Here is a 42897-nt window from a genome sequence, read left to right on the forward strand (position 1 = left end):
CCCGCTACAGCACCGGCTTTGCGGCGGCGCCGGATCTGGTGTTCGGCAGCAACAGCCAGACGGTGGGCGAGCAGGTGCTGAGCTGGAACCTGGGTGTGACCAGCCGGGCCAGCGAGCGGCTGTCGGTGATGGTCGACTATGTGGGCGAGCGCCGCGACGGCCAGCTGCAGAATGGTGTGCAGCTGGGGCTGGGTTACCGGTTCTGATGCAGGGAGGACGTCCTCGCCCGCCGGGCGGGGGCGTCCACCGGCGGCTCATCCGCCTCTACCGCCCGCACAGGTTGGCGCAGGAGTGTCTTGAGTCGCGAAGGAGCGGTCTTCCGTGGGTCGCTCAGATAGATCTCATGGTGCGGGCCGGCAAACGTGTAGCCCAGCGATGGCATCACCTCCTGGTGCAGCCTCGCGAGTGTCGGGCCTTCATCCTCATAGGGGCCCACGTGCAGCGTTTGCAGGCAGAGACCCTCCTCCAGCCGCTGCAGGCGCAGGCTGGAGGGTGGCGCACCGAGCTTCGCCCTCACCTTCTCCGTTGCCGCAGCGAACCGCGGCGTGTCGACGGCATCCGGGGTGCGGATCATCAGGGTCCAGGTCCATTCGTCCTTGCGGCGGGCGACGAAGCTGCCCGGATCCTCAGCGCTCCACAGCCCCTCCAGCGGCGCAACCACATGGTCCTGTCCCACCGCCTTGAGGGCGAACTTCAACGCATAGCTGACGGAGTAAAGCCAGCGTACGGCCTCGGCGTAGGCGATTGCCGTGTTGGGGTCGCCGCGGCCGTCAATCATCACGAACGGCAGGGAGGGCACTTGGAGCAGGACGAAGTCGCCGGTCGGCGCCCGGTACAGGGTGCGGTCAAGCGTCTTGAAATCGACTTTGCCCATTGGAGCTCTCCAGTAGACGGACAGCATCGCACGCGCGTCAGCATGCCACAGTTCCTGAATGCGTTCATTCGACTTTGCCGAACGAGGGATCCCGGCGTGGCGACACCTGCGGCTGCGATGCTCCGCGCCCCATTGCGCGCACGGTGCGACAACGTGTCGCAGCCAGAATGGGGCCTTTCCTGCGGAGGATCATTGTCAATGCCTTTCTTAAATGGTGGGTGACGGCCTAAAATTGCAAGGCTGACTCGACCCCACCTCCCTGCCTGTCTCCGGACGGGTGGGACCGGCTTTGGCCGGAGCGGGCAGGACGGGGAACGGCATTCCCTCGCAATTGGATCGACCGATGATTCCGTTGAAAACCCTTGGGCGCTGGTTGCGCCCGGGCCTGCTGCTCGCAGTGCTGGTGATGCTCACCGGCTGCGATGCCGTGGCCATCCTCAGTCCGAAGGGCCAGATCGGCCAGGATGAGAAGACCCTGCTGATCACGGCCACCGTGCTCATGCTGCTGGTCGTCATCCCGGTCATCATCATGACCCTGACCTTCGCGTGGAAGTACCGCGCTTCCAACACCAAGGCCCGTTACGAGCCGAAGTGGTCGCACTCGACGGCGATCGAGGTGGTGGTGTGGTCGATCCCCTGCATGATCGTGCTGGTGCTGGCCGTGCTGACCTGGCGCTCCTCGCACGCGCTGGATCCGTACAAGCCGCTGGAATCGGACGTCAAGCCGGTCACCATCGAGGCGATCTCGCTGGACTGGAAGTGGCTGTTCATCTATCCGGAAGAGAAGATCGCGGTCGTCAACGAGATCAAGTTCCCGGTCAACACTCCGCTGAACTTCAAGATCACCTCCGACACGGTGATGAATGCCTTCTTCATCCCGCACCTGGGCAGCATGATCTATTCGATGGCGGCGATGGAGACCAAGCTCCACCTGATCGCCAACGAAACCGGTGAATTCCCGGGCATGTCCTCACACTACAGCGGTGCGGGCTTCGCCAAGATGCACTTCACTGCCTATTCGGTCACCGATGCCGAGTACCGCCAGTGGCTGGACCAGGTCCGCGCCGGTGAGCAGACGCTGGACAAGGCCTCGTTCAAGGCCCTGGGTGAAGCGCGCAATGCCGAGTGGTATCCGGTGACCTACTACGGCCGGTCCGAGGAGGGCCTGTTCGACTGGGTCATCGCCAAGCACATGGGCGACAACAAGCACTACGGCATGAAGCACGCCCATGCGGGCGCCGCTGCCGCCGATGCTGCCAGCCATGAAGGGCATGAAGGCCACGCCCCGAGCGAAGAGCACAAGTCCAAGGAGTCCGGGGAAAACCTGGATGCCACTGAACACGAGCACGCCGGCCACGCCGGTCATGCGGGCTCGGGAGAATGAACATGCTGGGAAAACTCTCTCTTGAGTCGATCCCCCACGATCCGATCGTGCTGACCACACTGGTCGGTGCGGTGCTGGGTGGCCTGGGCGTCGTCGCCCTGATCACCAAGTTCAAGCTGTGGGGCTATCTGTGGAAGGAGTGGTTCACCTCGGTGGATCACAAGAAGATCGGCGTGATGTACCTCATCGTCGCCTTCGTCATGCTGCTGCGCGGTTTCTCCGACGCGATCATGATGCGCACCCAGCAGGCCATCGCCGTCGGTGGCTCCGAGGGTTACCTGCCGCCGCACCACTACGACCAGATCTTCACCGCCCACGGCGTGATCATGATCTTCTTCGTGGCGATGCCGTTGATCACCGGCCTGATGAATCTGGCCGTGCCGCTGCAGATCGGTGCGCGCGACGTCGCGTTCCCGTTCGTCAACTCGCTCAGCTTCTGGCTGTTCGTCGCCGGTGCGGTGCTGATCATGCTGTCGCTGTGGATCGGTGAGTTCGCCGCCACCGGCTGGCTGGCATTCCCGCCCTTGTCGGGGATCGAATACAGTCCAAGCGTAGGCATGGACTACTACATCTGGGGTCTACAGGTGGCGGGTCTGGGTACCACGCTGAGTGGTATCAACTTCTTCATCACCATCCTCAAGATGCGCACGCCGAGCATGAAGCTGATGCAGATGCCGGTGTTCACCTGGACTGCCCTGGTGACCAACGTGCTGATCGTCGCTGCCTTCCCGGTGCTGACCATCACCCTGGTGCTGCTGACCCTGGACCGTTACCTGGGTACGCACTTCTTCACCAATGACGGTGGCGGCAACGCCATGCTGTACATCAACCTGATCTGGATCTGGGGCCACCCGGAGGTGTACATCCTGGTCCTGCCGGCGTTCGGCGTGTTCTCGGAAGTGATCGCCACGTATTCGCGCAAGGCCCTGTTCGGTTACAAGGGCATGGTCTACGCCACCGCCTGCATCGGCGTGCTGTCGTTCATCGTGTGGCTGCACCACTTCTTCACCATGGGTTCGGGTGCCAACGTCAATGCCTTCTTCGGCATCACGACGATGATCATCTCCATTCCCACGGGCGTGAAGATCTTCAACTGGCTGTTCACCATGTTCCGCGGCCGCGTGCAGTTCACCACGCCGGTGCTGTGGACGATCGGCTTCATGGTCACCTTCACCATCGGCGGCATGACCGGCGTGATGCTGGCCATCCCGGCCATCGATTTCGTGCTGCACAACAGCCTGTTCCTGATCGCGCACTTCCATAACGTGATCATCGGCGGCGTGGTGTTCGGCATGTTCGCGGGCATCACCTACTGGTGGCCGAAGATGTTCGGCTTCCGCCTCAACGAGTTCTGGGGCAAGTGCGCGTTCTGGTGCTGGTTCATCGGCTTCTACGTGACCTTCATGCCGATGTACGTGCTGGGCTTCATGGGCATGACCCGTCGCCTGCAGAGCACGGTCAATCCTGCCTATGAGCCGCTGCTGCTGGTTGCTGCTGCAGGTGCCTTCATCGTCGGTGCCGGCATCCTGTGCCAGATCATCCAGGTGGCCGTGTCGATCCGCGACCGCAAGAAGACCGTCGACCTGACCGGCGATCCGTGGGATGCCCGTACGCTGGAGTGGGAAACCTCTTCGCCGCCGGCGTTCTACAACTTCGCCACGCTGCCGGACGTCACCGAGCTGGACGATTTCTGGGAGCGCAAGCAGCGCGGTGAGGCCTGGCCGAAGCCGGCGAAGTACACCGACATCCACATGCCGCGCAATACCGGCACGGGTGTTGTCATCGGTGCCTTCAGCCTGGTGTTCGGCTTCGCGATGATCTGGCACATCTGGTGGCTGGCCATCGTCGGCTTCGTCGGCATGATCGCCACGTTCATCTACCGCACCTTCGACCAGGACGTGGACTACTGGGTCCCGGCCGCCGAGGTGGAACGCATCGAGAACGAACACCGCAAGCACCTGGAAGCCCAGGGCCTGGTGAAGTCGGAGCTGAAGGCATGAGCACCAATACCTCGACCCTGAGCCACGGGCACGCCGCGCATGCGGCGGCCCATGGCCATGACGACCACGAGCATCACGACACCGGCGGCAACACCGTCTTCGGTTTCTGGGTGTACCTGATGAGCGACTGCCTCATCTTCGCGTCGCTGTTCGCCACCTATGTGGTGCTGGCCGGCGGCACCGATGGTGGCCCCGGTCCGAAGGACCTGTTCGAACTGTCGTTCGTGGCCTGGGAAACCGCGCTGCTGCTGACCTCCTCGCTGACCTTCGGTCTGGGCATGATCGCCCTGCACCGCAAGCAGGTGGGTCAGATGTACCTGTGGCTGGCAATCACCTGGCTGCTGGGCTTCGGCTTCATGTGCATGGAAGTGTGGGAATTCCAGCACCTGATCCACCAGGGCTATGGTCCGGACCGCAGTGCCTTCCTGTCGGCGTTCTTCGCCCTGGTCGGTACCCACGGCCTGCACGTCAGCGCCGGCCTGCTGTGGCTGCTGGTGATGTTCGTGCAGCTGAAGAAGTACGGCCTGACCCCGACCAACAAGACCCGCATGGCGTGCCTGAGCCTGTTCTGGCACTTCCTGGACCTGATCTGGATCGGCGTGTTCTCCGTCGTCTACCTCAATGGAGCGCTGTAATGGCACATGACAACCACGCACACGATCATGGCACCGGTGGCGAAAGCCACGGCAGCGTGAAGTCGTACCTGATCGGCTTCGTGCTGGCAGTGGTGCTGACCGTCATCCCGTTCTGGATGGTGATGTCGGGCGACTTCTCCCGCACCGTCAACGGTGTGGTGATCGCGATCACCGCCGTGCTGCAGATGCTGGTCCACCTGGTGTTCTTCCTGCACCTGGACCGCTCCTCGGAGAGCCGCTGGAACGTCAACGCTGCTGCCTTCACCATCGTGGTGATCGGCATCATCGTGGTCGGCACCCTGTGGGTCATGCACAACATGAACGTGCATATGATGCACTGACGTCCCCGCGACGTTGCCACGCAGAAAGGCCGCCCCCGGGCGGCCTTTCTGTTGTCGGGTGGATGGGGTCGGATCCCATGTTGCAGGCGAGGGCTCCGACCTCGCACGACGGGCCTCACCCCACCTTGCGCAGGAACTCCTCGGCATCCATCGGCCGACCCAGGTGGTAGCCCTGCAGCTGGTCGCAGCCCAGTTCGCTCAGATACTCGCGCTGGGCCTGGGTCTCCACGCCCTCGGCCACCACCTGCAACTGCAGCGTACGGCCCAGGGCGATGATCGAGGAGACGATCGCGGCGTCTTCGGCATTGCGTTCCAGGTCGTGCACGAAGGCCCGGTCGATCTTCAGCTCGGTGGCCGGCATGCGCTTGAGGTAGAGCAGGCTGGAATAGCCGGTGCCGAAATCGTCGATGGCGATGTGCACGCCCATCGCGGTGAGATCGTTGAGAATCGCCAGGCTCGCGTCGACATTCTTCATCGCAGTCGTTTCGGTGATCTCAAGCGTCAGCAGAGGCGGATCGATGGCGTGTCGTTCCAGCGCCGCACGCACGCTGGCCAGCAGCGTCGGCGAGGCGAACTGCAGGGGAGACAGGTTGACCGCCATCGTCCAGCCGCGATGGCCGGCATCATGCCACGCACGCAGCTGGGCGCAGGCGCGATCCAGCACCCAGTCACCGATCGGCAGGATCAGCCCGCTGCGCTCGGCGATCGGGATAAACACGTCCGGTGCCAGCAGGCCCAGTTCCGGGTGCTGCCAGCGCAGCAGCGCTTCGGCGCCGCTGGCGGGGGCATCGGCGGCGGGAAATTTCGGCTGGTAGTGCAGCACCAGTTCGTCCCGGGCGATGGCCTTGCGCAGATCCTGCAGCAGCCGCAGCTGGCGGTTTGCACTGAGCTGCATCGAGGGAGTGAAGAACGTGTAGCCGTTCCGGCCGGTGTCCTTGGTGTGGTACATGGCTGCATCGGCGTGGGCCATCAGCTCGCGTTCGTTGCCGGCGTCGTCCGGGTACAGGGCGATGCCGAGGCTGGCGCTGACCTGCAGCTCGGCTGCGTCGAGAATGAAAGGCTCGCTGGCCGCGGCGATGATGCGCTCTGCGACGACCACGGCGTCATCCGGGATGTCGATCGCCAGCACGATCACGAATTCGTCCCCGCCCAGGCGCGCGAAGGTGTCCTGCGGTCGCAGCAGGCCGCCGATGCGTTGCGCGACGGCGACCAGCAGGCGATCACCCAGTTGATGACCGTAGGCGTCGTTGACCGCCTTGAATCCGTCAAGATCGCAGAACATCACGGCCACCGCGTGCTGGTGCCGGCAGGCCTTCTCGATGGCCTGTTCGATGCGGTCCTGCAGCAGCATGCGGTTGGGCAGCTGGGTCAGCGGGTCGTGCAGCGCGGCCTGGATCAGCCGGTTGTTGGCGTGCGCGAGCGAATCGGCCAGCAGCCCGGTGCGGACCCGCATCTGGCGATCGAACAGGGAGGCCACCAGCGCGATGCCAAGCGTCGCCACGGTGGTGACGATGACCAGTACCGCCAGCCAGCGGGCATCGATGCCGCCGTTGACCACGGCACCGCAGATGCTGCCGTCCGCGAAGCGTGCGGCGGCCATGCCGGTGTAATGCATGCCGACGATGGCCAGCCCCATCACCAGCGAGGCGAGCAGGCGCAGGCGCAGCGTGTTGCGCTGCTCGGTGCGCAGGCGGAAGGCGATCCACAGCGCAGCGCCGGCTGCGCCGATGGCCACCAAGATCGATGTCGCGAACCATCCTGGGTGGTAGTCGATGCCGGGCTGCATGCGCATGGCGGCCATGCCCAGGTAATGCATGGCCGCGATGCCGGTGCCCATCAGCACCGCACCGGCCAGCAGCCGCCGTCGCGGCAGGCTGGGGCGGGAGACCAGCCACAGCGCATAGGCCGATGCACCGATCGACACGGCCAGGGAGTAGAGGGTGATGGCCAGGTCGTAACCGATCGGGATTGGCAGGTCGAACGCCAGCATGCCGATGAAGTGCATCGACCAGATGCCCAGGCCCATCGCGGCGGCGCCACCAGCCAGCCACCAGCGGGCGACGCGTCCCTGCGCGCTGGCGACACGCCCGGCCATGTCCAGGGCCGTGTACGAAGCAAGAATGGCCACCAGCAGAGAGATGGCGACCAGGCTCTGACTGTAACTTCCAGTCATGTTGAATCCAGTGGGAAAGGGAGGGGCGCCCGCAAGGCGCACGCCCGCGACCCCTATCGGCGCAGGTGGGCGGTACTTGAGCGGTCGCAGCACCTGCGACCGGGCTCGGCTATCCTGCCACGCCCGTCCCCGCCGCAGGAAATTCCCAGATGGCAAAAGCCCGCACCGCCTACGTCTGCAATGAATGCGGCGCCGAGTACAGCAAATGGCAGGGCCAGTGCACCGAGTGCAATGCCTGGAATTCGCTGTCGGAAATCGTCCTGGAAAGCGCGGCGGCGGCCAAGGCGCCGGCATCGCGGCGGGCCGGCTGGGCGGGCAAGGTCGATCCGCCGAAGATCACCGCCCTGAAGGACGTGGAGCAGACCGAGCATCGCCGGGTCAGCACCGGCATCGGCGAGTTCGACCGCGTGCTCGGCGGCGGCCTGGTGGAGGGGGCGGTGGTGCTGGTCGGCGGCGATCCCGGCATCGGCAAGTCGACCCTGCTGCTGCAGGCGGTCGCCAGGATGGCGGCCGAGCTGCCGGTGCTCTACGTCACCGGCGAGGAGTCTTTGGCCCAGGTGGCCGGTCGCGCGCATCGGCTGGAACTGCCCCTGGATGGCGTCAACGCGCTCGCTGAAACCGGCGTCGAGTCGATCCTCCAGCACGCGGCCAAGGCCGGCCCGCGCCTGATCGTGGCCGACTCGGTGCAGACGCTGTGGACGGAAAGCCTGACAGCCGCACCGGGGTCGGTCAGCCAGGTGCGCGAGAGTGCCGCACGGCTGGTGCGTTTCGCCAAGGAAACCGGCACCGCCGTGTTCCTGGTCGGCCACGTCACCAAGGAAGGTGGCATCGCCGGCCCGCGTGTGCTGGAACACATGGTCGATGCGGTGCTGTACTTCGAAGGCGAAAGCGGCAGCCGCTTCCGGCTGCTGCGTGCGTTCAAGAACCGTTTCGGCGCGGTCAACGAGCTGGGCGTGTTCGCCATGGGCGACAAGGGCCTGAAGGAGGTCTCCAATCCGTCGGCCATCTTCCTGTCCGGTGGCAGTACGCATCAGCCCGGCAGCTGCGTGATGGTGACCCGTGAAGGAACCCGTCCGCTGCTGGTGGAGGTACAGGCGCTGGTCGACGCGTCGCCGCTGTCGAACCCGCGCCGTGTCGCCGTAGGCCTGGAGCAGAACCGTCTGGCCATGCTGCTGGCGGTGCTGCACCGGCACGGCGGTGTGCTGGTGGGCGACCAGGATGTGTTCGTCAATGTCGTCGGCGGCATCCGCGTGCAGGAGACGGCCGCCGACCTCCCGGTGCTGCTGGCGGTGCTGTCGTCGCTGCAGGACCGGCCGTTGGCCGAGAAGACCATCGCCTTCGGCGAAGTGGGCCTGTCCGGCGAGATCCGGCCGGTGCCCAATGGTGAGGACCGGCTGCGCGAGGCGGCCACCCATGGTTTCAGGCGTGCGATCGTGCCGAAGGCCAATGCGCCCAAGGGGGGCTCGGTCAAGGGCATGGAGGTGATCGCCGTGGAGCGCCTGTCCGAGGCGATCGACGCGGCGTGATTCCATCGGAGGCGCGCCGGCGGCCGCGATCCTGTTGAGCCGGGCAACGCGCGTCTGCTTCCCCGGCGAAGGACCGCCGGGCATGGGCCAGACGCTGCAGACGTCAGATGCGGCTACGGTCAGCCTCCCTGTGCTAGTTTTTCCCGCTCGACGAAGGCGCCCTGTGGCGCCTTTCCGCGCCCAGGAGTAAACGATTACATGCAGGACCCCGCGCTTACCGCCCCCGCCGCCGAAATCCGCCGTGCGGGCGTCGACCTCAATGGACTGATGACGGTGCTGGGCAAGCACCTGTATTCCACGCCGATGGTGGCCCTGCGCGAGCTGGTGCAGAACGCGCATGACTCGATCATCCGCCGTCGCATCGAGCAGCGGGGCATGGACGTGCCTTCCCGAATCTCCGTCCAGGTCGACGCCACCGCCGGCGTGCTGCGCATCAGCGATACCGGGGCGGGCCTGACCCGCCAGGAGATCCACGATTACCTGGCGACCGTCGGTGTCGGCTACACCCGTGGCCTGCGCCAGGGCGGCGCCGACGAGGATGGCCTGATCGGCATGTTCGGTCTCGGCTTCCTGTCCGCCTTCGTGCTGGCGCGTCGGGTCAGCGTTCGCACCACCTCCTACCAGACGCCGGAACTCGGCCATCTGTACGTGTCCAGCAATGCCGAGCAGTACACGGTCAGCGAAGTGCCCGCGCGCGAGATCGGAACCGAAGTGGAGCTGGAACTGCACCCTGACTTCCTGCCGCTGGCCAACGAAGCACGCCTGCACGAGGTGCTGGGGCGGTACTGCGCGCTGCTGTCCGAACCAATCTTCATCGGTGCCGCCACCTCGGCGATCAATCCGGAGCCGCCGCCGTGGCGGGTGCAGGGCGAGGTCGCGCTGCACCCGGTGCAGGCGCGCCGGCAGTCCCTGCAGTTCGCCGCGCGTTTCGAGCATGACTTCGAGCCCATCGTCACCCTGCCGCTGCGCGCCGATGGCGTCAGCGACGCCACGGGCCTGTTGTGGGTGCAGGATGGCGCCACCTATGGCACCAGTGACAACCGCAATCTGTCGGTGTTCGTGCGCGGCATGCTGCTGGACGACGATGCACGTGACCTGCTGCCGCCCTGGGCGGGCTTCATCGGTGGCGTGATCGAGTCCTCACGGCTGACGCCCACCGCCAGTCGTGAGGATCTGCAGCGCGATGATCATTACCGCGCCGTGCAGCATGCCCTGCTGGAAGCGTTGATCGATGGCCTGGCCGAGGTCGCACGGCAGCAGCCTGAAGCCTGGCGCCGGGTGCTGGCCCGCCACAACGAAGCGCTGCTGGGCGCGGCGCTGTGTGATGACCGCCTGTTCGAACTGCTGGTGGAGCACGTGCGCGTGCCGACCTCGCAGGGCGATCTGCCGGCCAGCGCGCTGCCGGCACGCGGCGCCGTGCATGTGATCCTCGACAACGGTGGCGGTTTCGAAGAGATGCTGTTCCGCGCGATGGGGGTGCCGGTCGCGCATGGCCATCGTTATGCGGTGGTTCCGTTCCTGCGTCGCTGGGCCCAGGCCAAGGGCCTGCGCCTGGTGGAACTGGGCACCGAGCAGGGCAACCGCGCGCTGTTCCGTACCGATGACAGCCTCGATGAGGCGCAGCTGGCCTGGCTGCGTGAGCAGTTGGGCGATGGTGAGCAGCTGCTGCCGGCGCGCTTCAGTCCGGAGGCACTGCCGGTGGTGGTGGTGCCCGACCGCGAGGCCGAACTGAAGCAGCGGCTGGAGGACGACGAGAACGACAAGCGGGTATCGATGGCCGCGCTGCGGCTGGCCCGCCAGTTCACTGCACGCATCGAATCGCGTGCACCGTCGCGGCTGTATCTCAACCTCGACAACACCGCAGTGCAGGCGCTGCTGCGCGCACAGCGCGAAGGCCACCCGCAGGCCGAAGCGGCCGCACGCCTGCTGCGCTCCCTGAAGATCATCGTCGCCGCGCAGGGCAGGCCCCTGGCGCGGACGACGGCAACCGCAGGCCCCGACCTCAATGGAGCCTTCACCGACATCGCGGGCGCGCTGCAGCAGATGCTGCGCTGACGCCCGCTCTCATCCAGCCTTCGCTAGACAGGAGCACGTAATCCCCTCATGGACATCTGGAACTGGGTAGAAAAACTGCAGGGCGACCTGCGCCAGGCCGGGCAGGCGCAGAACGCGCACCTGCTGAACCGCCTTGCAGACGACGTCAGCGAGCTGCAGGTCGACCGCGTCGATGCGCTGTTGCCCGAGGCGCGTGCGCTGGGCAAGGCGCTGGACAATCCCTGGGTCGATGTCTACGTCGGCCACTGGGCGCTGCGCAACCGCGTGGGCAACCGCGTCGAAGGTGAAAGTGCACTGGGCGAGGCGGTCGCGCTGTTCGAGCGTGCGCATCGCGAGGACACCCTGGAGTGCCCGCAGTCGATCTGCGTGACCCAGGATCTGGCCGCCTGCTACGGCAACATCGACGGCCCCGGCTGGGTGCCCGAACGGGTCGAGGTCTGCGACGAGACCCTGGCACGCATCGATCCGAGCTGGGCCTGCTTCCAGTGCCTGAGCTGCGAGAAGGCGGACGCGCTGCTGGACGACGATCGGGGCCAGGAGGCGCTGGATTACCTGCAGGCACAGGCCGACGCGATCGAGGCCTGCGGCAAGGAGGTGTTCGACAGCTTCCCGGAGATGCAGATCAAGATCCTTCTGGGCCTGGGCCGCGCTGAGGAAGCGCTGGCGCTGATCGAAAAGCGGGAGGCCGAGGTGGTCGCGTCGGGCGAGTATGAGCCGGCCAACTGCACCGTGCCGCGCCGCCTGTCCAAGGCCTGGGCGCTGGCACAGCTGGGCCGCGACGAAGAAGCGCTGCAGCAGATGGTGCCGTGGAGCGAGCTGACGCCGAACTACTGGAGACTGTGGGCGAACACCGCCGCCGCGTTGTGCCGGCGCGATCCGGCGCGCAACACCTGGGACCTGGGTACGCGCTTCAACACCATCATCGAACATTTCGCCCGCGTCGGTTCGCACCGGCTGTTGATCGAGGTGGCTGCACTCAGCCTGGAGCTGGCGCTGCAGCGGGGCGCGCGCTGGGTGGCGCAGCGGCAGCTGGGCCTGGCCCGTGCCCACCTTCCGCAGCTGCGCCAGGACCGCGGCGCGTCCGCGCTGGTGGCCGCCCTGGCTGCACGCGTGGAAAGCCTGCCGGAGGTCGCGCCGTTGCCGGTGCCGGCCACGGAGCTGCTGGCGTGGCTGGAAGCGCGCGGGGAGCAGAACCACTCGCGCGATCCCGAGCAGGAGGCGCAATGGTTGCTGCAGGCCCACGCACAGTGTCCCGATGATGAGCCGTTGGCCGACACGGCGGCTTCGGCGCTCAATGCCTGCGGCGCGCAGGCCGAAGCACGCGCACTGCTGTGGGACTTCGTGGCGGCGCATCCGCAGCACGATGGTGCCGCGGCCTACACGCTGATGCGGTGGCTGGCCGAACAGGGCGATGACGCCGGCCTGCGCCGGTTGGCGGATGTCTTCCGCGACAGCGTGCCGGTGTTCGCCCACTGGTGCGAGGTGCAGCGCGCGCGCCGGGTGTCCGACTGGCCGGCGTTGGAGCTGGCCGCAAAGGCGCTGCTGGAGCTGTCGCCGGGATCGCATGGCGCGCGTGGCACGCTGGCCCGCATGTACATGGAGACCGGACGCTTCAGCGATGCCCAGGCCTGCTACGCGCAGCTGATCGAACTGCTGGAGGAGCCCAATGCCGCGCATTGGGACCACATGAGTGCCGCCAGCGCCGCGCATGACTGGGACGCCGTGCGGCGGTCGGCGGCGGCGATCGGCATGGAACTGTCCAGCACCGAGGGTGTGGTCGAAGAGCCGTGGGGCTGGGTGATCATCCGCAGCGAGGAAGAGGGCGAGCCGATGGAGTACTACGCCCGGCGCAGTGGCCCGGTGACCGCCCGCATCGTCGAGAACGCGCCGGCCAACCGCGCCCAGCAGGTGGGTGACTGGGTGGTGTTCGACGCGGCGCTGGTGCATCCGGCACCGGAAGACGAGGAGGCACGCGAGCACTTCATCCCGACCTACGCACAGGTGCATGTGCTGGAGCGTGGCGGCTTCGCCCGCAGCTGGCTGATCGACGGCGCCCATCCGGGTGAGGACGCCTGGAATGCCTTGGTCGAGGCGGTGGAGGCGCAGGGCTGGAAAGTCTGGGCCCACAGCCGTCCCGACTACACCGTGACCGACCCGGAGGCCGAGGATGGCACGCTGCCGGGGCTGCTGTTCACCATCGCCCAGCCTCAGGATCACGCACCGCTCGCGCTGCACCGGTTCCTGCAGCAGGCCACCGCCGGCTGGGCACATTCGCTGTGCTGGCTGCGCCTGGCCGAAGCCTGCGACCAGGATCGCCAGCCGCATCTGGACCTGATCGAGCGGTACGGCCTGTAGGCACGCCTCGCTCGCCGGGCATGGCCCGGCGCTACTGCTCTGCGCCGCCGGGCGATGCCCGGCGGACCTGTCATCCGATCAACGGGAGTGTCCGAACACCAGCTCGATCGCGAACTGGCTGCCGAAGAAGGCCAGCAGCAGCAACAGCATGGCCGTCAATGTCCAGTGCACCGCCTTCACCCCGCGCCAGCCGTAGCGGCGGCGGCCGATCAGCAGCACGCCGAAAACGATCCACGACAGCACGCTCAGTACGGTCTTGTGCACCAGCTTCTGTGCAAGCAGGTCATCGACGAACAGGACGCCGGTGACCAGGGTCAGCGTGAGCAGGGCGAAGCCCACCGCGATGACCCGGAACAGCAGCGCTTCCAGATCGGCCAGCGGGGGCAGGGCGCGCAGCCAGGGCCGGAATTCGCGGCGGCGCAGCGCGCGTTCCTGCAGCCACAGCATGATCGCCAGCAATGCCGCGATGCTCAGCGTGGCGTAGGCCAGCAGGGCCAGCCAGGCATGGCTGGCCAACCGCCAGCCCAGCACCTTGCTCGGCTCGTGGCCATAGCCGTGATAGGCCAGCAGCAACAGTGCCGCGAGCGGAAACACCACCACGCCCAGCGCGGACATGCGGCCGCGTGCACCCACCAGCGACGTCAGCCAGGCCATGCCCAGGCCGACCAGCGACAGCGCCGCGAAGAAATGCATGTCCGGCCCGCCGTTCGTGCGCATCGCCACCATCACGTGATAGCCGCCATGCAGCACGATGGCTGGCAGCGCCGGCCACAGCCAGGCGGGCGAACCTACGGCACCATCGCGGCCGAGCGCGCGCACCAGCAGGACGCTGGCGGCCAGGTAGAGCAGGACGGCGATGAGAACGATTGTCATCGTGGCAGTTTCGCATACCCCCGGGGTGCTGGCGACGGCCGCCGTGTCGCAGCCCGGGAGCAGGGGCGGACCGGCTATACTGTGTGCCTTATTGTCCCCCGTTTTCAGACAGGTCGCACCGCATGTTCGAGTCCCTGACCCAGCGCCTTTCCGGCACCATCGAGCGCCTGCGCGGCCGTGGCCGCCTGACCGAGGAGAACATCCGCGAGGCCACCCGCGAGGTCCGCATCGCGCTGCTCGAGGCCGATGTCGCGCTGCCGGTGGTACAGGCGCTGATCGAGCGCATCAAGGTGCGCGCCGTTGGCCAGGAAGTGTTGAAGTCGCTGACCCCCGGCCAGGCGCTGATCAAGGTCGTCCGCGACGAGCTGACCGCGGTGATGGGCGCTGAAGCCAGCGACCTGAACCTCAACGTGCCGGCGCCGGCCATCATCCTGATGGCGGGCCTGCAGGGCGCCGGCAAGACCACGACCGTGGGCAAGCTGGCCAAGCACCTGAAGGAAAAGCGCAAGAAGAAGGTGATGGTGGTCTCGGCCGACGTCTACCGTCCTGCGGCGATCGAGCAGCTGAAGACCCTGGCCGAACAGGTCGGCGTGCTGTTCTTCCCGTCCAGCGCCGACCAGAAGCCGGAAGCCATCGTCCGCGCCGCCATCGACGATGCGCGCAAGTCGTTCGTCGACGTGCTGCTGGTCGATACCGCCGGCCGCCTGGCCATCGATGAAGCGATGATGGCCGAGATCAAGGCCCTGCACGCAGCGGTCAACCCGGCCGAGACTCTGTTCGTGGTCGATGCCATGACCGGCCAGGACGCGGCCAACACCGCCAAGGCCTTCGGGGATGCGCTGCCGCTGACCGGCGTGGTGCTGACCAAGACCGACGGTGACGCCCGTGGCGGTGCCGCCCTGAGTGTGCGCTACATCACCGGCAAGCCGATCAAGTTCGTCGGTGTCAGCGAAAAGCCGGACGGCCTGGATGTGTTCCATCCGGACCGCATCGCCAGCCGCATCCTGGACATGGGCGATGTGCTGTCGCTGGTCGAGCAGGTCGAGCAGCAGGTTGACAAGGACAAGGCGGCCAAGCTGGCCGAGAAGGTCGCCAAGGGCAAGAAGTTCGACCTGAACGACATGCGCGACCAGCTGGAGCAGATGCAGAACATGGGCGGCATCGGCGGCCTGATGGACAAGCTGCCGGGCCTGGGCAACATCCCGGACCACCTCAAGCAGCAGGTCAGCCAGGGCAAGGAAGTGCCCCGCATGATCGCCATCATCAGTTCGATGACCAAGAAGGAACGGCGCAACCCGAACCTGCTCAACGGCTCGCGCCGCGCGCGCATCGCCAAGGGCTCGGGCGTGACTCCGGCCGACGTCAACAAGCTCATGAAGCAGTACATGCAGATGGAAAAGATGATGAGCAAAATGGCCGGCGGCGGCATGAAGGGCATGATGCGCAGCATGAAGGGCATGATGGGCGCCATGGGTGGCCGCGGCATGCCGTTCCGTTGATCAACATCGGGGGCGGAACCTGTTCGGATCCGACCCCGCCTGCAACGACTGGCGTATGCTGGGCGGCGACCTCTCCCGCAGGTATGTCGCGTGAACGCATCGCCGATTCTTGAACGCGCCGACGCCTTCTGTCGGCGTTTTTCATTGCAGCTTCCGATCCTCCTCTCCCCCATGGCCGGTGCCTGTCCGGTGCCGTTGTCGGCGGCGCTGGCCAATGCCGGCAGCATGGGCGCAATGGGCGCGGTGCTCTCCTCGGCCGCCGATATCGGGCGGTGGATGGATGAGTTCCGGGCCATCTCCACCGGCCCGGCGCAGGTGAACCTTTGGTTGCCGGACCCGGCGCCGACGCGCGACGTGGTCGCCGAATCCGCCAGCCGTGCCTTCCTCGCGCAGTGGGGACCGGAGGTGCCGGCCAGTGCGGCCGATGCCACGCCAGCCGATTTCGAGGACCAGTTCGCTGCGTTGCTGGCCGCGCGCCCGGCGGTGGCCTCGACCATCATGGGCGTGCTTTCCCCCGCGCATGTGCAGCGGTTGAAGGACGCCGGCATTGCCTGGATCGCCTGTGCCACCACGCTGGCCGAAGCGCGGGCTGCACAGGACGCCGGGGCCGATGCGGTGGTGGCACAGGGGGCTGAAGCCGGTGGCCATCGCGGGGCCTTCGATCCGGCGCTGGCCGAACGCCAGTTGGTCGGCCTGTTCGCACTGCTGCCGCGGCTTGCGGACCATCTTCAAATTCCGGTGATCGCGGCCGGTGGCATTGCCGACGGGCGTGGCATCGCCGCGGCATTGACGCTGGGTGCCAGCGCGGTGCAGATCGGCACCGCGTTCCTGCGCACACCGGAGGCAGCACTGGCGCCGGCCTGGGCCGACGCGCTGGCGAACACGGAACCGGAGGATACCTGGCCGACGCGTGCGTTCAGTGGCCGACTGGGCCGCGGCCTGGCAACGCCCTATGTACGCGCCGCTGCGGCGGCCGGTGCGCCGGCTCCGCGCCCGTACCCGGTACAGCGTGGACTGACCGGGCCGATGCGCGCGCAGGCCACACGCGAGAACCGGCTGGCGGCGATGCAGGCCTGGGCCGGGCAAGCGGCGTGGATGGCGCCGGCCCAGCCGGCCGCCGACGTGCTGCGCGGCATGTGGGAACAGGCGCAGGCGCTGCTGCGATGATGCTGACCTGCAACGGCCAGCCGGCGCAGGTGGAGGATCTGCTGCCGGCGCTGGTGAATTACGGTCACTTCACCTCGCTGCAGGTGCGTGGCGGAGCAGTGCAGGGATTGGACCTGCATCTGGCTCGACTGTCGCAGGCCACACGTGAACTGTTCGGCAGCGAGCTGGACACGGCGCAGGTGCGCGGCTGGATGGCGCAGGCGCTGCAGAGGGCCGGTCTTGCCGACGCCTCGCTGCGGGTGACGGTGTTCTCGCGTCACTTCGACTTCCGCGATCCACTGGCCCGCGTGGCGGTCGATGTGCTGGTGGCGGTATCCGCGCCGGTATCGCTGTCCGCGCCGCGGCGCGTGCGCAGCGTCACCTGGCAGCGGGAGCTGCCGCAGATCAAGCACGTCGGCACGTTCGGCCTGTTCGCGCAGCGGCGCGCGGCGATGGCCGACGGGTTTGACGACGCGCTTTTCGTGGACACGCAGGGGCACGTCAGCGAGGGCACGACCTGGAACGTGGCCGTGCATGATGGGCACCAGCTGATCTGGCCACGCGCCGCCGCGCTGCGGGGTACCGCAGAGGCCCTGCTGCGTGCGCATTGGAACGGACCGCAGGTGTGCCGGCCCCTGCCGGCAGGCGCCCTGCATGGAGTGCAGGCTGCGTTTGCCTGCAACGCCAGCGGACTCTGGGCGCTGCAGAGCATTGATGGGCGGGCCCTGGCCGGCTCGCTGGCGTTGGCTGAACAGGGCAGGGCGGTACTGGCCGGCGTGCCGTGGCAACCGCTTTCCTGAACGGATGCATGGCCTGCCGGCCGCCGGGCATGGCCCGGCGCTACCGTGACGCATGGGGTTGGCTCGGTCACGCTCTGCCGCTATAATCGCCCGCTTACCTCGCCATCCTGGCGACTGGGCAATTAGGAAAACACACCATGGTCAAGATTCGACTGACCCGCGGCGGCGCCAAGAAGCGTCCGTTCTACCACATCATCGTCACCGACGTGCGCAGCGCGCGCGACGGCCGCAACATCGAGCGCGTTGGCTTCTACAACCCGGTCGCCCAGGGCGCCGAGAAGCGCATCGAGCTGGATCTGGCCCGCGTTGACCATTGGGTCAAGAACGGCGCCCAGCCGACCGACAAGGTCCGCAACCTGATCAAGGAAGCGACCAAGTCCCAGGCCGCTGCGGCCTGATCCTGACGGGCCACGCTCCGGCGTGGCCCTCCTGGTTGAAGCAGATGAAAGATATCGAGCGCCGCATCCTGCTGGGCAGGATTGTCGGCGCTTTTGGTGTGCGCGGCGAGATCAAGCTCGAGTCCTGGACCGAGCCACGTTCCGCCATTTTCCGTTACCAGCCATGGATCGTGCGCAGTCCGTCCGGCGTGGAAACCACGATTGAAGGTGTGCGTGGTCGCGACAGCGGCAAGCACCTGGTCGCGCGTTTCCCCGGCGTCGAGGACCGTGACGCGGTCGAAGCCATGCGTGGCACCGAGATCTACGTGCCGCGCAGCGCGCTGCCGCCGCCGAATCCGGATGAGTATTACTGGGTCGACCTGGAAGGCCTGGACGTGAAGACTACCGAGGGCGTTGCCCTGGGCCAGGTCTCGCACCTGTTCAGCACCGGTGCCAACGACGTGGTGGTGGTCCGTGGCGACCGCGAGCGGATGATCCCGTTCGTGCTGCCGGACTTCGTCGTTTCGGTGGACTTCGAGGCGAACCTGGTCGTGGTCGACTGGGATCCCGAGTTCTGAGCATGCGTTTCGACGTCATCACCCTGTTCCCCGAGTTCCTCGCCCAGTCTGCTGGACTGGGCGTGGTCGGACGCGCGCAGGAGAAAGGGTTGTTCAGCCTTCACGGCTGGAATCCCCGTGATTACGCCGAAGGCAACTACCGCCGGGTGGACGACCGTCCCTTCGGCGGTGGCCCGGGCATGGTGATGCTGATCGAACCGCTGCAGGCCTGCCTGCAGGCGATCCGCAATGCCGATCCGACCCCGGCCAGGGTGATCTACCTCAGCCCGCAGGGGGCGCCGTTGACCCAGGCCAAGGTCCGTGAACTGGCGGCGCTGCCGCGCATGGTCCTGCTCTGTGGGCGCTACGAGGGCATCGACGAGCGCTTCCTGGAAGCCAATGTCGACGAGGAGATTTCCCTCGGCGACTACGTGCTGTCCGGCGGCGAGCTGGGCGCAGCGGTCATCATCGACGCCGTGGCCCGCCTGCAGGAGGGGGCCCTGAACGACGCTGAATCGGCGGCACAGGACAGCTTCGAGGGCGACCTCGGCCTGCTCGACTGCCCGCATTACAGCCAGCCGGCCCAGCACCCGCTGGGTGACGTGCCGGAGGTGCTGCGCTCGGGCAACCACGCGGCCATCGCCGCCTGGCGCCGCCAGCAGTCCCTGGTCCGTACCGCCCAGCGGCGCCCGGACCTGCTGGATGAACAGGCGCTGGGCAAGACCGACCGCAAACTGCTGGAGCAGGGCCGTCAGGCCCGGAAACAAAAGGCCAGCCCCTAGCGCAGGGCTGGCGTTATCGGCTATCATGGCCAATTCCCGCCGGCCCCGGCTGGCGTGCGCAGTACCCAAAACAAACGTGCAGCACAGTCCGGTGACTGCATGAGCCTATGTTGTCGAATCGACACGCCCACCCGAACAAGAATCGGTGTAACCCATGAGCAAGCTGAACAAGTCCATCGTCGCGGAATTCGAATCCGCCCAGATCACCCGCGAACTGCCGAAGTTCAGCCAGGGCGACACCGTTGTCGTCAACGTGAAGGTGAAGGAAGGCAACCGTGAGCGCGTGCAGGCCTACGAAGGCGTTGTGATCGGCACCAAGAATGCCGGCCTGAACTCCTCGTTCACCGTCCGCAAGATCTCGCACGGCTACGGCGTCGAGCGCGTCTTCCAGACCCACAGCGCCATCATCGACTCGGTCGAAGTGAAGCGCCGCGGCAAGGTCCGCGCCGGCAAGCTGTACTACCTGCGTGGCCTGGAAGGCAAGGCTGCCCGCATCAAGGAAGACCTGGCTGCCGCTGCGCAGGCCAAGGCTGCCCGTCTGGCCGAAAAGGCCTGATAGACAACTCCGGTTGTTGCCGCGACGGCCGCCTTCGGGCGGCCGTTTGCGTTTGTGCTCCTGCATCCGCTAGGTTCGTGCGATGAACAAGAACGACCTGCGCTATCCCGACCGCATCCGCGCGGCGCTTCGTCTGCTGGACGACAAGGGGCTGCCGCGCGCGCAGTCCGCACCGTTGCTGCATCGGATGCTGTGGCGGATGGGCGTCGCTGTGCCGCCGCCGATCCTGGCCGGTTTCCGCATCAACGCGCTGGTGCAGGGGCTGCTGTTCGGCCTGTTCTGGTGCGCCCTGATGTGGCTGCTGCTGTGGCAGGGCGGTGAGCGTCCACTCGGCCTGCTGCTGGGTGCCGGATTGCTGGCGGGCGGCCTGTTCGGTGTGGTGATGGCGCTCCTGATGCGCTCGCTTCAACGCCAACGACAGCTGCCCGAATGGCGCCAGTTCCTGGCCTCGCTGGCGGACTGAAGCGATGGCGCAGTGCGCCGTGACCGCAGGCTGCCGATGGCGCTAGTCTGCGGCTTCATTCCCATGCATGCGCCGTGCGATGCCTTCCAAGCGAGCCGCACCTTCCACTGCACCCAGGCTCCTGTCCGGGGGAAATCCGCAGATCGCCAAGGGCGAGGGTGATGCGCCGGTGCAGGCGTACATCGCCGCCATGCCGGACTGGAAGCAGCCCATCGGCGCACGCCTCGACGCACTGATCGGCCAAGCCGTGCCCGGCGTGCACAAGGCGGTGAAGTGGAACTCGCCGATGTACGCGGTGGCCGCCGATGCCGGCTGGTTCCTCAGCTTCCATTGCTTCGCCCGTTACATCAAGGTTGCGTTCTTCCGCGGCGCGGCCCTGCAACCGATGCCACCGGAGCCGTCCAGAAGCGCCGATACCCGCTACCTGCACATCACGCAGGAGGGCATGCTGGATGAAGCGCAGTTCCTCGAGTGGGTCCGCCAGGCCGCTGCATTGCCCGGCGAACGCATGTAAGCCCGCCATTCCGGACGTTCCGCCGACGAGAGCACACGATGACCACGCATGCACCGAACCCCGACGACGCCGGAACACCCGCGGCCGCACTGATCGATGCGCGCATCGCGGAACTGGGTGACTGGCGCGGTGAAACGCTGGCACGCGTTCGGGCGCTGATCCATGAAGCGCTGCCGGAGGTGCAGGAAACCTGGAAATGGCGGGGCACACCGGTATGGGAGCATCACGGCATCCTGTGCACCGGTGAGACCTACAAGCAGGCAGTGAAGCTGACCTTCGCCCAAGGGGCGGCCTTGCCGGACCCGAAGCGCCTGTTCAACGCCAGCCTGGAAGGCAACACGCGGCGCGCGATCGACATCCATGAAGGCACCATGCCCGATGCCATGGCGTTCAAGACCCTGATGCGCGCGGCGGCCAAGCACAACGCCGCGAAGAACAAGCGGTAGCGCCGGGCCATGCCCGGCGCTACCGGGTCACGGCATCCGGGTCCGCCACCGGTGACGGCGGGCAGGCGGGAATCTCCGACGGTGTGGCAATCGCCTCGGCCTTCGCGGGTGTGCTGATCATCTTCGCCTTGCGCCATCCCCCCCAGCGGTAGTACGCCAGCGACAGCAGCATCGACACCAGAGAACTGACCGGGAAACTCCACCAGATCGCATCTGCGCCCCAATAGGGCTGCAGCAGTTCGGCGAACGGAACGCGCACGCCCCACAGTGACGCGGCCAGGATCAGCAGCGGTGGAATCACCGCACCCGTCGAGCGCACCACGCCGGAAATCACGAAGCTCACGCCGAAGAACAGGAACGAGCCGACCACCACATGGTTGAGGTGGCGCGCGATCTGCAGCGACTCGCTGCCCTGCGGCAGGAACAGGGCCAGCGAGTATTGGTCCAGCAGCACCAGCGGCAGGATCAACGCACCGGTCAGCAGGAAATTGAACAGCACGCCCTTGCGTGCGGTGCCGCGGACGCGATCCCACTGCTGGGCACCCACGTTCTGTGCGGCCATCGTGGAACAGGCCGCGCCGATCGCCATCGCCGGCATCTGCACGTAGTTCCACAATTGCAGCGAGGCGCCATAGGCCGCTGCGGTTTCGGTGCCGTACTGGTTGACCATGGTCATCAGCAGGATCACCGACAGCGAGATCAGTACCATCTGCAGGCCCATCGGCACGCCTTTGACCACCAGTGCCTTGAGGATGGTCAGGTCCAGCTTGAACAGGCGCATGTCGGCGCGACCCAGCCACAGCGTGTGGCGCTTGTGCCGCATGTACAGCAGCAGGCCGCCCAGCGAGAGGGTCTGCGACACCAGCGTGGCCCAGGCCGAACCGGCGATGCCCAGCTCCGGGAACGGACCCATGCCGAAGATCAGTACCGGATTCAATGCGATGTCCAGCACCACCGACAGCAGCAGGAAGCGGAACGGCGTACGCGAGTCACCGGCACCGCGCAGCGCGGCGCTGAGGAAGGCAAAGGCATACAACGTCGGCATTGCCAGGAAGATGATGCGCAGATAGGCCTCGGCCAGTGGCAGCGAGGCCGCCGGCGTGCCCATCGCCGCCAGCAGCGGATGGGCCATGAACCAGCCGGCGATGGCGATGATCGCCGACAGGCCGATGAAGAACGTGGCACTGGTGCCGACCACGCGCCGTGCCTGGGCGATATCCCGTGCACCGATGGCCTGGCCGATCAGGATGGTGGAGGCCATGCCGAAGCCGAACACCGAACCGATCAGGAAGAACATGATGTTGTTGGCGTTCGCGGTGGCAGTCAGTGCCGCTTCGCCGAGGAAGCGCCCGACCCATACCGCGTTCACCGAACCGTTCAGCGACTGCGCGATGTTGCCCGCCAGGATCGGCAGCGAGAACAGCAGGAGATTGCGGCCGATCGGGCCGGCGGTCAGGTCAAGCGGCGCTTTGGCCATGGGCTGGTGATCGAATCCCGGGAGGCGCACACTAGCACCAAGCCGGTTCGCGGGATGTGGCAATGCATCAACGACAGCAGGTGAGGTCGATGACGTTGGCCTTGATTGGCGGCCTGTTGGCCGCATGTTCGTCGGGAGACCGGCTGGGCGATACCCAGGTGCGGCCGACCGACCGCCCCGAATGTCTGGTCGGCAGCCAGCGCCAGGATCTCGCTGCCGGAGCACCGACCCTGATCGGGGGCAGCGGCTGCCGCACCGACCCCGACAATCCGCGCCCCCTGAACAAGCGAACGGAGTAGTACCTGCCGATGCCTGAGCTTTCCCCGCTGTCGCCCAGTGTCCGCCTGGACATCTGGTTGTGGGCGGCCCGTTTCTTCAAGACCCGCAGCCTGGCCAAGCAGGCCATCGAAACCGGCAAGGTCAGCGTGGCCGGTCAGCGACCGAAGTCCTCGCGCGCGGTGCGCGTGGGTGAGCACCTGCAGGTCGATCGCGGCGAGGAGCATTTCGAGATCCAGGTGATGGGCCTGAGCGACCAGCGCGGGCCTGCCCCGGTCGCGCACCAGCTGTATGCCGAGAGCGAGGCCTCGAAGGCACGGCGCGCCGAGCAGCGCGCACTGCGCATCGCCGCGCGCGACGGCTTCCAGCCACCGGAGCACAAGCCGGACAAGCGCGCGCGGCGTCTGATCCGCGCGCTGGGCGACATCGACGCGCTGTAACGCGAACGCCCCCAAGGCAGCGCCGGGCCATGCCCGGCGAGCCCTTCAGTGGTAGCGCCGGGCCATGCCCGGTGGGCCTTCCGACAGCAGCGCCGGGCCTGCCGGTGATCAGCCGTGCAGGTCGTAGCGGTCCAGCTCCATCACCCGGGTCCACGCCGCGACGAAGTCCTGCACGAACTTCTTCTCGCCGTCTGCACTGCCATAGACCTCTGCCAGCGCACGCAGCACCGCATTGGATCCAAATACCAGATCAGCACGGGTGGCGGTCCAGCGTGCGGCGCCGTCGTTGCGGCTGCGGCCTTCGTACGTTTCACGACCGGTGGCCTTCCACTGCGTGCCCATGTCCAGCAGGTTGACGAAGAAGTCGTTGCTGAGTGTCCCGGGCCGATCGGTGAAGACGCCGTGCGCGCTGCCATCGGCATTGGCACCCAGTACACGCAGGCCACCGACCAGCACGGTCAGCTCCGGGGCGGTCAGCGTCAGCAGTTGCGCCCGGTCGATCAGCAGCGCTTCGCCCGGAACGCTGTAGGCGCCCTTGAGGTAGTTGCGGAATCCATCGGCCGCCGGTTCCAGCACCGCGAACGATTCCACGTCGGTCTGCTCCTGGCTGGCGTCGGTACGGCCCGGAGTGAACGGTACGCTGATGTTGTACCCACCGGCCTTGGCGGCCTGTTCGATGCCCACGCCACCGGCCAGTACGATCAGGTCGGCCAGCGACACCTGCCTTTCACTGCCGGCATTGAACCCGCTCTGCACCTTTTCCAGCGCGGCCAGCACCTTGGCCAGACGGGTGGGCTGGTTTACCGGCCAGTCCTTCTGCGGTGCCAGGCGGATGCGCGCACCATTGGCGCCGCCCCGCTTGTCCGAGCCACGGAAGGTGGAGGCCGATGCCCAGGCCGTGGAGACCAGTTCAGGGACGCTCAGGCCGCTTGCGGCGATCGCCTGCTTCAGGGTGGCCACATCCCTGGCATCGATGAGCGGGTGCTTTGCGGCCGGCAGCGGATCCTGCCAGATGAACTCTTCGGCCGGCACTTCCGGCCCCAGATAGCGCGCGCGCGGCCCCATGTCGCGATGGGTCAGCTTGAACCAGGCGCGCGCGAACGCATCGGCAAACGCCTGCGGATCGGCCAGGAAGCGGCGCGAGATCTTTTCGTAGGCGGGATCCATGCGCAGCGACAGATCGGTGGTCAGCATGGTCGGGCGGTGCTTCTTCGAGGCGTCGTGCGCATCGGGAATGACCGCCTCGGCATCCTTGGCCACCCATTGATGCGCGCCGGCCGGACTTTTGGTCAGTTCCCATTCGTACTTGAACAGGTTCTCGAAGAAGTCATGGCTCCACTGCGCTGGAGTACGGGTCCAGGTGACTTCCAGGCCACTGGTGATGGTGTCGCCGCCCTTGCCGCTGCCGAAGCTGTTGGCCCAGCCCAGGCCCTGGCTCTCCAGATCGGCCGCTTCAGGCTCCTTGCCGACGTTGTCTGCCGGGCCGGCGCCATGGGTCTTGCCGAAGCTGTGCCCGCCGGCGATCAGCGCCACCGTTTCTTCATCGTCCATCGCCATGCGGCCGAACGTGTCACGGATGTCATGTGCAGCCAGTACCGGGTCAGGATTGCCGTCGGGGCCCTCGGGATTCACATAGATCAGGCCCATCTGCACTGCGGCCAGCGGGTTCTCCAGCTTGCGCGAATGCACGTCGCCATCGGCATCGTCATCGGACACCAGCACGCCGTGGGATTCCACCACGCCCTCGGAGCCGTGCTTGTAGCGCACGTCACCGCCCAGCCATGTGGTTTCGCGGCCCCAGTACACATCCTGATCCGGTTCCCAGGTATCGGGACGGCCACCGGCGAAGCCCAGTGTCTTGAAGCCCATCGACTCCAGCGCGACATTGCCGGTCAGGATCAGCAGGTCGGCCCAGGAGATGGCCTGGCCGTACTTCTGCTTGATCGGCCACAGCAGGCGTCGCGCCTTGTCCAGGCTGACGTTGTCCGGCCAGCTGTTGAGCGGAGCGAAGCGCTGCTGGCCGCGGCCGCCGCCACCGCGGCCATCACCGATGCGATAGGTGCCGGCGCTGTGCCACGCCATGCGGATGAACAGGCCGCCGTAGTGACCGAAATCGGCCGGCCACCAGTCCTGCGAGTCCGTCATCAGTGCTTTCAGGTCTGCCTTCAGCGCGGCATAGTCCAGGCTCTTGAACGCCGATGCGTAATCAAAGCCGGCATCGAGCGGGTTGGAGCGCGCGGAATGCTGGTTGAGCAGGTCCACGCGTAGCTGGTTCGGCCACCAGTCGCGGTTGGTCGTCGCGTCACCGACGACGGCATGGTTGAAGGGGCACTTCGCTTCGCTTTTCATGGGTCTCTACCTGTGGACTGGCGAAAGGTGGAATCGGGGGAGGCCCGACCCACATTAGGTGGCGCCTGTGGATCGGTAAATTCGATTGATTCAACCAATGCGATAGTGGCTGTCTATTAGGTCCGGGGCTTGTACGGGTGTGTGCGATCAGCGCTTGAGCAACCCCGAGCCGAGCTTCAGCAGGTCGCTGGCCCCGAACTGGCCGTCGCCGTCCTGATCGAGCACACCGCCCAGCATGCTGCCGATGCCGCCGGACTGCTGCGCCTCCTGGCCGAGGGCGCTGCTGAGTTCGCTGGCGTTGCCCTGCTGGGCGAAGCGCTGGGCCAGGAAGGACATGACGATGGGCGCAAGGATCGCCAGCAGCTTGCCGGAGGTGCCGCTGTCCAGACCGGTCTTCTGGCCAAGCACCTGCGCGGCCTGCGGCTGCTGGCCACCGAAGATGTGGCCGAGGATGCCGGCCCCATCGGTGGCGCCGCTGCCACCGCCCCCCATCACTGCGCCGAGGATGCTGCCGAGGTCGAAGCCGCCACCCCCACCACTGCCCAGATGGTCACGCTGCAGCGCATTGAGCAGGGACTGCGCGCCCTGCGGCTCGCTGGCGTTCTGGCCCATTGCGCCCAGCAGCAGCGGCAAGGCGCTGCCCACCGCCTGGGTGGTCTGGCTGCTGTCCAGGCCGAGCTGCTGGGAAACCTGCTGCAGGCCCTGCCCCTGCTGCAGCTGCTGGAAGAGGGATGCGGCGAGGGATTCGGTGTTCATGGCGGTCTCCGTTCTGTGAAGGAAGGACCGCCCGAGCATAACGCCGCCTGCACGACGGAAATGCGAAGGCTGCCGGGCGCAGGCTCGCTCTGACCGGGGGCGGGAGGGCGGCCGGCGTTGCGCCGGTCCCATGCCGGTTACAGCAGTGACTTCAGCCGATACAGCGCTTCCAGCGCCTGTTTGGGCGTCAGTTCGTCCGGATCGATGGCGGCCAGCGCCTCCTGCGCCTTGCTGGACGGGGCATTGAACAGGCCGAACTGCTGCGGGGCATCCAGCGCCTGAGGGGCCAGCTCCGCCGCGTGGCTCTCGCTGCCCCGTTGTTCCAGTTCGGCCAGGCGCCGCCGCGCCTGTGCCACGGTCGATCGAGGCAGGCCGGCCAGCGCGGCCACCTGCAGTCCGAAGCTGCGGTTGGCCGGGCCGTCTTTCACAGCGTGCATGAACACCAGCGCTTCGCCATGCTCGACCGCATCCAGGTGCACGTTGGCGATACCGCTGCGGCCGCCCTCGTGCTGCTCGTCGGCCAGCGCGGTCAGCTCGAAGTAGTGGGTGGCGAACAGCGTGTAGCAACGGTTCTCGTAGGCGAGGTGGCGGGCCACCGCGTCGGCCAGGGCAAGGCCGTCATAGGTGGAGGTGCCGCGGCCGATCTCATCCATCAGCACCAGCGAATGTGGGCTGGCGTGATGCAGGATGTAGCTGGTCTCGGCCATTTCGACCATGAAGGTCGACTGCCCGCGGGCGAGATCGTCGCCGGCGCCGATGCGGGTCAGGATGCGGTCGATCGGGCCGATCACGGCGCGGCTGGCCGGTACGAAGGAGCCGATGTGGGCCAGAAGCACGATCAGTGCATTCTGCCGCATGTAGGTGGATTTACCGCCCATGTTCGGGCCGGTGATGACCAGCATCCGGCGGTCCGGGTGCAGGTCCAGATCGTTCGGCTCGAAGGGCTGCTCGCGCACGGCTTCCACGACAGGGTGACGGCCGCGCTCGATCTTCAGGCAGGGTGCCGTTTCCAGTTCCGGGCGCGACCAGTCCAGTGCCTGCGCGCGCTCGGCGAATGCGGCCAGCACATCCAGTTCGCTCAACGCGGCGGCACACTGCTTCAGCGGCTCCAGCTGTGCACCCAGCGTGTCCAGCAGCTGCTCATACAGGAACTTCTCGCGCGACAGCGAGCGGTCGCGCGCGGACAGTACCTTGTCCTCGAACGCCTTCAGTTCTTCGGTGATGTAGCGCTCGGCGTTGGTGAGGGTCTGGCGGCGCGTGTAGTGCACCGGTGCGCGGTCGGCCTGGCCCTTGCTGATCTCGATGTAATAGCCGTGCACACGGTTGTAGCCGACCTTCAGTGTGGCAATGCCGCTGCTTTCGCGCTCGCGCCGCTCAAGGTCGACCAGGAACTGGTCGGCGTTCGTGGAGAGGCGTCGCAGCTCATCCAGCTCCTCGTCGAAGTCATCGGCCAGCACGCCGCCATCGCTGAGCTTCAGCGGCGGCATTTCAGCGATGGCACGCGCGAGCAGCTGCGCGCAGTCGTCATGCTCGCCCAGCGCGGCGTACAGCGCCTGCAGGCGTGGCGAGTCCAGTGGCGCCAGCACGTCGCGCACCGCAGGCAACAGGCCCAGGCCATCGCGCAGTGTCGAGAAATCGCGGGGGCGTGCCGAGCGCAGGGCGACGCGGGTGAGGATGCGCTCGAGGTCACCCAGGCGACGGAACTGTTCGCGGATGTCGCCATCGCTGCCGCGATCGATCAGCGTCGCTACCGCATGGTGGCGCTGTACCAGCACCTCGCGCAGGCGCAACGGGCGATGCAGCCAGCGACGCAGCAGGCGGCCGCCCATCGGCGTGACGGTGCTGTCGAGCACGCCCAGCAGGGTGTTGCGGGTATCGCCGTCGACCCGCGTATCCAGCTCCAGGTGGCGGCGGGTCGCAGCGTTCATGGCGATCGCCTCGCCGGCGGTTTCCATCGCGATCGAGGTCAGGTGCGGCAGGCGCTGCTTCTGGGTTTCTTCGACATAGCCGAGCAGGGCGCCTGCGGCGGCCGTGGCGCGTGGCTTGTCGTCGATGCCGAAGCCGCTCAGGTCATGCAGCTTGAAGAAGGCCAGCAGCTGCCGACGACCGCTGTCCGCATCGAACAGCCATGGCGCGCGGCGACGCACACCGCTGCGCTGGCGCAGGAAGTCCGGCCAGTTCTCCTCGTCCGGCACCAGCAGCTCGGCCGGCTCCAGGCGCGCCAGCTCGGCTTCCAGCGCGTCGTCGGTGTCGACTTCGTTGACCAGGAAGCGGCCACCGGCGAGGTCGGCCCAGGCCAGGCCGTAGCCCTGCCGGGTGCGCGACAGGGCCATCAGCAGGGTGTCGCGGCGTTCGTCGAGCAGTGCTTCGTCGGTGACCGTACCGGGGGTGACGATGCGGACCACCTTGCGCTCGACCAGCCCCTTGGCCAGGGCCGGGTCGCCGATCTGCTCGCAGATCGCCACGGATTCGCCCAGCGCCACCAGGCGTGCCAGGTAGCCCTCGTAGGCATGCACGGGCACACCGGCCATCGGAATCGGGGCGCCGCCGGAACTGCCGCGCTGGGTCAGGGTGATGTCGAGCAGGCGTGCAGCCTTGCGTGCATCGTCGTAGAACAGCTCGTAGAAGTCGCCCATGCGGAAGAACAGCAGCAGATCCGGGTACTCGGACTTCGCTGCGAAGAACTGCTTCATGAGGGGCGTGTGCTCTGCACTGGCCTTCGATGCAGACGGTTTCGCTTTTGAATCAGTGGTTTGCAAGAGAGCTTCCTACCGGTTGTAGCGGTCGATCCGGGGCCACGCCGGCGGCAGTGACTCAAACAGGATCACATTGATGGCGCGACAGGCACACAGCGGATCGACCATGGATACGGTTGTTGCGACGCAGGCAGATGCCCGGCGCCGCCGACGCATCAAGTTTAAGCTGACCTACCGGCAAATCTGCCAACTGGGCATCATCGGCTGACACATCACGCAGGAGGTGGAGCTGTGACGCGGCGATTCGGTCCATTGTGGGTGATTGCGATCCTCTTCGCGCCGCTGGGAGCCAGCGGTGGGACGCCTGCTGACCCGGAGCTGCGCGGCGAGCTCCTGCGGATGAAGGATGCCGATCAGGCGGTCCGGGACCTTCCGCTGACCACGGAGGGCGAGGAGAGGGTGCTCAGTGCCGTCGATGCGGTGCATACCGCTCGGCTGAAGGCGATCGTTGCGGCCCATGGCTGGCCGACCGTGGCGCAGGTGGGCCAGGACGGGGCGGACGCGGCCTGGCTGCTGGCCCAGCATGCCGACAAGGATCCGGCGTTCCAGCGCTCTGTTGCGGAAGCCATGGAGCCCTTGGTAGCGACGGGGCAGGTCAAAGCGTCCAATTACGCCTACCTCTGGGACCGCACCCACGACCCCCAGCGCTATGGAACGCAGGGGCGTTGTGCAGACCCGGGGCGTTGGGAGCCACGTGCGGTTGAAGCACCTGAGACGCTTGACGAGCGTCGCGCTCGAATGGGCCTGGCGCCCATGGCGGAGTATCAAGCGATGGTCTCCAGGCATTGCGGGCAGTTTGGGCGTTAAGATCGGATCAGCAGTTGGGGCACTGCGCGCGGCGAGGCAGGGGTGAGGCCTGCTTTTCTGGAATGGACCTTGGCAGCCCCAGACAACTCCGGTGGGCCAACGTGGTGTTGCAGGGCTTGCGGGTGGGCAACGACTGGGCGGGGGATGGACGCATGAGCGCTTTCGTAGGTGGTGCGAAGAGGCTGCTTTGGACGGTGCTGGCAGTGGGCACTTTCACGGTGCCAGTGGCTGCGCGCGACATGGAAGCGGGGTCGCACGCTCCGGCTGCAGCCCCGCACGCGATGGACATCCCCTTCGAGCGCTTCACGCTCCCCAATGGGCTGCGTGTCATCGTGCACACCGACCGGAAGGCCCCCATCGTGGCTGTCCACGTGTGGTATCAGGTCGGATCCGGCGATGAGCCTGCCGGTCGCACGGGTTTTGCGCACCTCTTCGAGCATTTGATGTTCCGCGGCACCGAGCATTACCGCGACGCCTACTACGGCCCGCTGCAACGCGTGGGCGCCACCGACGTCAATGCCACGGTTACGCCTGAGCGCACCAACTACATGCAGGTGGTTCCATCGACGGCGCTGGACCTGGCGCTCTGGATGGAGTCCGATCGCATGGGTCATCTGCTGGGTGCCATCGATCAGAAAGCGCTGGATACCGAACGGGGCATTGTCGAGAACGAGAAGCTGCAGCGGCGTGGCGTGCCTTACGGACTCGTATGGGAGCAGCTTTCCCGTTCAAGCTACCCGCCGGGGCACCCGTACCATCATTCGACCTTCGGATCCGCACGCGATCTGCAGGCGGCCACACTTGCCGACGTCCAGGATTGGTTCCGGACCTGGTACGGCCCAAACAACGCGGTGCTGGTGCTGTCAGGCGATGTCGGCGTTGAAGAGGCCAGGAAGAAGGTCGAGTCCTGTTTCGGGCATATCCCAGCGGCGCCCGACGTAACAAGGGATCCCGTGGACGTCGCCAAGCGGGCTTCCACCACCCGGGAAACGTTGTCCGATCAGGTCCCTCAAGCGCGCGTTCACCGCACATGGAACATCGCAGCTCGTGGGACGCCGGACTTTGATCAACTGCGGGTGTTGGCTCACATTCTGGGAGGAGGCAATGCCTCCCGGCTGGGCAAGCGCCTGGTGCACTCCGATCAACTTGCCACTGACGTCACGGCAGAGGCAGGGGGGCAGCTCGGATCGCGCTTCATGATCGTCGCCAACGTGCGCGACGGTGTCGACCCGTCGGCCGTGGAAACCGCCATCGAGGTGGAGCTTCAGCGTCTGCTGAAGGAAGGCCCCACCCTCGATGAGGTGCAACGTGCGCGGACCGCGATGCGGGCCGAGTTCGTGAAGAGCATCGAGCGTAACGGTGGGATGGACGGCAAGGCAGAAGTGCTCGCCGCCTGTGAGGTATTTGAAGGCGATGCAGGCTGTTATCGGCGGTCCGCTGACGTGGTGGCAGCAGCCGCGCCCGACCAGCTGGTTCGCGTCGCTCGCCGTTGGCTGGGGCAGGGGGATCACATCCTAACGGTCATTCCAGGTGCCCGCGCTGCGTTCGCTGAGGAGGCCGAGCCGGCTGACGCGGTATCCCACGCGCAAAGCCCAGGCAAAAGCCATCGCGCTGCAGCACCGGGCGTGGATCGCAGCGCAGGGCCGCCGTTTCCTGAAAGCTATCCGGAGTTGAGATTCCCTGCGATCGAGCGGGCGGCGCTGTCGAACGGCACCCACGTGATACTGGCTCGACGGGAGGACGTCCCGCTTGTTCGCATGTCGTATCAGTTCCCGGTGGATCCCGCGGCAACTGCGGGTCTGGCAGACATGGCGTTCAGCATGCTGGCGGAGGGGGCAGGGGATTACGATGCCCTGGCGTTCGCGGCGCGCGCTGAATCGCTGGGGGCGGAGCTGGGTTCCAGTGTCGACGTGGGCAGCGGCGCGGTGACCCTGGTCGGTCTCAGAGACACGCTTGACGATTCGGTTGCGCTGTACGCGGACATGTTGCGCCGACCGCGTTTTGAGCCGGCAGCAATGGAGCGCATGCGTGTGGGCAGGCAGGGCGCCCTTCGAGAGGACGCGGCCAACCCGCAACGCTTGGCCACGAGCCTTCTCCCTGCATTGCTGTTCGGGCTGGATCACCCCTACGCGCAAGCCTTCGGACGCGGCACCGTGGCCTCCGTGGAGGCTTTGCGCCGCGATGACCTCGTGGAGTTCCACCGCGCCTGGATCCGACCGGAGCGGGGCACGCTTGTCGTGGTCGGGGATACGACGCTCCAGGAGCTGATCCCGGTCCTTGAGAGGCATCTGGGCGACTGGCGCGGGTCGGGTGGGATCCCTGAGGTGCGCATCGACGACCGCCTGCCCGCGCAGGCGAGGCCACGGGTGTTTCTGGTCGACAGCCCTGGCGCTCTGCAGGCCACCCTGGTGGCCGGGCAGCTGGTCGCGCCGAGTTCAGACCCCCGGACGTTGGCCTTCGAGGTCGCCAATTCCGTCCTCGGGGGATCGCCAAGCGCGCGCCTCAACATGAATCTGCGAGAGGCCAAGGGCTGGTCCTACGGCGTGATCTCCAGTGCCGCCAATGCCCCGATAGCGCGACCCTGGCGCGTGGTGGCGCCGGTGCAGTCCGACCGCGTGGCGGAGGCCATGGCGGAGATTCAGCGTGAGATTGCGGAGTACGCGTCCGGACCGGCGCCTGCCAGACAGGACGAGGTTGCACGCTTCCGGGACAGCCAGGTGCGGCGTCTGGCGGGCAGTTTCGAGACACGGGAGGCCGTCGCTTCGGAGATCGCAGACATCGTGCGGTTCGACCGGCCAGACGATTGGACCACACAGCGCAGCAGCGCTCTCCGACAACTCGATCTCAACGAGGTCCGGGCCGCTGCTGCCGCGCTGGATGCCGACAGGTTGACGTGGGTCGTGGTGGGTGACCTGTCCCGTGTCGAGGCACCCGTGCGCGCCATGGGCTTCGGGGAGGCAACAGTGGTTGACTCACAAGGACATCGTATCGGCGGGCGGCCCGACGAGACGCGCTGAGTCGCACACTCCTTCGGTTCAGGCCGATGGTGGAGGGGAGCGAATGCCGGCCAGCGGATCCCGCAGGATGCCGAGCCAAGGCTCGACGATCTGCTCGAATGCAAAAACGTGTTCCCGGTGCAGGTCCATGCCGCTGAGGTAGTGGCGGATGCTGCGTTCGAATTCATCGGCCGCGTCCAGATTGCCTGCGTTCGTGCGGAGCAGAAGAACGGTGGCCGCTTCCAGTGCCGCCACACGGACATGCATCCGGTTCATGGCCCCCTGGAGGCGCAGCAAGGCATCCCGCGTCTCAGTGTTCATCGGACCTCCCGGGGAAGATCGCTGCATCGGTCCGCGAACCTGCGAGCCGCCGCTGGAGAGTGAGAGCGACGCTCGGATCAATGAGGGCAACCTCCTGGTTGGATGCCAGGCAGACCCGGTGGCTGCAGAGCGGCAATCCCTGCCCATCGTTGCTGATGGGGTGGACGTGGCCGAGCGGGACACTCTCGATGGTGAGCACCTCGTCAAGCGCCAGGGCGACAAGCTGGACGCCAGCCTGCACCAGCAGCATCGCCGGGCAGCGGGCACCGCAGCGGGTGCCGCCCGTGACAAGGCCAAGATCCACGACGGGCACCGTCTGCCCGCGTACGGACACGCTGGATAGGCCGTCCGTACCCCGGGTCAGAGCCTCCGGACCACGTATTTCCACCGCCGATTCAACATCGATCCCGAACAGCGCCGCACCGGCACGAACAACCACCAGTTCCAGGAACGGCTGCGGTGACGCGTGGTGCGCGGGAGCGGTGGCAAGCGAGGGGGCACGGTGGTCGATGGCGTCCGCGCGGGGCAACCGCTTGACGAACTCCTCGAAGCGCATGCGGCTGACCGCCTGCCGGTTGTGGCAGCAGGGGCAGACCAGGATCCCTGCGCCGCGCAGATCGGTCAGGCCTGCGCCCGCCTTCAGCATCGAGGTGTGGTTGCATGCACGGCATGTTGCTTGCACTGCGTGCAGGCGTGTCAGCGCTCCTTCAGTGGTCAGGTCTCCCTGAACAAGGCGAAGCAGAAAGGAACCTGTGTTGGCCACTGGCAGACTTCTCGGATGGATCAGGAGCAGGCAACTGCCCCGGGATTCTCGGCGGCTTCCATGAAGGGATCAAACGCACGCCGCGCAGTCCATCCGCGGGTGCAGGCCTGGCTCATTCGAGCAGGTGGGGTGCAACAGTGAGTCTATCGGTCAGTTCGGTCGCACTGATGGGCCTGCACAATGCAAAGCCCTGGATCTGGTCGCATCCGAGCTCCCGCAGCGTGGTGACCTGGTCGGCGGTTTCAGCCCCCTCAGCGACGGCGGTGTAGCCCAGATCATGGGCCAGGCCGATGATGGCACGGACTTTCAGGCGGGCCCGCGTGTCGGTCGAGATTCCATCAATCAGCGATTTGTCCAGCTTCAGCGTGTGGATCGGCAGTTCGGTCAGGTATGCGAAGTTGCTGTAGCCGCTGCCGAAGTCGTCCAATGCCAGGCGGATTCCCGCCGATGCCATCCGCCTGAGCTGCTCGCCGGGCACGGAGTTCACCCTCAACCATTCTCCTTCGGTGATCTCGATCTCGAGGTCGCTGCAGCGCAGCCCCTCGGCATGGATCCTGGCGACCAGCGCATCGGCCATGCCGGCACGGGCCACATTCCGTGCAGACAGATTGATCGACAGGCCCAGCGTGATGCCGTCGCGTCTCCAGCATGACAGCTGCTCCAGCGCTCGGTCGACGACCCACTCCGTGACTTTCTCCATCAGTGCGTTACGTTCGAATACCGGGATGAATTCGGCAGGGCTGACCGGGCCAAGCCGAGGATGATCCCAGCGGATCAGCGCCTCCGCTGACACCGCACTGAGATCAGACCCGCGGAAACGAGGCTGGTAGAGCAGATGGAATTCGTCGTGGCGCAGGCCGTCGCGGGCGCCAGCAAGCAGGTGATACTCGCGCCGCAGACTTTCATCGCGCGGGGCGGAGTACCAGCAGTAGGTGACCTGGCTGGACACTGCCCAGTGAAGTCCCACGAACATCCCGCGGATGATGTCGTCGGCGCTGTCCTTGCCGGTTTCGGCCTGGCAGAGGCCGACGTGGACGAGAGGCCGGAGGGGCTGCGCTGCACCCTCCCTGGGCTGCGTCAGGCGCAGGTGCAGCGCTTCCACCAGGCGCTCGACGGCGTCACGGGTGGGCAGCTCCACGATGAAGGCGAAACGGCTGCCGCCCATATGGTGGACGTCCGCCTGGCCGTCCAGGGCGGCCTCGATGCGTGCTGCGTCCTGCCTGACCCGCGTCTCCAGCGAGGCCATGCCGAAGGCCTGACAGGGCTCGGCATTCGGCAGGTCAAGGACATCGACGAGGACGGCGACGGGCGATCGGCCCGGCAACCGGCGTGATCGTGTGGTGTAGTCGATCGTGAAGGTTTGTCTGTCCAGCAGCCCGCTGGAGGTCCCGTGGCGGCTGGACAACGCATGCGGCCGCAGGGGGCGTGTCACCGCCCCGATGAGGGACGGCAACGTGCGCCGATCAGTCAAGGAGAGTTTCCTGGGCAGGCTATCCATCGAAGGACCCCGGGCATCGCGGGCGGCGCGCAGTGGCGCCGCCCTTGAGGCCTACTGCCGGGCCACCAGGGTCAACCCGGAATATGTTCCCGTGAGGCGGATCATGTAGGTGACAGCCGAGGGCGAGCCGATCCGCACCGACTCCGAATTGGTCGGTCGGGTTGATTTCGCATCGTAATCGGAGGCGCTGGGGACGCGCTGCGCCGCTACATACAGCGATACGTCGCCTTTGCCGCCCAGCGTCATGATGGTCAACGGTGTGCCGGCCCGGGCGGTGAAACTGTAGGTCCGCTCTGCGGAGGTGCTTGACAGCCCGCGCAGTTCTACTGCATTGCTCAGTTCCACATTCGGCGGGGTGCAGCTCTCGACGGTGGGATCGCAGGGTTCGGTGGTCGCGGCGGTTACCAGTGCATTGGCGTCGAGGATTCCCGCGCCCGTCGGTGTGCTGGTGGGAATGCTGGCCGGGAAAGGACGCGCAGTGGATTTCAGCAGGTCCCGCATCTGGTCCCAGCGCAGCGGCGTGGTGGCCACGCTCTGGACCAGCGCTGCTGCGGCGGCCACATGGGGCGATGCCATCGAGGTACCGGTATATCCTCCGATGCCGAACTCGGTCGTGGGGCGGGTGGTGCCCGTGTTGACGATCTGGAAGATGTAGCCGTTCGGATCTCCATCTACACCTCCACCGCCACCCGGCGCGGACAGATCCACCCGGTTGCCCCAGCTGGAGTAGCTGGCCTTGCCGCCGGTGACACGCGTGGCGCCGACGCTGATCACATCCTTGCAGGAGGACATCGTGTAGGTGCCGGCATCGGCGTTGGAGTTGCCGGCTGCCACCACCACCATCGCGCCGCGTCGGTTCACTTCGTCGATGGCGTCCTGGTAGATCTGCGGGCAGGCGTCGGGCCCATTGCTGCCCAGGCTCATGTTGAGCACTTCTGCCGGATTGGCATTGACCGGCAGGCCGGCAACGGTCGCACCGACCGCCCACAACATGCCATCGGCAATGTCGCTGCCGTACCCGCCACACGAACCCAGCACACGCACCGGCAGAATCCTGGCGTTGTGGGCCAGACCGGCCAGACCGACACCGTTGTTGGTCTGCTGCGCGACGGTACCGGAGACGTGGGTGCCGTGCCAGGAGCTGTCGCGGGCGGCGTGCGGAGGCGCGCCCAGCGCGGTGCAGTAATTGGCTTCCATCCAATCGCCCTGGTCCCAGCCACCGGCGACGCGGGCGTCGGTGTCGCGACGGGAGATCAAGCGGTCGGAGATCATGTCATAGCCCGGCAGCACGTTGTCCTTCAGGTCGGGCGTGTTTTCCACGACGCCGGTGTCGATCACCGCCACCACGACGCCTGCGCCGGTGGAGATGTCCCACGCCTGGTCGGCGCGTACTCCACCTGTCTGATCGTGGAAGTTCCACTGCAGCTGGGCATATTGAGGATCATTCGGGATCAGTTTCGGCTGCACCATGCCGCGCCCGGTGTCGAGCGCCTGGTAGAGCCGGTCCACTTCGACCGACGTCACGCCGGGTTCGGCCGCCAGCTCGCGGACGAAGGCTGCCGTCTCGGCGGAGTTGAGCCGGCGTGAGGTCTGCACCACGTACCAGCCAGGTACGGCCATGTTGCGCAGGACACTGGCCCGGGCGGCCGGACGGGCGGCTGCGCGTGCCGTTGCCGCAGCCGCCGTGGTGATGCCTGAACGCTGCGCCGAGCTGGCGAGCGACTGCGTCAACAGGATGCGTGACTGGGTGGTGGTGCCGGTGGTCTTGACGATGAAGCGCTGGCCGACCGACGGCTGGGCGGTCGATGTGGCGGCAGCCACGTTGCGCTTGATCACCTTGCTGGTATCCAGGCGTGGTGCGGCATGGGCGGCGCTGGTGGTGATCAACACCGAAGCGATTGCAGCGGCCAGTGAGGTGTGGATGGACATGGTGGGTCTCCAGGAAAAGGGTGAAGCGCGTCGGAGCGGGAGTGGTCGGTGTCGCTCTGTCACAGGTCGATGCCGAAGCCCACGCCTGCGGAGGATTCGCCACCACTGAAGGCCCCGCCCAGACTGAAGGAGCCGCGTTCCCCGATCTTCCGTGCATAGCCCACCGACAGCGCCTGCTCGCCGCTCTGGAAGCCCGCACCGACCGCGATGCGCCCGCGTTCGCTGCGGGTGCCTGCGGCGTTGGTCGCCATGTTCAGCATCGCCGCGCTCATCGCGCCCTGGCGGTCCAGGCGGCGATCAACCGAGCTGAGGCGGCGGTCCACGTCCGTACGATAGGTTTCGAAGGAATCGTTCAATGCGGTGAACCGTGCATCGGTATAGGATTTCGCCGCGTTGACACCGGCATTGAGCTGGCCCACGTTCGCCGCATCGGTCGCCTGGGTACCGGCGGCCACATGGGTGATCTGGCGCTCCGCACCGCTGGCACCGACCGACACCGTGTCGGCGCGATCGGCGACCGAGCCGCGCCCCAATGCGACGGCGTTGTCGGCGGTGACGCTGGCACCTTGGCCGAGTGCGGTGCCGGAAGCGCTGCTGACGGAGGCCGACTCACCCAGGGCCACGGCGTTGCTGGCCTGGGCACTGATGCGGCTGTTGGCACCGACGGCCGTGCTGCCGTCGGCATTGACCCGCGCGTTGCCGCCCAACGCCGTGTCGTTGGGTCCATGGGCGTAGGCGCCGGCGCCCAGCGCCACGCTGTTGTCCGCGTTGGCGGTCGCCCCGGATCCCACTGCCACGGCGTTGGTCCCTTCGCCCGCCTGGGCTGCGGAATCGCCTCCCACGGCGACCTGATCGTTGCGGCCATGACCTGCACCGACGTCCGCCTCGATGTCATCCAGTCGGGTGGTCAGCCTGCCGATCTGCACATCGATGGCTGCGAAACTGTCGGCGAAATTGCCGAGCGCACCCGACACCGCATCCAGCTGTGCCTTGTTGACCGCATCGGTTGCCGCCGTACCGGCCGCCACGTTGACGATCTGGCGTTCGCTGCCTGCGCGTCCCACCGAGATGGTGTTGTCACGATCGGCGTAAGAGCCTGCACCGAGCGCCACCGCGCGGTCGACGGGGTGGGTCACGCCGTCGACGAACGACGGGTCGCCCACGGTTGCACCGCCGCCGATCGCCACCGACTCGCTGCCCCACACATCCGAATCCGTGCCGATCGCCACGCTGTTGGTGAACAGCCGCGGTGTATCCCCCCAGAAATCGCCATTCCAGGTCATGCCGTCACCGACCACCACGCTGCCTTTGCCGGCGGCCCAGGCGCCATAACCGACTGCGGTGGCGCCCTCGATCAGGGCCAGCGCGTTGGCGCCCAGGGCCGTGGTGTTGAGCGCGCCCGCCCGGGCATTGCTGCCCACGGCCACGGTCAGGTCGTGCAGGGCCAGTGCGCCCGAACCGAACGCATTGGAGAACTCGCCCAGAGCCTGGGCCCGGTCACCGACGGCTATGGCGTCATACGCGCTGGCCACCGCGCGGTAGCCGATCGCGGTGGAGCGGATAGCGCTGGCACTGGCCAGCCCGCCCATGGAGATTGCTGCATAGGCGGTGGACTGCGCGCCGCCGCCGACGGCCACCGAAAGGCGACCGGTGGCCTGCGTGTTCTGCAGCAGCTGGCCGGCAAAACCTTCCCCGATCTGGTCCTCCAGATCGTCGGCAATGCCGCCGATCGCCACGCTGGATTTGCCGCTGCCCAGGGCGCCGGCGCCCCCGGCAGTGGCAAAGTCACCTTCGGCCTGCGCGCCGGCGCCCAGCGCCGTGGACGCCACGCCGGTGGCGGCGGTCTGCTGGAACAGCACTACGCCATACGGGTTCTGCGACTGGTAGTCGATGTCCAGCATGCCGCCGATCGCGGTGCTCGAGTCGGCGATGGCCAGCGCTTCATTGCCCACCGCGGTGGCGCGGTTGGCGTAGGCCACGCTGCCGGCGCCAAGCGCGGTCGTGCCTTCCCCGACCGCGGCGCTCGCCTCGCCTGCGGCCAGCGCGTTGTCGCCGTCGGCGTAGGCGCCGGCATTGCTGTCCTCGCTGCCGGTGGCGGCGAGGTAGGGCACTGGATCAGCCTCGACATCGGCGGCGTACACGATCTGCTCCGGCGCGGACACCTGCTCGACGCCCAGCGCCGTAACGATCCCGCTGGCCAGGGCGGAGCAGGACACCAGCAGCGAGCCGGTGGCCAGCAGCGCCGCGACCTGACGGCGGCGCCCGGACCGCGTCCGGCTGCACGCGATTTCGGACACAACCACCTGCCGGCCCAGCGCGGCGTTCCACACGATACGGTAAATCCGGTTCATTGCTCTGATCCTCGATCTGGAGTGCAGGCCCGTCGTCGTGGCTGCCCGCAGGGCGTCGACGGGTGGGGCGGTGTAGTCGTCGTGTCACGGCAGTGGCGTAGGTGCCCGCCGACAACATGAACGTAGGCCCACCGAAAGGGCATGTCGACTGCAACTCCTGACAGAAATATGATCGGTTTCTCGCCATCTCTTCACGCCGCCCATGCTCCGTTCATTCCTGCGCTGGCTGGACCGGGCGCCGATCGAAGACCCGGTGGACCGCCGCAACGCGCGCGTCATCCAGCTGCTGCTCCTGTTCCTGGGGGTGACCATCCCGGCGACCCTGGCCTTCGCGGTGATCGTGGCCTGGTCCCAACTGGTCTCGAGCGAGGTGCACTGGTCGACGCATGCCTCGTTGGCGATGAGCCTCTCGATCGGTGCAGCCGCATGGATCGGACTGGTACTGACGCGGCGTGGTGCGTTCGCTGCGGCGGTCAAGCTGTTGATCGGTGCCATGCTGCTGGTCACGACGATCAATCTGGGCGTGAACGGCCTGCAACGGCAGATGCCCGACCAGCTCGCCCAGATGCTGGTGCTCGTGCTGAGTGGTCTGGTGCTTGGTCGTGGCGCGCTGTGGACCACGCTGGCGGTCCTGGTGGGCAGCGTGGTGCTGGGTGCAGGACGCGATGCGATGAGCGTCTTCGCCGATGCTCCGGCGCGTGCGTTCTACAACCTGCCCCCACTGCTGTTCACCTACCTCCTGGTCACCCTGCTGATCGACCGGACGACCCAGGCCCTGCGCGAGAGCCTGCGCGAGTCGAACGAGCGCGGGCGGCAACTTGCCGAAGAGATGCGCGAACGCGAGCGCACCCATGCCCAGCTGATCCATGCGCAGAAGAAGGAGATCACCGAACGCATGGCCAGCGGCATGGCGCATGATTTCAACAACATCTTTGCGGTGATCGTCGGCTTCGCCAACCAGCGGCATGAAGACGACGGCGAAGGCAGCCGGCAGCGTCTGGTGCAGCTTGAAGGCCACCTGTCAGACGTGGAGGAGACCGCGCGGCGTGGCATGGCCATCAGCCGGCGGCTGCTCCGTTTCAGCCGTCGTGATGGCGAGCAGGCCGTCGTGTTTGATGCCGCGCAGGCGGTCCGGGAACTTGAGTCGATGCTGCGCCAGTTGCTTGGGCCGGGGATCGTACTGTCCGTGCGCAGCGATGGTGAAGCGGCGCCGGTGCGGATGGACCGCAGCCAGTTCGAGCTGATGCTGTTGAACATCGCGTCCAATGCCCGCGATGCGCTCAGCGATCACGGGCGGTTCGAGATCGACATCGACCGCGATGGAGATCGCGTCCGCATCCACCTGCGTGACAATGGCAGCGGCATGCGCGCCGAGGTGGCGGCCCGGATCTTCGAACCTTTCTTCAGCACCAAGCCGGCGGATTCGGGCACGGGACTGGGGCTGGCGGTCGTGAACGAGCTGGTGACAGAGGCCGGCGGTGGCATCGGCGTCGAGAGCATCTGTGGCGAAGGAACGACGTTCCTGATCAGCCTGCCGTGCGCCCGGCAGGATTCAGCATGTATCCCCGGCCATGAACCACCGTAAGAGGCAGTTCCATGCCACAGCGCTTGCGTGCCTTCACGCGCAGCCGGTAGACCATGGCGTCGAGCCGGTGCGCATCGAAGTCGTCTGAATCATCTGCAATGGCCAGGATCAGCTGCTCGCGTGACACCAGCGCCCCGGCGTGCTGGAACAGTTCCGCGCACAGGCTGCGCTCGCTGCGGGTGAGCGCGGCCGAGGTGCCGTCGGGCGCGATCAGGCCCCATTGGTCCTCACTCATCCTCCAGCCGGGCAGTGACCGGTTCGCTGTTGCCGGCGTGGCGATCCGTCGTGCCAGGCTGTGCAGTGCCGCCGCCAGCAGATCGATCTCGATCGGCTTGGAAAAATACACGTCGGCACCTTCGGTCAGGCCGCGGATGCGATCACTCACATCGGCAAGGCTGGTCAGCATGATGACGCCGAGGCCCGGTTGTCGTTGGCGCATTTCGCGCGCCAGGCTGAAGCCATCGCCGTCAGGCAGGCTCACGTCGAGCACGAGAAGGTCGGCGGGCTGTCTCTCCATTCCGGCGCGGAAGGCCGCGACGCTGGCGTAGCCGGTCGCCAGGAATCCATAGCGCGCCAGGCCTGGCAGGATGATGCGCTCGCGCAGGGCAGGCTCGTCCTCCAGTACCGCTACCCTCAAGCTTTCTGATTCCTGCACATCCACGTCCAGATGCCTGCGGCCTTTGTCGGTTGATCATAGCCGCATGCGCGCTGGCCCCGGGAGGGGCCGCGCGGGTCGGCGCACCGATGCAGGGGGCCGATTCCCTTCGCGGCGACCGAACGGAAGCCTCTGCCGGGCGCTGGATCGTTCCATGGCCGCGGTTCTCTTCATGAACGACGCATGGCCGATGAAGTCCTGATGACACCGATTTCACTCGTAGTTGCCAGCGGCAGGCGGAGACTGGACCCATCCCGGAAGACAGGAGCTGGCCATGAAGACCTCGACCCGACTGCTCGTGCTGGGCACCCTGATGGCGGCATCGTCGATGGCGGGTGCGCAGACCTACGGGCCCCGCGATGAAGGCCGCAAGTTCAACGACGGCAGCCGTGTGGAATGCAGGAACGTTGAAGTCCAGCGCAACTCGCGCGATCCGAACCGCATTGCCGGTACGGCCACAGGCGCGGTGGTGGGCGGCCTGCTGGGCAACCAGGTGGGCGGCGGCAATGGCAAGAAGCTCGCCACCACCTGCCTGGCCGCAGCGCTGCGTTACCAGCTCGGCGGCGCTGACAGCCAGCTGCC

38 protein-coding genes are annotated in these 42897 nt (G+C 66.8%); 25 read left to right on the top strand and 13 right to left on the bottom strand.

The window, feature by feature from the left end; all coding sequences use genetic code 11:
* On the top strand, positions 1-206 hold a 206-nt coding region (locus QMZ25_RS08320; RefSeq protein WP_283219440.1), incomplete at its 5' end, for a hypothetical protein.
* Here the strand turns inward: QMZ25_RS08320 and QMZ25_RS08325 are convergent.
* Positions 194-874, bottom strand: a complete 681-nt coding sequence (locus QMZ25_RS08325; RefSeq protein ID WP_065181125.1) for a GyrI-like domain-containing protein — start codon at positions 872-874, stop codon at positions 194-196. The two genes, QMZ25_RS08320 and QMZ25_RS08325, sit on opposite strands and share 13 nt — an antisense overlap.
* Positions 875-1217: 343 nt before the next feature.
* Between QMZ25_RS08325 and cyoA the strand changes: the two genes are divergently transcribed.
* The 4 genes from cyoA to cyoD are packed head-to-tail and all read left to right on the top strand — an operon-like array spanning position 1218 to position 5234.
* Positions 1218-2258, top strand: a complete 1041-nt coding sequence (gene cyoA, locus QMZ25_RS08330) for a ubiquinol oxidase subunit II (RefSeq protein WP_053518989.1) — start codon at positions 1218-1220, stop codon at positions 2256-2258.
* Positions 2259-2260: 2 nt separating this feature from the next.
* Positions 2261-4258, top strand: coding sequence for a cytochrome o ubiquinol oxidase subunit I (gene cyoB / locus QMZ25_RS08335; protein WP_053518988.1), 1998 nt, complete (start codon positions 2261-2263; stop codon positions 4256-4258).
* Complete coding sequence (gene cyoC / locus QMZ25_RS08340; RefSeq protein ID WP_065174633.1) at positions 4255-4893, top strand: cytochrome o ubiquinol oxidase subunit III; 639 nt, start codon at positions 4255-4257, stop codon at positions 4891-4893. The genes cyoB and cyoC overlap by 4 nt, the downstream gene beginning before the upstream one ends.
* Positions 4893-5234 carry a cytochrome o ubiquinol oxidase subunit IV gene (gene cyoD, locus QMZ25_RS08345; protein ID WP_053518984.1) on the top strand — a complete coding sequence of 114 codons (342 nt, stop codon included), beginning with the start codon at positions 4893-4895 and terminating at the stop codon, positions 5232-5234. The genes cyoC and cyoD overlap by 1 nt, the downstream gene beginning before the upstream one ends.
* A gap of 115 nt (positions 5235-5349) precedes the next feature.
* On the opposite strand, the gene QMZ25_RS08350 is transcribed toward cyoD, so the two are convergent.
* The gene (locus QMZ25_RS08350) at positions 5350-7407 is read right to left on the bottom strand and encodes a bifunctional diguanylate cyclase/phosphodiesterase (RefSeq protein WP_283219441.1); all 2058 of its coding nucleotides are present in this window, start codon (positions 7405-7407) and stop codon (positions 5350-5352) included.
* A gap of 149 nt (positions 7408-7556) precedes the next feature.
* Between QMZ25_RS08350 and radA the strand changes: the two genes are divergently transcribed.
* From radA to QMZ25_RS08365, 3 genes are all read left to right on the top strand, one after another.
* Positions 7557-8933: a DNA repair protein RadA gene (gene radA / locus QMZ25_RS08355; protein WP_053518980.1), complete on the top strand. Its 1377-nt coding sequence runs from the start codon at positions 7557-7559 to the stop codon at positions 8931-8933.
* A 198-nt stretch (positions 8934-9131) separates the two neighbouring features.
* Positions 9132-10988 (top strand): ATP-binding protein, encoded by a 1857-nt coding sequence (locus QMZ25_RS08360; protein ID WP_283219442.1) that lies wholly within the window; start codon positions 9132-9134, stop codon positions 10986-10988.
* Positions 10989-11036: 48 nt separating this feature from the next.
* On the top strand, positions 11037-13343 hold the full coding sequence (locus QMZ25_RS08365) for a tetratricopeptide repeat protein (protein WP_283219443.1): 2307 nt from the start codon (positions 11037-11039) through the stop codon (positions 13341-13343).
* 78 nt (positions 13344-13421) lie between these two features.
* Here QMZ25_RS08365 and ccsA read toward each other — a convergent pair whose 3' ends face one another.
* Positions 13422-14216, bottom strand: coding sequence for a cytochrome c biogenesis protein CcsA (gene ccsA / locus QMZ25_RS08370; protein WP_053518974.1), 795 nt, complete (start codon positions 14214-14216; stop codon positions 13422-13424).
* A gap of 122 nt (positions 14217-14338) precedes the next feature.
* Between ccsA and ffh the strand changes: the two genes are divergently transcribed.
* The 10 genes from ffh to QMZ25_RS08420 all read left to right on the top strand — a co-directional run bounded on the left by ffh (position 14339) and on the right by QMZ25_RS08420 (position 21356).
* On the top strand, positions 14339-15715 hold the full coding sequence (gene ffh / locus QMZ25_RS08375; protein ID WP_053518973.1) for a signal recognition particle protein: 1377 nt from the start codon (positions 14339-14341) through the stop codon (positions 15713-15715).
* Positions 15716-15805: 90 nt separating this feature from the next.
* The gene (locus QMZ25_RS08380; RefSeq protein ID WP_283219444.1) at positions 15806-16882 is read left to right on the top strand and encodes a nitronate monooxygenase; all 1077 of its coding nucleotides are present in this window, start codon (positions 15806-15808) and stop codon (positions 16880-16882) included.
* Positions 16879-17661, top strand: a complete 783-nt coding sequence (locus QMZ25_RS08385; protein WP_283219445.1) for an aminotransferase class IV family protein — start codon at positions 16879-16881, stop codon at positions 17659-17661. Before QMZ25_RS08380 ends, QMZ25_RS08385 begins: the two co-directional genes overlap by 4 nt.
* 137 nt (positions 17662-17798) lie before the next feature.
* A complete protein-coding gene (gene rpsP, locus QMZ25_RS08390; protein WP_005415733.1) occupies positions 17799-18059 on the top strand; it encodes a 30S ribosomal protein S16 in 261 nt (86 codons plus the stop codon).
* A 44-nt stretch (positions 18060-18103) separates the two neighbouring features.
* Positions 18104-18616 carry a ribosome maturation factor RimM gene (gene rimM, locus QMZ25_RS08395; RefSeq protein WP_053518968.1) on the top strand — a complete coding sequence of 171 codons (513 nt, stop codon included), beginning with the start codon at positions 18104-18106 and terminating at the stop codon, positions 18614-18616.
* A gap of 2 nt (positions 18617-18618) precedes the next feature.
* Positions 18619-19377 (top strand): tRNA (guanosine(37)-N1)-methyltransferase TrmD, encoded by a 759-nt coding sequence (gene trmD / locus QMZ25_RS08400; RefSeq protein WP_053518966.1) that lies wholly within the window; start codon positions 18619-18621, stop codon positions 19375-19377.
* A gap of 154 nt (positions 19378-19531) precedes the next feature.
* The gene (gene rplS, locus QMZ25_RS08405) at positions 19532-19933 is read left to right on the top strand and encodes a 50S ribosomal protein L19 (RefSeq protein WP_053518963.1); all 402 of its coding nucleotides are present in this window, start codon (positions 19532-19534) and stop codon (positions 19931-19933) included.
* 82 nt (positions 19934-20015) lie between these two features.
* The gene (locus tag QMZ25_RS08410) at positions 20016-20396 is read left to right on the top strand and encodes a DUF6404 family protein (protein WP_065174641.1); all 381 of its coding nucleotides are present in this window, start codon (positions 20016-20018) and stop codon (positions 20394-20396) included.
* Between the two features lie 79 nt (positions 20397-20475).
* Positions 20476-20910 carry a DUF1801 domain-containing protein gene (locus QMZ25_RS08415; RefSeq protein WP_053518995.1) on the top strand — a complete coding sequence of 145 codons (435 nt, stop codon included), beginning with the start codon at positions 20476-20478 and terminating at the stop codon, positions 20908-20910.
* 38 nt (positions 20911-20948) lie between these two features.
* Positions 20949-21356: a DUF1801 domain-containing protein gene (locus QMZ25_RS08420; RefSeq protein ID WP_283219446.1), complete on the top strand. Its 408-nt coding sequence runs from the start codon at positions 20949-20951 to the stop codon at positions 21354-21356.
* A gap of 19 nt (positions 21357-21375) precedes the next feature.
* On the opposite strand, the gene QMZ25_RS08425 is transcribed toward QMZ25_RS08420, so the two are convergent.
* Positions 21376-22833, bottom strand: coding sequence for an MATE family efflux transporter (locus QMZ25_RS08425; protein ID WP_053518957.1), 1458 nt, complete (start codon positions 22831-22833; stop codon positions 21376-21378).
* Positions 22834-22895: 62 nt separating this feature from the next.
* Between QMZ25_RS08425 and QMZ25_RS08430 the strand changes: the two genes are divergently transcribed.
* Positions 22896-23132, top strand: coding sequence for a hypothetical protein (locus QMZ25_RS08430; RefSeq protein ID WP_053518955.1), 237 nt, complete (start codon positions 22896-22898; stop codon positions 23130-23132).
* Positions 23133-23141: 9 nt separating this feature from the next.
* Entirely contained in the window at positions 23142-23549 is a 408-nt protein-coding gene (locus QMZ25_RS08435) for an RNA-binding S4 domain-containing protein (RefSeq protein ID WP_053518953.1), read from the top strand.
* Between the two features lie 108 nt (positions 23550-23657).
* Here the strand turns inward: QMZ25_RS08435 and katG are convergent, their stop codons facing one another.
* The 3 genes from katG to mutS form a co-directional block, all read right to left on the bottom strand.
* Positions 23658-25898 carry a catalase/peroxidase HPI gene (gene katG / locus QMZ25_RS08440; RefSeq protein WP_283219447.1) on the bottom strand — a complete coding sequence of 747 codons (2241 nt, stop codon included), beginning with the start codon at positions 25896-25898 and terminating at the stop codon, positions 23658-23660.
* 147 nt (positions 25899-26045) lie between these two features.
* The gene (locus QMZ25_RS08445; protein ID WP_065181132.1) at positions 26046-26654 is read right to left on the bottom strand and encodes a DUF937 domain-containing protein; all 609 of its coding nucleotides are present in this window, start codon (positions 26652-26654) and stop codon (positions 26046-26048) included.
* Positions 26655-26791: 137 nt separating this feature from the next.
* The gene (gene mutS, locus QMZ25_RS08450; RefSeq protein WP_283219448.1) at positions 26792-29347 is read right to left on the bottom strand and encodes a DNA mismatch repair protein MutS; all 2556 of its coding nucleotides are present in this window, start codon (positions 29345-29347) and stop codon (positions 26792-26794) included.
* 139 nt (positions 29348-29486) lie between these two features.
* Here mutS and QMZ25_RS08455 point away from each other — a divergent pair, with 139 nt between their 5' ends.
* The 3 genes from QMZ25_RS08455 (at position 29487) to QMZ25_RS08465 (ending at position 33234) form a co-directional block, all read left to right on the top strand.
* On the top strand, positions 29487-29618 hold the full coding sequence (locus QMZ25_RS08455) for a hypothetical protein (RefSeq protein ID WP_262101097.1): 132 nt from the start codon (positions 29487-29489) through the stop codon (positions 29616-29618).
* 23 nt (positions 29619-29641) lie between these two features.
* Entirely contained in the window at positions 29642-30217 is a 576-nt protein-coding gene (locus QMZ25_RS08460) for a DUF6624 domain-containing protein (protein ID WP_283219449.1), read from the top strand.
* Between the two features lie 152 nt (positions 30218-30369).
* Positions 30370-33234 (top strand): pitrilysin family protein, encoded by a 2865-nt coding sequence (locus QMZ25_RS08465; RefSeq protein ID WP_283219450.1) that lies wholly within the window; start codon positions 30370-30372, stop codon positions 33232-33234.
* Positions 33235-33252: 18 nt separating this feature from the next.
* Here QMZ25_RS08465 and QMZ25_RS08470 read toward each other — a convergent pair whose 3' ends face one another.
* The 5 genes from QMZ25_RS08470 to QMZ25_RS08490 form a co-directional block, all read right to left on the bottom strand.
* Positions 33253-33534 carry a hypothetical protein gene (locus tag QMZ25_RS08470; RefSeq protein ID WP_146256219.1) on the bottom strand — a complete coding sequence of 94 codons (282 nt, stop codon included), beginning with the start codon at positions 33532-33534 and terminating at the stop codon, positions 33253-33255.
* On the bottom strand, positions 33524-34180 hold the full coding sequence (locus QMZ25_RS08475) for a chemotaxis protein CheW (RefSeq protein ID WP_283219451.1): 657 nt from the start codon (positions 34178-34180) through the stop codon (positions 33524-33526). The genes QMZ25_RS08470 and QMZ25_RS08475 overlap by 11 nt, the downstream gene beginning before the upstream one ends.
* A 229-nt stretch (positions 34181-34409) precedes the next feature.
* Positions 34410-35795 carry a GGDEF domain-containing phosphodiesterase gene (locus QMZ25_RS08480; RefSeq protein ID WP_283219452.1) on the bottom strand — a complete coding sequence of 462 codons (1386 nt, stop codon included), beginning with the start codon at positions 35793-35795 and terminating at the stop codon, positions 34410-34412.
* A gap of 51 nt (positions 35796-35846) precedes the next feature.
* Positions 35847-37724 (bottom strand): S8 family peptidase, encoded by a 1878-nt coding sequence (locus QMZ25_RS08485; protein ID WP_283219453.1) that lies wholly within the window; start codon positions 37722-37724, stop codon positions 35847-35849.
* A gap of 59 nt (positions 37725-37783) precedes the next feature.
* On the bottom strand, positions 37784-40075 hold the full coding sequence (locus QMZ25_RS08490) for an ESPR-type extended signal peptide-containing protein (RefSeq protein ID WP_283219454.1): 2292 nt from the start codon (positions 40073-40075) through the stop codon (positions 37784-37786).
* 202 nt (positions 40076-40277) lie between these two features.
* Between QMZ25_RS08490 and QMZ25_RS08495 the strand changes: the two genes are divergently transcribed.
* Positions 40278-41660: a HAMP domain-containing sensor histidine kinase gene (locus tag QMZ25_RS08495; RefSeq protein ID WP_111185863.1), complete on the top strand. Its 1383-nt coding sequence runs from the start codon at positions 40278-40280 to the stop codon at positions 41658-41660.
* Here QMZ25_RS08495 and QMZ25_RS08500 read toward each other — a convergent pair.
* Positions 41602-42297 carry a response regulator transcription factor gene (locus QMZ25_RS08500; protein ID WP_227255210.1) on the bottom strand — a complete coding sequence of 232 codons (696 nt, stop codon included), beginning with the start codon at positions 42295-42297 and terminating at the stop codon, positions 41602-41604. The genes QMZ25_RS08495 and QMZ25_RS08500 overlap by 59 nt on opposite strands.
* Positions 42298-42589: 292 nt before the next feature.
* On the opposite strand from QMZ25_RS08500, the gene QMZ25_RS08505 reads away from it, so the two are divergent.
* Positions 42590-42897, top strand: a 308-nt coding sequence (locus QMZ25_RS08505) for a hypothetical protein (protein ID WP_283219455.1), incomplete at its 3' end; no start/stop codon positions are given.

It is taken from the genome of Stenotrophomonas sp. RS-48 (genome assembly GCF_030053245.1).
GTDB classification, from domain to species: Bacteria; Pseudomonadota; Gammaproteobacteria; order Xanthomonadales; family Xanthomonadaceae; genus Stenotrophomonas; species Stenotrophomonas maltophilia_P.

Coding starts and splice junctions, on each gene's coding strand:
- mutS (WP_283219448.1), bottom strand. CDS start 29,347: ATGAAGCAGTTCTTCGCAGCGAAGTCCGAGTACCCGGATCTGCTGCTG.
- QMZ25_RS08490 (WP_283219454.1), bottom strand. CDS start 40,075: ATGAACCGGATTTACCGTATCGTGTGGAACGCCGCGCTGGGCCGGCAG.
- QMZ25_RS08410 (WP_065174641.1), top strand. CDS start 20,016: ATGAACAAGAACGACCTGCGCTATCCCGACCGCATCCGCGCGGCGCTT.
- rimM (WP_053518968.1), top strand. CDS start 18,104: ATGAAAGATATCGAGCGCCGCATCCTGCTGGGCAGGATTGTCGGCGCT.
- QMZ25_RS08445 (WP_065181132.1), bottom strand. CDS start 26,654: ATGAACACCGAATCCCTCGCCGCATCCCTCTTCCAGCAGCTGCAGCAG.
- QMZ25_RS08415 (WP_053518995.1), top strand. CDS start 20,476: ATGCCTTCCAAGCGAGCCGCACCTTCCACTGCACCCAGGCTCCTGTCC.
- cyoB (WP_053518988.1), top strand. CDS start 2,261: ATGCTGGGAAAACTCTCTCTTGAGTCGATCCCCCACGATCCGATCGTG.
- QMZ25_RS08455 (WP_262101097.1), top strand. CDS start 29,487: ATGGCGCGACAGGCACACAGCGGATCGACCATGGATACGGTTGTTGCG.
- QMZ25_RS08470 (WP_146256219.1), bottom strand. CDS start 33,534: ATGAACACTGAGACGCGGGATGCCTTGCTGCGCCTCCAGGGGGCCATG.
- QMZ25_RS08430 (WP_053518955.1), top strand. CDS start 22,896: ATGCATCAACGACAGCAGGTGAGGTCGATGACGTTGGCCTTGATTGGC.
- cyoD (WP_053518984.1), top strand. CDS start 4,893: ATGGCACATGACAACCACGCACACGATCATGGCACCGGTGGCGAAAGC.
- QMZ25_RS08495 (WP_111185863.1), top strand. CDS start 40,278: ATGCTCCGTTCATTCCTGCGCTGGCTGGACCGGGCGCCGATCGAAGAC.
- cyoA (WP_053518989.1), top strand. CDS start 1,218: ATGATTCCGTTGAAAACCCTTGGGCGCTGGTTGCGCCCGGGCCTGCTG.
- QMZ25_RS08325 (WP_065181125.1), bottom strand. CDS start 874: ATGGGCAAAGTCGATTTCAAGACGCTTGACCGCACCCTGTACCGGGCG.
- cyoC (WP_065174633.1), top strand. CDS start 4,255: ATGAGCACCAATACCTCGACCCTGAGCCACGGGCACGCCGCGCATGCG.
- QMZ25_RS08425 (WP_053518957.1), bottom strand. CDS start 22,833: ATGGCCAAAGCGCCGCTTGACCTGACCGCCGGCCCGATCGGCCGCAAT.
- QMZ25_RS08385 (WP_283219445.1), top strand. CDS start 16,879: ATGATGCTGACCTGCAACGGCCAGCCGGCGCAGGTGGAGGATCTGCTG.
- katG (WP_283219447.1), bottom strand. CDS start 25,898: ATGAAAAGCGAAGCGAAGTGCCCCTTCAACCATGCCGTCGTCGGTGAC.
- QMZ25_RS08365 (WP_283219443.1), top strand. CDS start 11,037: ATGGACATCTGGAACTGGGTAGAAAAACTGCAGGGCGACCTGCGCCAG.
- ccsA (WP_053518974.1), bottom strand. CDS start 14,216: ATGACAATCGTTCTCATCGCCGTCCTGCTCTACCTGGCCGCCAGCGTC.
- rplS (WP_053518963.1), top strand. CDS start 19,532: ATGAGCAAGCTGAACAAGTCCATCGTCGCGGAATTCGAATCCGCCCAG.
- QMZ25_RS08480 (WP_283219452.1), bottom strand. CDS start 35,795: ATGGATAGCCTGCCCAGGAAACTCTCCTTGACTGATCGGCGCACGTTG.
- QMZ25_RS08350 (WP_283219441.1), bottom strand. CDS start 7,407: ATGACTGGAAGTTACAGTCAGAGCCTGGTCGCCATCTCTCTGCTGGTG.
- QMZ25_RS08360 (WP_283219442.1), top strand. CDS start 9,132: ATGCAGGACCCCGCGCTTACCGCCCCCGCCGCCGAAATCCGCCGTGCG.
- radA (WP_053518980.1), top strand. CDS start 7,557: ATGGCAAAAGCCCGCACCGCCTACGTCTGCAATGAATGCGGCGCCGAG.
- QMZ25_RS08465 (WP_283219450.1), top strand. CDS start 30,370: ATGAGCGCTTTCGTAGGTGGTGCGAAGAGGCTGCTTTGGACGGTGCTG.
- ffh (WP_053518973.1), top strand. CDS start 14,339: ATGTTCGAGTCCCTGACCCAGCGCCTTTCCGGCACCATCGAGCGCCTG.
- rpsP (WP_005415733.1), top strand. CDS start 17,799: ATGGTCAAGATTCGACTGACCCGCGGCGGCGCCAAGAAGCGTCCGTTC.
- QMZ25_RS08475 (WP_283219451.1), bottom strand. CDS start 34,180: ATGCTGAAGGCGGGCGCAGGCCTGACCGATCTGCGCGGCGCAGGGATC.
- trmD (WP_053518966.1), top strand. CDS start 18,619: ATGCGTTTCGACGTCATCACCCTGTTCCCCGAGTTCCTCGCCCAGTCT.
- QMZ25_RS08485 (WP_283219453.1), bottom strand. CDS start 37,724: ATGTCCATCCACACCTCACTGGCCGCTGCAATCGCTTCGGTGTTGATC.
- QMZ25_RS08435 (WP_053518953.1), top strand. CDS start 23,142: ATGCCTGAGCTTTCCCCGCTGTCGCCCAGTGTCCGCCTGGACATCTGG.
- QMZ25_RS08420 (WP_283219446.1), top strand. CDS start 20,949: ATGACCACGCATGCACCGAACCCCGACGACGCCGGAACACCCGCGGCC.